Origin of the sequence: Pedobacter sp. MC2016-14 (genome assembly GCF_020991475.1) — a bacterium.
Lineage (GTDB): Bacteria > Bacteroidota > Bacteroidia > Sphingobacteriales > Sphingobacteriaceae > Pedobacter.
In genome coordinates this window covers 1-57,671 of sequence record NZ_JAJMPA010000001.1, presented here as the reverse complement: position 1 = coordinate 57,671, position 57,671 = coordinate 1, and the positions used below count along the sequence as shown (strand labels likewise).

The 57,671-nt window shown below is 39.6% G+C and carries 57 protein-coding genes (1 of these 57 running past the window's edge); 28 read left to right on the top strand and 29 right to left on the bottom strand.

The window, feature by feature from the left end:
* The 5 genes in view from LPB86_RS00285 to LPB86_RS00265 are tightly spaced (at most 48 nt apart) and all read left to right on the top strand, a layout consistent with a single transcriptional unit that may run on beyond the window.
* Nucleotides 1-955 carry the 3' portion of a M28 family peptidase gene (locus LPB86_RS00285; RefSeq protein ID WP_230640464.1) on the top strand. 542 nt of this gene lie to the left of the window's left edge, so 955 of the gene's 1,497 nt are visible here — the last part of the coding sequence; its start codon lies off the left edge, out of view; it ends in the stop codon at nt 953-955.
* A 48-nt stretch (nt 956-1,003) separates the two neighbouring features.
* Nucleotides 1,004-1,546 (top strand): DUF1599 domain-containing protein, encoded by a 543-nt coding sequence (locus LPB86_RS00280; RefSeq protein WP_230640463.1) that lies wholly within the window; start codon nt 1,004-1,006, stop codon nt 1,544-1,546.
* Between the two features lie 15 nt (nt 1,547-1,561).
* Complete coding sequence (locus LPB86_RS00275) at nt 1,562-2,713, top strand: BT_3928 family protein (RefSeq protein ID WP_230640462.1); 1,152 nt, start codon at nt 1,562-1,564, stop codon at nt 2,711-2,713.
* Nucleotides 2,713-3,771, top strand: a complete 1,059-nt coding sequence (locus LPB86_RS00270; protein WP_255695464.1) for an ABC transporter permease — start codon at nt 2,713-2,715, stop codon at nt 3,769-3,771. The genes LPB86_RS00275 and LPB86_RS00270 overlap by 1 nt, the downstream gene beginning before the upstream one ends.
* Nucleotides 3,772-4,275 carry a shikimate kinase gene (locus tag LPB86_RS00265; RefSeq protein WP_230640461.1) on the top strand — a complete coding sequence of 168 codons (504 nt, stop codon included), beginning with the start codon at nt 3,772-3,774 and terminating at the stop codon, nt 4,273-4,275.
* On the opposite strand, the gene truA is transcribed toward LPB86_RS00265, so the two are convergent.
* From truA to LPB86_RS00180, 17 genes are all read right to left on the bottom strand, one after another.
* Nucleotides 4,270-5,076, bottom strand: coding sequence for a tRNA pseudouridine(38-40) synthase TruA (gene truA / locus LPB86_RS20915; protein WP_230640460.1), 807 nt, complete (start codon nt 5,074-5,076; stop codon nt 4,270-4,272). The two genes, LPB86_RS00265 and truA, sit on opposite strands and share 6 nt — an antisense overlap.
* Entirely contained in the window at nt 5,076-7,040 is a 1,965-nt protein-coding gene (locus tag LPB86_RS00255) for a beta-N-acetylhexosaminidase (RefSeq protein ID WP_230640459.1), read from the bottom strand. The genes truA and LPB86_RS00255 overlap by 1 nt, the downstream gene beginning before the upstream one ends.
* Before the next feature lie 97 nt (nt 7,041-7,137).
* Nucleotides 7,138-8,535 (bottom strand): D-alanyl-D-alanine carboxypeptidase/D-alanyl-D-alanine-endopeptidase, encoded by a 1,398-nt coding sequence (gene dacB / locus LPB86_RS00250; RefSeq protein WP_230640458.1) that lies wholly within the window; start codon nt 8,533-8,535, stop codon nt 7,138-7,140.
* Between the two features lie 74 nt (nt 8,536-8,609).
* A complete protein-coding gene (locus LPB86_RS00245; RefSeq protein ID WP_230640457.1) occupies nt 8,610-9,602 on the bottom strand; it encodes an aspartate-semialdehyde dehydrogenase in 993 nt (330 codons plus the stop codon).
* A gap of 78 nt (nt 9,603-9,680) precedes the next feature.
* A complete protein-coding gene (locus LPB86_RS00240) occupies nt 9,681-10,562 on the bottom strand; it encodes a sugar phosphate isomerase/epimerase (protein WP_230640456.1) in 882 nt (293 codons plus the stop codon).
* A 10-nt stretch (nt 10,563-10,572) separates the two neighbouring features.
* Nucleotides 10,573-11,466 carry a hydroxypyruvate isomerase family protein gene (locus LPB86_RS00235; protein WP_230640455.1) on the bottom strand — a complete coding sequence of 298 codons (894 nt, stop codon included), beginning with the start codon at nt 11,464-11,466 and terminating at the stop codon, nt 10,573-10,575.
* A gap of 2 nt (nt 11,467-11,468) precedes the next feature.
* Nucleotides 11,469-12,707: an MFS transporter gene (locus tag LPB86_RS00230; RefSeq protein WP_230640454.1), complete on the bottom strand. Its 1,239-nt coding sequence runs from the start codon at nt 12,705-12,707 to the stop codon at nt 11,469-11,471.
* A gap of 17 nt (nt 12,708-12,724) precedes the next feature.
* Nucleotides 12,725-13,417 carry a DUF1080 domain-containing protein gene (locus LPB86_RS00225; RefSeq protein WP_230640453.1) on the bottom strand — a complete coding sequence of 231 codons (693 nt, stop codon included), beginning with the start codon at nt 13,415-13,417 and terminating at the stop codon, nt 12,725-12,727.
* A 3-nt stretch (nt 13,418-13,420) separates the two neighbouring features.
* Nucleotides 13,421-13,822, bottom strand: coding sequence for a c-type cytochrome (locus LPB86_RS00220; protein ID WP_230640452.1), 402 nt, complete (start codon nt 13,820-13,822; stop codon nt 13,421-13,423).
* 31 nt (nt 13,823-13,853) lie between these two features.
* A complete protein-coding gene (locus tag LPB86_RS00215; protein WP_230640451.1) occupies nt 13,854-14,909 on the bottom strand; it encodes a sugar phosphate isomerase/epimerase in 1,056 nt (351 codons plus the stop codon).
* Nucleotides 14,910-14,912: 3 nt separating this feature from the next.
* Nucleotides 14,913-16,073: a Gfo/Idh/MocA family protein gene (locus tag LPB86_RS00210; RefSeq protein ID WP_230640450.1), complete on the bottom strand. Its 1,161-nt coding sequence runs from the start codon at nt 16,071-16,073 to the stop codon at nt 14,913-14,915.
* Nucleotides 16,074-17,777, bottom strand: a complete 1,704-nt coding sequence (locus LPB86_RS00205; protein WP_230640449.1) for a GMC oxidoreductase — start codon at nt 17,775-17,777, stop codon at nt 16,074-16,076.
* A 16-nt stretch (nt 17,778-17,793) separates the two neighbouring features.
* A complete protein-coding gene (locus LPB86_RS00200) occupies nt 17,794-18,459 on the bottom strand; it encodes a gluconate 2-dehydrogenase subunit 3 family protein (RefSeq protein WP_230640448.1) in 666 nt (221 codons plus the stop codon).
* Nucleotides 18,460-18,601: 142 nt separating this feature from the next.
* Nucleotides 18,602-19,528, bottom strand: a complete 927-nt coding sequence (locus LPB86_RS00195; protein WP_230640447.1) for a sugar phosphate isomerase/epimerase — start codon at nt 19,526-19,528, stop codon at nt 18,602-18,604.
* Nucleotides 19,529-19,586: 58 nt separating this feature from the next.
* Nucleotides 19,587-22,520: a TonB-dependent receptor gene (locus LPB86_RS00190; RefSeq protein ID WP_230640446.1), complete on the bottom strand. Its 2,934-nt coding sequence runs from the start codon at nt 22,518-22,520 to the stop codon at nt 19,587-19,589.
* A 196-nt stretch (nt 22,521-22,716) separates the two neighbouring features.
* The gene (locus LPB86_RS00185; RefSeq protein ID WP_230640445.1) at nt 22,717-23,736 is read right to left on the bottom strand and encodes a FecR family protein; all 1,020 of its coding nucleotides are present in this window, start codon (nt 23,734-23,736) and stop codon (nt 22,717-22,719) included.
* 97 nt (nt 23,737-23,833) lie between these two features.
* Nucleotides 23,834-24,424 (bottom strand): RNA polymerase sigma factor, encoded by a 591-nt coding sequence (locus LPB86_RS00180; RefSeq protein WP_230640444.1) that lies wholly within the window; start codon nt 24,422-24,424, stop codon nt 23,834-23,836.
* Between the two features lie 96 nt (nt 24,425-24,520).
* Here LPB86_RS00180 and LPB86_RS00175 point away from each other — a divergent pair, with 96 nt between their 5' ends.
* Both LPB86_RS00175 and LPB86_RS00170 read left to right on the top strand, forming a co-directional pair.
* Nucleotides 24,521-25,471 carry an NAD-dependent epimerase/dehydratase family protein gene (locus tag LPB86_RS00175; protein ID WP_230640443.1) on the top strand — a complete coding sequence of 317 codons (951 nt, stop codon included), beginning with the start codon at nt 24,521-24,523 and terminating at the stop codon, nt 25,469-25,471.
* 94 nt (nt 25,472-25,565) lie between these two features.
* The gene (locus LPB86_RS00170) at nt 25,566-26,291 is read left to right on the top strand and encodes a YebC/PmpR family DNA-binding transcriptional regulator (protein WP_230640442.1); all 726 of its coding nucleotides are present in this window, start codon (nt 25,566-25,568) and stop codon (nt 26,289-26,291) included.
* 6 nt (nt 26,292-26,297) lie between these two features.
* On the opposite strand, the gene LPB86_RS00165 is transcribed toward LPB86_RS00170, so the two are convergent.
* Together LPB86_RS00165 and LPB86_RS00160 are read right to left on the bottom strand one after the other, a co-directional pair.
* A complete protein-coding gene (locus LPB86_RS00165; RefSeq protein ID WP_230640441.1) occupies nt 26,298-27,080 on the bottom strand; it encodes a dienelactone hydrolase family protein in 783 nt (260 codons plus the stop codon).
* Nucleotides 27,081-27,127: 47 nt separating this feature from the next.
* Nucleotides 27,128-28,063 carry a rhodanese-related sulfurtransferase gene (locus LPB86_RS00160; protein ID WP_230640440.1) on the bottom strand — a complete coding sequence of 312 codons (936 nt, stop codon included), beginning with the start codon at nt 28,061-28,063 and terminating at the stop codon, nt 27,128-27,130.
* A gap of 178 nt (nt 28,064-28,241) precedes the next feature.
* Here LPB86_RS00160 and LPB86_RS00155 point away from each other — a divergent pair, with 178 nt between their 5' ends.
* Entirely contained in the window at nt 28,242-29,438 is a 1,197-nt protein-coding gene (locus LPB86_RS00155) for an aminopeptidase C (protein WP_230640439.1), read from the top strand.
* A gap of 58 nt (nt 29,439-29,496) precedes the next feature.
* On the opposite strand, the gene kbl is transcribed toward LPB86_RS00155, so the two are convergent.
* Nucleotides 29,497-30,684, bottom strand: coding sequence for a glycine C-acetyltransferase (gene kbl, locus LPB86_RS00150; RefSeq protein ID WP_230640438.1), 1,188 nt, complete (start codon nt 30,682-30,684; stop codon nt 29,497-29,499).
* 183 nt (nt 30,685-30,867) lie between these two features.
* Here kbl and LPB86_RS00145 point away from each other — a divergent pair, with 183 nt between their 5' ends.
* The 10 genes from LPB86_RS00145 to hemH all read left to right on the top strand — a co-directional run bounded on the left by LPB86_RS00145 (nt 30,868) and on the right by hemH (nt 40,178).
* The gene (locus LPB86_RS00145; RefSeq protein WP_230640436.1) at nt 30,868-33,303 is read left to right on the top strand and encodes a DUF5686 and carboxypeptidase regulatory-like domain-containing protein; all 2,436 of its coding nucleotides are present in this window, start codon (nt 30,868-30,870) and stop codon (nt 33,301-33,303) included.
* Nucleotides 33,304-33,344: 41 nt separating this feature from the next.
* Nucleotides 33,345-34,382, top strand: a complete 1,038-nt coding sequence (gene pheS, locus LPB86_RS00140) for a phenylalanine--tRNA ligase subunit alpha (protein WP_230640435.1) — start codon at nt 33,345-33,347, stop codon at nt 34,380-34,382.
* Nucleotides 34,382-34,786, top strand: coding sequence for a hypothetical protein (locus LPB86_RS00135; RefSeq protein WP_230640434.1), 405 nt, complete (start codon nt 34,382-34,384; stop codon nt 34,784-34,786). The genes pheS and LPB86_RS00135 overlap by 1 nt, the downstream gene beginning before the upstream one ends.
* Nucleotides 34,786-35,361, top strand: coding sequence for a TetR/AcrR family transcriptional regulator (locus LPB86_RS00130; RefSeq protein ID WP_230640432.1), 576 nt, complete (start codon nt 34,786-34,788; stop codon nt 35,359-35,361). The genes LPB86_RS00135 and LPB86_RS00130 overlap by 1 nt, the downstream gene beginning before the upstream one ends.
* Before the next feature lie 80 nt (nt 35,362-35,441).
* Complete coding sequence (locus tag LPB86_RS00125; RefSeq protein ID WP_230640431.1) at nt 35,442-35,552, top strand: phenylalanyl-tRNA synthetase subunit alpha; 111 nt, start codon at nt 35,442-35,444, stop codon at nt 35,550-35,552.
* Nucleotides 35,553-35,643: 91 nt separating this feature from the next.
* Entirely contained in the window at nt 35,644-37,152 is a 1,509-nt protein-coding gene (gene rlmD / locus LPB86_RS00120) for a 23S rRNA (uracil(1939)-C(5))-methyltransferase RlmD (protein WP_230640430.1), read from the top strand.
* Nucleotides 37,152-37,568, top strand: a complete 417-nt coding sequence (locus LPB86_RS00115) for a hypothetical protein (protein ID WP_230640428.1) — start codon at nt 37,152-37,154, stop codon at nt 37,566-37,568. The genes rlmD and LPB86_RS00115 overlap by 1 nt, the downstream gene beginning before the upstream one ends.
* Before the next feature lie 209 nt (nt 37,569-37,777).
* Nucleotides 37,778-38,287 carry a phosphoribosyltransferase family protein gene (locus LPB86_RS00110; RefSeq protein WP_230640426.1) on the top strand — a complete coding sequence of 170 codons (510 nt, stop codon included), beginning with the start codon at nt 37,778-37,780 and terminating at the stop codon, nt 38,285-38,287.
* 10 nt (nt 38,288-38,297) lie between these two features.
* Complete coding sequence (locus LPB86_RS00105) at nt 38,298-39,152, top strand: 4-hydroxy-3-methylbut-2-enyl diphosphate reductase (protein ID WP_230640425.1); 855 nt, start codon at nt 38,298-38,300, stop codon at nt 39,150-39,152.
* 9 nt (nt 39,153-39,161) lie between these two features.
* Nucleotides 39,162-40,178, top strand: coding sequence for a ferrochelatase (gene hemH / locus LPB86_RS00100; RefSeq protein ID WP_230640423.1), 1,017 nt, complete (start codon nt 39,162-39,164; stop codon nt 40,176-40,178).
* On the opposite strand, the gene LPB86_RS00095 is transcribed toward hemH, so the two are convergent.
* The gene (locus LPB86_RS00095; protein ID WP_230640421.1) at nt 40,175-41,395 is read right to left on the bottom strand and encodes a 3-deoxy-D-manno-octulosonic acid transferase; all 1,221 of its coding nucleotides are present in this window, start codon (nt 41,393-41,395) and stop codon (nt 40,175-40,177) included. The two genes, hemH and LPB86_RS00095, sit on opposite strands and share 4 nt — an antisense overlap.
* A 123-nt stretch (nt 41,396-41,518) precedes the next feature.
* Here LPB86_RS00095 and LPB86_RS00090 point away from each other — a divergent pair, with 123 nt between their 5' ends.
* The 4 genes from LPB86_RS00090 to rfbB are packed head-to-tail and all read left to right on the top strand — an operon-like array spanning nt 41,519 to nt 45,153.
* Nucleotides 41,519-42,505, top strand: a complete 987-nt coding sequence (locus LPB86_RS00090; RefSeq protein ID WP_230640420.1) for a UDP-glucuronic acid decarboxylase family protein — start codon at nt 41,519-41,521, stop codon at nt 42,503-42,505.
* A 2-nt stretch (nt 42,506-42,507) separates the two neighbouring features.
* Entirely contained in the window at nt 42,508-43,530 is a 1,023-nt protein-coding gene (galE, locus tag LPB86_RS00085; RefSeq protein ID WP_230640418.1) for a UDP-glucose 4-epimerase GalE, read from the top strand.
* The gene (locus LPB86_RS00080) at nt 43,531-44,097 is read left to right on the top strand and encodes a hypothetical protein (protein WP_230640416.1); all 567 of its coding nucleotides are present in this window, start codon (nt 43,531-43,533) and stop codon (nt 44,095-44,097) included.
* Nucleotides 44,098-44,100: 3 nt separating this feature from the next.
* Nucleotides 44,101-45,153 carry a dTDP-glucose 4,6-dehydratase gene (gene rfbB / locus LPB86_RS00075; RefSeq protein ID WP_230640415.1) on the top strand — a complete coding sequence of 351 codons (1,053 nt, stop codon included), beginning with the start codon at nt 44,101-44,103 and terminating at the stop codon, nt 45,151-45,153.
* A 10-nt stretch (nt 45,154-45,163) separates the two neighbouring features.
* Here the strand turns inward: rfbB and LPB86_RS00070 are convergent, their stop codons facing one another.
* Both LPB86_RS00070 and LPB86_RS00065 read right to left on the bottom strand, forming a co-directional pair.
* Complete coding sequence (locus LPB86_RS00070) at nt 45,164-46,393, bottom strand: ABC transporter permease (protein ID WP_230640413.1); 1,230 nt, start codon at nt 46,391-46,393, stop codon at nt 45,164-45,166.
* Between the two features lie 90 nt (nt 46,394-46,483).
* Nucleotides 46,484-46,837: an iron-sulfur cluster assembly accessory protein gene (locus LPB86_RS00065; protein WP_230640412.1), complete on the bottom strand. Its 354-nt coding sequence runs from the start codon at nt 46,835-46,837 to the stop codon at nt 46,484-46,486.
* Nucleotides 46,838-46,928: 91 nt separating this feature from the next.
* Here LPB86_RS00065 and LPB86_RS00060 point away from each other — a divergent pair, with 91 nt between their 5' ends.
* The 3 genes from LPB86_RS00060 to dnaA all read left to right on the top strand — a co-directional run bounded on the left by LPB86_RS00060 (nt 46,929) and on the right by dnaA (nt 50,629).
* Complete coding sequence (locus LPB86_RS00060; RefSeq protein WP_230640411.1) at nt 46,929-47,459, top strand: hypothetical protein; 531 nt, start codon at nt 46,929-46,931, stop codon at nt 47,457-47,459.
* On the top strand, nt 47,460-49,007 hold the full coding sequence (locus tag LPB86_RS00055) for a methylmalonyl-CoA mutase (RefSeq protein WP_230640409.1): 1,548 nt from the start codon (nt 47,460-47,462) through the stop codon (nt 49,005-49,007). It begins immediately after the preceding gene.
* Between the two features lie 191 nt (nt 49,008-49,198).
* Entirely contained in the window at nt 49,199-50,629 is a 1,431-nt protein-coding gene (gene dnaA, locus LPB86_RS00050) for a chromosomal replication initiator protein DnaA (RefSeq protein ID WP_230640408.1), read from the top strand.
* A 4-nt stretch (nt 50,630-50,633) separates the two neighbouring features.
* On the opposite strand, the gene LPB86_RS00045 is transcribed toward dnaA, so the two are convergent.
* The 5 genes from LPB86_RS00045 to LPB86_RS00025 form a co-directional block, all read right to left on the bottom strand.
* On the bottom strand, nt 50,634-51,182 hold the full coding sequence (locus tag LPB86_RS00045) for an NUDIX hydrolase (protein WP_230640407.1): 549 nt from the start codon (nt 51,180-51,182) through the stop codon (nt 50,634-50,636).
* Between the two features lie 7 nt (nt 51,183-51,189).
* The gene (locus LPB86_RS00040; protein ID WP_230640406.1) at nt 51,190-51,954 is read right to left on the bottom strand and encodes a YgcG family protein; all 765 of its coding nucleotides are present in this window, start codon (nt 51,952-51,954) and stop codon (nt 51,190-51,192) included.
* A complete protein-coding gene (locus tag LPB86_RS00035) occupies nt 51,954-52,400 on the bottom strand; it encodes a TPM domain-containing protein (protein ID WP_230640405.1) in 447 nt (148 codons plus the stop codon). Before LPB86_RS00035 ends, LPB86_RS00040 begins: the two co-directional genes overlap by 1 nt.
* Nucleotides 52,401-52,468: 68 nt before the next feature.
* Nucleotides 52,469-53,050, bottom strand: a complete 582-nt coding sequence (locus LPB86_RS00030; RefSeq protein ID WP_230640404.1) for a LemA family protein — start codon at nt 53,048-53,050, stop codon at nt 52,469-52,471.
* A gap of 211 nt (nt 53,051-53,261) precedes the next feature.
* Nucleotides 53,262-53,444, bottom strand: coding sequence for a hypothetical protein (locus LPB86_RS00025; protein WP_230640403.1), 183 nt, complete (start codon nt 53,442-53,444; stop codon nt 53,262-53,264).
* 120 nt (nt 53,445-53,564) lie between these two features.
* Between LPB86_RS00025 and LPB86_RS00020 the strand changes: the two genes are divergently transcribed.
* Nucleotides 53,565-54,038, top strand: a complete 474-nt coding sequence (locus tag LPB86_RS00020) for a hypothetical protein (protein ID WP_230640402.1) — start codon at nt 53,565-53,567, stop codon at nt 54,036-54,038.
* Nucleotides 54,039-54,118: 80 nt separating this feature from the next.
* Here the strand turns inward: LPB86_RS00020 and LPB86_RS00015 are convergent, their stop codons facing one another.
* Nucleotides 54,119-54,976, bottom strand: coding sequence for an OmpA family protein (locus LPB86_RS00015; RefSeq protein WP_230640401.1), 858 nt, complete (start codon nt 54,974-54,976; stop codon nt 54,119-54,121).
* Nucleotides 54,977-55,126: 150 nt separating this feature from the next.
* Here LPB86_RS00015 and LPB86_RS00010 point away from each other — a divergent pair, with 150 nt between their 5' ends.
* The gene (locus LPB86_RS00010) at nt 55,127-56,668 is read left to right on the top strand and encodes an NAD(P)/FAD-dependent oxidoreductase (protein ID WP_230640400.1); all 1,542 of its coding nucleotides are present in this window, start codon (nt 55,127-55,129) and stop codon (nt 56,666-56,668) included.
* A gap of 52 nt (nt 56,669-56,720) precedes the next feature.
* Nucleotides 56,721-57,080, top strand: coding sequence for a CoA-binding protein (locus LPB86_RS00005; RefSeq protein WP_230640399.1), 360 nt, complete (start codon nt 56,721-56,723; stop codon nt 57,078-57,080).
* Nucleotides 57,081-57,671 lie beyond the last annotated feature (591 nt).

Sequence of the window (57,671 nt, the reverse complement as noted above, 5' to 3'; positions counted from 1 at the left end):
ACTGTTGGCTGGTAAAAAGGCAAAAGGTATCGTGTTTTTAGCCAGTGATGATTTTACCAAAAGAGGTTGGGCTGAACATGTACGCGTGCGGTTTGAAAGGGGAACCTATAAATTAGATGATGGAAGCCCATTACTGGCACAGTCTAGCGCTGCGCTGCCTGCTTTTTGGATGTTGGATAAAGACCTGTCATTGATAAAGAACGATCATGTGCGATTTAATGCACATATTTTAATAGATCAATTTTTATATCCCTCTGTAAATGTTATTGGCAAAATTGAAGGCACGGACGCAAAGCTAAAGAATGAAAATGTGCTAATTACAAGCCACATCGATCATATGGGGGTTAGAGAGCCACAAAAGGGGGACTCCATTTATAATGGCGCAGATGATAATGGTAGCGCCGTTGTGGCCATGCTGGCAATTGGCAGGGCTTTTCACAAACAACCGGCAAGAAGATCGCAATTGTTTATTTCTTTTGGCTCAGAAGAACCCTATTTGTTCGGCTCAACGTATTATGCGCAAAGTCCAACAGTTAAAAAAGGCGATATTGTAGCCGTGCTGAATGCTGATTTAATTGGTAGGAATACGATTGATAGTGCCGCGATATTAGGTACACAGGATGCTAATAATACTTCAGTACTGCTAACCAAGATGGCTATGCAGGCGAATAACGAAGGCCCTAAATTTAAGTTGGATACAGTTTGGGATACTCCAAACCATAAAGAGGGCTTTTTGTATAGAAGTGACCATGCTCCTTTTTTGAAGCAAGGTATCCCCGCTGTTTTTTATACAACACTGCTCCATCCGGATTATCATACGCCAAAGGACGATCCTGAACATATAGACTACAAAAAATTGAGAAAGGTAACAGAGTGGATGTATAGAACGGCCTGGAAGGTGTCTAATTCAGCTGAACGACCCCTGATCAATCCGGAATTTAAGTATAGAAGATAGTTTTCTTAGGCTAATAATGTATCTTTAGCCCTAAATATTTTAATCATTTTGGCAACAAATACCTCCCAACAGTACGACACCGTAATTGCAGTTTGCAGATCGCTTTTTTTAAAGAAAACCAATGATTATGGAACCGCATGGCGTATTCTGCGCCTCTTATCTATAACAGACCAGATTTTTATTAAGGCCCAGCGCATTCGTACCCTGGAAGAAAAGAAAATTTCTAAGGTAGGGGAGGACATTACTTCTGAATACATTGGTATTGTGAATTATTGTGTGATTGCAATGATGCAGCTGGAATTAACTGAAGCGGATCCTACGGAGCTTGAAGTAAGTGTGGTGGAAACCTTATTTGACCGTTATGTAAACGATACCAAAGAATTGATGTTTGCTAAAAACCACGATTATGGGGAGGCCTGGAGAGATATGCGGATCAGCTCGTTAACAGACCTGATTTTAATGAAGATTTTTAGGGTAAAGCAAATAGAGGACAATGAAGGACATACATTAGCATCTGAAGGCGTACGTGCCAATTATCAGGATATGCTTAACTATGCTGTTTTTGCCTTGATAAAGCTGGATGTAAAATAAAAGAACGAAATCACAATGAATAAAATAGCACTTAACTTTTCCAGGGCCTTTGTAGGAATCCTGTTTATATTTTCAGGGTTAATTAAAGCAAATGATCCCCTGGGTTTTGGGTATAAACTGCAGGAGTACTTTGAAGTATTCCATATTCCTTTTTTAAGTGATATCGCCACAGGCATTGCTGTTTTTTTATGTGTACTGGAAATTGTGCTGGGCGCCTTATTGTTACTGGGCTTCTGGGGAAAAAAGGTAGCCACGGGATTGCTGGCCATTATTGTATTTTTTACCTTCCTTACCTTTGTTTCTGCCGCATTTAAGGTAGTTACCTCCTGTGGGTGCTTTGGCGATGCCATTCCGCTTACGCCATGGCAAAGTTTTAGCAAAGACATTGTTCTGTTGATCCTGATTGTATATCTTTTTATTTACCGTTCGTTTATACACCCGCTTACTACCAATCCGGCCTTGCAAAAGGCTTTGCTGATTGCTGTTTTTTCGCTTTCTACCATGTTTAGTATTTATACCTACAGCTTTTTGCCGGTACTGGATTTTCTTCCCTATAAAGTTGGTGCCAGTTTACCAGAACTGATGCGTATTCCTGAAGGTGCAGCTCCGGATGAATTCCTGATCCTTTATCAGTTAAAAAATAAAAAGACCGGAGAGAAAAAGGAGATCAGCGACAAGGACTATTTGAAAACAGGGATCTGGAAAGATGACAATTGGGAAATTGTAGGTACGCCAGAAAAGAAACTGATTAAAAAAGGATACGAACCAAAAATTAAGGATCTTTTCATTTCAGATGCTGCAGGTACAGATTATACCAAAGAATTGATTGAAAACCCCTATAACAACATTTTAATTGTAGCTTACGACCTTAAAGATGTAAATGAAAATGCTATTGCTAAACTAAATGCACTGGCTATTAATGCAACAGATCAGTTTAATATCCGTACTGTATTACTCACCTCAAGTTCTTCTGCGGATGCGGATGCGTTCAGTAAAAAAATGAAATTGGCGGTAGAAGTCTTTTATGCGGATGCTGTTCCGCTGAAGAGTATGGTTAGGGCAAATCCTGGAATACTATTGCTTAAAAATGGTGTGGTGCTCAACAAATGGCATTTTAATGCTATCCCATCATTTGAAGAACTGGCAGATCAATATTTCAGCAAATAATGATTTGGCAATACGCAACCAGAAAGCTGTTATATGGACTTGCCGTAATGGCGGGCATTGTGGTTGTCGTATTTGTTTTATTTAATATTTTGCCGGGCGATCCGGCAAGGATGACCATGGGCCAAAGGGCAGATGTACAATCTATTGATGCGGTAAGGAAGGAGTTTGGCCTGGATAAATCCAAAACCGTACAGTTTTTCTTATACATCAATGATTTATCTCCGGTTAGTTATCATGATGAAACCGTAGCGAACAAGGAAAAATACAACTATGTTAAACTTATTGGTTTAAACAATCATGTGCTGGTACTGAAGTGGCCTTATCTGCGCAAATCTTACCAAACCAAACGCGACGTAACCACCATATTGGCCGAAACGCTACCCAATACCTTTATTCTTGCTACCACAGCAATGTTATTTGCCACTGTAATTGGGATCTGTCTTGGCGTTACTTCTGCCGTACACCAGGGAACCTGGATTGACCGTTCTGCAAATGCCTTTGCTATTTTAGGGATTTCGGCACCTTCATTCTTTGCGGGGATTGTTATTGCATGGGTTTTTGGATTTGTATTGAGTGATTATACCGGGCTAAGCATGTCGGGTAGTTTGTATAGCTATGACCCATTTAAAGGAGAGGTGATGACCTGGAGAAACCTATGGCTTCCCATGCTCACCTTAGGATTAAGGCCCCTGGCAATTATTACCCAACTTACGCGTAGCGCAATGCTGGATGCGCTTTCACAAGATTACATTCGTACTGCACGTGCAAAGGGTCTTGGGCATTATGCCATTGTGTATAAACATGCCTTGAAAAATGCACTCAATCCCATTATAACTGCCATTTCGGGTTGGTTTGCGTCTTTACTTGCAGGATCTTTTTTTGTGGAATACATTTTTGGTTATAATGGACTTGGAAGGGCAACGGTTGCTGCATTGGAAATGTCAGATTTTCCTGTTGTAATGGGGTCTGTATTGTGCATTGCCCTGATATTTGTAGTAATTAACATTTTAGTGGATGTGCTTTATGCTTTTGTAGATCCAAGAATAAAACTCGTTTAAATGAAGATTTTTTTAATAGGCTTTATGGGCTGTGGAAAAACCACAATGGGTAAAAAGCTAGCCAAAACTTTGGAGTATCCGGTAATAGACCTGGATCATGAAATTGAAAAGGTGACCGGGATGCCCGTTTCTGCCTATTTTGCAAAAGAAGGAGAGCCGGCTTTTAGGGCGCTGGAAAGTAAACTGTTGAAAGAATTTAATTATCCTGACCATTGTGTAGTAGCTACGGGGGGTGGTACACCTTGTTTCTATGATAATATGGAATGGATGACTGCCAACGGTACCTCTGTTTACATTCAAATGCCAGCTTTAGCGCTTGCCAAAAGGCTGGAAAATGGTAAAGAGAAAAGACCTTTGTTGAGGGATTTGGACGAAGCTGGAATAGTTGATTTTATTACACAGAAATTGCTGGAGCGTGATCCTTTTTATACAAAGGCAAAAGTTATTGTAAACGGGCTTAACTTGAGCCCGGAGCTACTCAAGCAAGCCATATTTCAATTATAGTGACTGCCAGTCATCACCGAAAAGTACAGCTGTAGCTGAAAACTCCATCCTCGGAGGCAAATTTAAAAAGGGATAACTAACCTTTGAAAGGTATAAGCCCTGTGGTAAAGCCGGATGGATGAGTGGCGGTGTTTGTTTGTTGATTAGATAACCTTCAAATTCATCTACACTTAATTCTCCTTTTCCGACTTTTAACAGCTGCCCCATAATGATCCGGATCATTTTACCTAAAAACCGGTTCGATGAAATGCTAAACCGAATTTTATCTCCGCTGGCATCTGCCATTAAGCCCGCGGTACGGACTTTGCAGATGGTGTGCTCATACTTGTCTGGACTGGTACAAAACGGGCGGTAGTCCTGGTATTTAGGTAATAAAGCTACCGCCCTCTGCATCTCCGGCAAATCAAGCTTACTTAGCAAGTAGTAAGAACTGAGGCCGTTTAAAAATGGGTTTTTATAGGTATGGATAAAATAGTCATAAGAACGCTGCACAGCATCAAAGCGGGCATGACGATGCGAGGCTACCTCCACAATGTCAAATACCGCAATACTTGCCGGCAGCATTTTATTTAGCCTGAACATCAGGTCAAAATCCCATTCCTGATCCAGATCAACATGGAAAAAGAACTGGCTGGCATGTACATGGGCATCCGTTCGTCCGCATCCAATAATGCCAATGGGAGTTTTAAAAACTTCTGAAAGTGCTTTTTCCAAAACCCCCTGGACATTTAGTACCCCCGGCTGTATTTGCCAGCCGCCAAAGGATGCGCCGTTGTAACCTATATGTACAAAGTACCTCACTATTTCTTTCCTGCCCTCTTGTTTAATTCTTCTATTGACATAATTAGCATCCTGCCAATGGGCTCTTTGCCTCTATATGTAATTACTTTAAGTGTATTTGCATCTTTTGGTGGCATCAGCGCCTCTGTATACTTAGGGTAAAAGCGGTCAGGTGATGAATTGTCGAAACTGTAATAAATATCAAGACCTTCTATTTCTGTTGTCAGCTCTACTTTAAGCTGACGGTCTGCCGAGCGACTTACTTTAAATGCAGGATCATAAATTGCAGGTGAGTATTTGGTTTCAGCAGCATCAAGTCGCTTAAATTGTTTTTCTACCTTTTCCGAAAAAGTAGTCCAGTTTTTCTTTTCTTTTGGTGACCATACGGATTCAGCAATGGCCATTCCCCTTGGCCAGGTCATGTATTCAGCCTGACGAATGTTATAAACCTGCTCTGTCCATAAATTAGCCTGCCCACCCTTAATATATTTAGTGTCAACTCCTTCAGGTACGGGTTCAAATTCATAGGTTTTGTTCAGTCGCAAAGAGGCATATACTTTAGGTTCGGTAATTACATCTGCCTGCATATAATCAATATATGCATAAGTAACAGGACTCATGACCACCTCATGCTTGGCTTTCGCAGCTTTAATGCCGTATTGCATACCCCTCCAGCTCATGATGGCGGCACTTGAAGGTAAATCACCGTCCAGGATTTCATCCCAGCCAATAAACTTCTTGCCCTTAGATTCTACTATTTTCTGAACACGTTTTTCAAAATAGCCTTGTACCTGATGCATGGTTTTTAAGCCTTCCTTCTGCATCAAAGCCTTAATTGCATCATTGTTTTGCCAGAAATTAATCGGTGCCTCATCCCCGCCCATATGGATGTATTCAAAAGGGAATAGCGCAGCTATCTGTGTAATTACTGTATCCAGAAAGCCATAAACCTTTTCGTTGGCCGGGCAAAGGGTATTGTCTACTAATGCAAATGGCGGTGCTCCACGAGACCAATCCATTATCTTTTCTCCGGAACGTACTTTGTAATTTTCTGCTCCCGGGGTACAGGATAACTCAGGGTAAGATGATATGGCTGCCAGACTGTGTCCGGGAACATCTACTTCAGGAAGAATGTCAACAAATCTGTCTTTAGCGTATTTGATAATTTCTTTTAAATCTTCTTGTGTGTAAAAGCCACCATAATTGCGGGGCTCTTCTGGCGTAGGCGGAATAAAATCACCAAAGGTTCCTACTTTTTTCACATTCCATGCACCTACTTCAGTAAGCTTTGGCAAGCCTTTAATCTCAATTCTCCAGCCCTCATCATCAGTAAGGTGTAAATGCAACAGGTTAAATTTATACTTTACCATTGCATCTATATACTGTTTTACTTCATGCTTAGTGAAAAAATGCCTTGCAACATCAAACATGAGTCCCCGCCAGCCTAATTTTGGATAATCTGTGATTTCTACACAAGGCGCAGTCCATTTTACGTCTTTAACGGCTTCTTTTGACTCTATATCTTTAGGGAAAAGTTGCAAGAGCGACTGAACTCCGTAAAATAAACCTGCAGCGGTATTTGCTTTAATTTCAATTGCTGAGGTAGTTACAGAGAGCTGGTAACCTTCTTTACCTATTGAATTATTTGTTTTTGGGTTTAGCGTAAGTCTGATTTGGACAGGTCCGTTGGCTTTGCTCACTACAGACACAAAACTACCGGTAGCCAGACTTAATTTCTCCTGAAGGTAATCAGTCACCGTTTTAACTTCTAAAGAGGCAGCAGCCATAATAATAACGTTTTCAGGAAGGCTAAAATGTCCATCCTGTTTTGTTATGGAAACAGGTTCTGGTATAATAGCAATTTCTGAAGACATCAGGGAAGATGTCCCGCTTGAATTCAGACCTGGAACAGGTGTATTTTGAGCATTAACCTGCTGGCAAAAGAGCAGCATCAATAAAAGGTGACTAATTTTTTTCATCTGCATATTATTTGTTTTTTAAAGGTGATGAAGCTATCATGATTTTATTCTTTTCAAATTTGATCTAAAAAATCATGATGGTCTCATGGTTTTAAATTAATGTTTATTTAAGTGCATCTAATACTTTGAACAATTTGTTTTTAATGCCGGAACCAGAATAATTATTAATGTTGATAACGATGATGTATTTTTTTCCAGTACCAGCAGTATGGTAACCGGCATAGGCCAGTACATCACTAATGGTTCCGCTTTTTAACAACATGCCATTATTTTCTGGAAAAGAGCGAAGATACTCCGGATACCAGGAAGCAGATTGGGCTAGGAATAAAATTCTGGACATGGCTGCAGTAGTTACCCGCGTAGCAGGCGAAAGGCCGCTGCCATCTATCATGTTCATTGCGCTTTTATCTAGTCCCTGGCCTGCCCAATAGTTGAGTGCTGTAGCTACTCCATTTTTGGTAGTTGCCTCTTTGCCTGCTTTCCAGGCAAAGGTACGGACCAGGTTTTCTCCGTATAAATTGATGCTCTTTTTCTGAAACCAGTAAATGATGTCTGACAATGGTGGAGAAGTTAAGGTCACCAGTTTTTGGGTAACCACAGGCAGACTTTTTTGCTCTGCAACTAGTCTTTTGCTTGTGCTGGGTTCTGCCGAACTTACGATACCTAAGCGCTTCAGTGTATCCTGCAGACGGTAGGCCAGGTCAAAAGCGGGGTCGGGCATTGCAGCTGAAATTCCAGCTTTGCTGATGCCCAATGCCCAGCTGCCCCGAAGGTAAGCCGTTTGGCCCAATGGAGGTAGGAATACATAGGCCTGGTCTCCGCTGCCTTCGGCTCCAACTTTTAATTCGTTAACTATTTTAAGATAGGGCATTTCAGGGACCGCTTTAATCAGGTTAACGCGCCCGGCTGCTGATTTTAGATGGATGTCGAACTGGTTTTCCCGCCAGGAGAGCACTGAAGGAGCTGCACCATAATAATTCCCAATATCTTGCCAAATCCAGCCTTCAGGTGTGCTTTCAGACCCCCAGGCCATGTCATCACCTATTACACTACCTTCTATGCGGGTAATTCCTGCACGTTTTAAAGCCTGTACCCATTGGCTTAGCACATAATTTTCCTTGCTCTGAGGATAACGGGGAGAACCCAGCGTTGGGTCCCCACCACCTATAATGAGGATGTTGCCCTTTAAAACTCCGTTTACAATAGCACCACTATAGGCAAGTGTGGTTTCAAATTTAAAATCCTTGCCTAATAAGTTAAAAGCGGTAGCTGCGGTAATGGTTTTTAGGGTAGAGGCGGTAGCTATTCCTAAATTTTCGTTCCTTGCAAATAGGGTATTGCCTGTTGTGGCATCTAGTACGCAAAGCGAAAGCAATGCATGTTTTGCCTGCGGATCGGCGCTTAATTCTTCAAATGCCTTTTCCAGTTTAAGTGCCGGGCTTTGTGCAAAGGCATTTATTTGCAATAGCACAAACAAGAACAACAGGTTTTTTCTTAGCATAGAATTTACAAAAAAAATGTGATACCAGCAGAATCTATAGCTGCCGGTATCACATCAGGTGAGTTATTTATTTTTTAAACCAGCTCTTTGCTCAGCAAATATTCAGCGATTTGTACAGCATTGGTTGCGGCTCCTTTACGCAGGTTATCTGCAACAATCCACATGTTTAAGCTATTCGGCATGGATTCATCACGACGGATACGGCCCACAAAAACCTCATCTTTCTCGTGTGCATCTTTAGGCATTGGGTATTTCAGGTTTGCAATGTCATCCACCACAATAATACCTTGTGTTTTCTCCAAAATGCTTCTTACTTCAGTAAGGTCAAAATCATTTTCAAACTCGATGTTTACCGATTCTGAGTGACCACCCATTACCGGAATACGTACTGTTGTGGCTGTAAGACGAATAGAATCGTCACCCATAATTTTACGGGTTTCGTTAATCATCTTCATTTCCTCTTTAGTATAACCGTTCTCTATAAAAGAGTCAATTTGAGGAATCACATTTAAATCAATTTGATATGGATACGCCATAGGCCCATCAAATGTGCCGGCACGTTCGTTCATCATCTGATCTACTGCTTTAACCCCTGTTCCGGTAACCGACTGATAGGTAGAAACCACAACACGTTTGATTCTGTATTTATCATGTAACGGTTTTAGGGCAACCACCATTTGTATGGTTGAGCAGTTTGGATTGGCAATGATTTTATCATCTATAGAGAGTTCATGTGCGTTAACTTCTGGAACGATCAATTTTTTAGAAGGATCCATGCGCCATGCAGAAGAGTTGTCTATAACTGTAGTGCCTGCTTCGGCAAAGCGTGGTGCCTGCTCCAGTGAAGTGTTGCCACCAGCAGAAAACAAAGCAATATCAGGTTTCATTCCAATTGCAGTATCCATGTTTACAACAGCAAATTGCTTACCCTTAAAAGTGATTAGCTTACCAACACTCTTTTCTGATGCAACCGGAATTAATTCGGTTAATGGAAAATTCCGTTCTTCTAACACTTTTAACATAACGGTGCCTACTAAACCTGTGGCACCTACAACTGCTACTTTCATTAATCTGTTTTCTTGGATTTAAAATTTAATTGTTTATTCTACTATATATCAGCAAATATGCTAAAAAAAGCCTGTTATTTATATTAATTCCTTATTTATATATCCAATACTGTTTTCTATGCTTTTAAATAGATCCGGAGCATAGTTGTTTTCCTGTTCTACAAAGGCATGTTTTAAACCTGCAAGTTTTGACGCCGCATAGATACTTTTAAAGTTTATGCTGCCATTACCAACCTCTGTATTCTTTGTCCTATCGGCCTTATCCATGTCTTTAATGTGCCACATTGGAAACCTGCCCGGGTTGGCTTCAAAGAATTTTACAGGATCTTTGCCTGATCTTACTACCCAGTATAAATCCAGTTCAAACTGCACCAGTTTAGGATCTGTTTCCTTTAAAAGAATATCATAGCCATAGCTATTGCCAAAGGCATCAAATTCAAAGTTATGGTTGTGGTAGGCAAGTTTTAAGCCAGATGCTCTGCACAATTCTGCAGCCTGGTTTAAACGGGCAGCTATCTTTTTATAATCGTCAAGGTTTTTACGGAGGTCGGTACCCAGGTGTGGCACGGTAATGTATTCCCCTCTTGTGATATTGGCGGCTTCTATATAAGTTTTCAGCACATCGGTATTGCCATCAAGCATATATTTATCCAGTCCATAATGTCCGCTTGGTGCTTTTAAACCATTTTCTTTTAATAAAGAAGCAAAACTCTTGGCGTCTAAGCCCCAAAAACCATTATCTACGGAGTAGCCATAAGTTTCTACTTCTTTGTAACCCATCTGTGCCACTTTTTTAATTACACCGGTTACATCTTTAGGCAAATCTGAACGTAGTGTGTACAGTTGGATACCTACTTTTTTAGGTGCTTTATTGGTCAGGGCATCTGCAAATGAAGGCAATAAAAACGTGCCTGCGGCAGCTAATCCTGCTTGTTTTAAAAATGTTCTTCTTGAATTCATGGTTTTTGGCTTATATGTCGCAGATTTTCACTGCAGTTTTTAGAGATTGAATCTTGTCGTCTTTTAATGGAATAAATTCCTGGGCCACATATCCTTTAAATCCGGTAGCATGGATGGCCCTCATAATGGCTGGATAATACAATTCCTGGGTATCGTCAATTTCGTTCCTGCCTGGAACACCTGCAGTATGGTAATGGCCAATGTACTGATGATTTTCTTTGATGGTGTGGATCACATCACCTTCATCAATTTGCATGTGATAGATATCATACAGCAGTTTGAAATTTTCGGAACCCAGTCTTTTTGCCAGTTCCGCGCCCCATGACGTACGGTCGCATTGATAATCTTTATGGTTTACTTTGCTGTTCAGCAATTCCATCACCAGCACTACCTTATGTTTTTCTGCCAGTGGCAGGATTTTTTTAAGTCCTTCCACACAGTTTTTTAAACCGGTTTCGTCATCTTTACCACGACGGTTTCCGCTAAAGCAGATGAGGTTTTTATAGCCTGCCGCTGCTACCAGGGGAATCATTTCGGTATAATTTTTAATTAATGTGGCATGAAAAGCGGGGTCGTTAAAGCCATCTACAAGGTTAATTTCTGCACCGTTACACATAGACGAATCCAATCCGTGTTTTTTAAGTGTTGGCCAATCTTTAGGGCCAACCAGGTCAATGGCTTTGATGCCAATCTTTTTGGCTTCTACACACAATGTATCCAGATCAAGCTTACTGAAACACCAGCGGCATACCGCATGATTGATGTTGCCTTTTAAAGCATTGGTTTCTTCTATATTTTCTGCATTATCTGCAGTAAAAGAAGATAATGCTGCCGAAGCGCCTAACGCAAGGGTTCCGGCGACGATATTTTTAATGGCCGTTCTGCGGCTTTGTCCTTTTTCCATCTTTATGCGGTTTTTAATTCCTCAGTTTTAGTCTTATCATTAAATACAAGTGCAAATAGCAGGAACACTACAAATGCAATTCCTGCTGGGATAATCCAAACCATTTTCCAATCGGCAGTGCCATCAGCAAGTTTATAGCTATCGGTAATTAAACCAGCAACTTCAAAGCCAATGAGCATGCCTATTCCATAAGTTGCCAAAGTGATTAGCCCCTGTGCAGCACTTTTGTATTTTTCGCCGGCTTTTGAATTGGTGTAAATTTGACCGGATACGAAGAAGAAATCATAGCAGATACCGTGTAAAGCGATCCCGATAATTAGCATAAAGCTCAAATCACTGGCATTACCGTAAGCAAACAATACATATCGGATTGCCCATGCTAGCATACCTACCAATATGGTTTTTTTAAAGCCAAAACGGGTGAAAAATACTGGCAATAAAAGCAGGAATAAGACCTCTGACATTTGTCCGATGGTCATTTTTCCAGTGGGGTTATCTAAACCGATGCCAGATAAAAAGGGATTTGCATTTTGATAGTAAAATGCAAGCGGGATACAGATCAGGATGGAGGAGATAAAGAAAACCGCAAAGTTTTTGTCCTTTAATAATTTTAAAGCATCCAGACCTAAAAGATCAGAAATCTTAACTTTTTCTGTAGTAGAGCCTTTTGGTGGTGTTGCCGGAAGGGCAAAACTAAACAAACCTAAAATAAGGGAAGCTACACCTGCCATCATGAAGGTGTTTTTTAATAAGCCTGCGGTGATGCCTTCGGGAGAATCCCAGTGGAATACAAAACTAATCAGCAGACCTGCAACAATCCATCCTATTGTACCACAAACCCGGATAACAGAAAATTCTTTTTCAGGATCTTTCATCTGGTTAAAAGAAACGGAGTTAACCAGTGCCAGGGTAGGCATAAATAAAATCATGTAGCCCAATACATATGGATAGAATACAGTTACATCTGGAGCCTGATACATTTGATACATGAGTACTGCGCCTACAAGGTGAAGTACCCCAAGGATTTTTTCGGCATTAAAATAGCGGTCGGCAATGAGGCCAATAATGAAAGGAGCCACTATAGCACCCCAGGATTGTGTAGAGAAAACAGCCGCAGTTTGTGAGCCTGTGGCAGCAAGGTTTTTACCCAGAAAAGTACCCAGGGTTACAAACCATGAGCCCCAGATAAAAAACTCCAGGAACATCATGAGCGATAATTTAATTCGATTTGTTGAGTTCATATTTGGTTTGGGTTTTGTTAGTTAATTTCTTTGATCTGGATATTTCTATACCAAACCTCATCATTATGATCTTGTAAAGAGATTTTACCTTTTTTATAAGTGGCAAAACCTTCCCAGTTAGCAAATTTACTTCCTGCTACCAGTGCTTTAAACTGATCATCCCAAAGGATGGTTTTTACCACAATAACCCCATTTAATTTAAGGGTTAGTTGTCCCTTATTGCTGATCACTTCAGCTTTATTCCATTCTCCAACTGGTTTTACAGGTTCGGAACTGCTTTTGATCAGGTCATATAAATCTCCTGCACGGTGTTTTGTGATTTTGCCATCTGAGTGCCCATCATTGTCCAGTACTTGCATTTCCAGGCCTGTGCGGTACGTTTGCGGATATTTTGAAAGATCTTCATGGATGTAAAAAACAATGCCGCTATTGCTTTTTGGTGCCACTTTCCATTCTATTTTTAGGTGGAAATTGCTATATTCTTTATCGGTTACAAGGTCTCCGCCGTCATTATTCCTGGCCGATGGTACAAAGTGAAGTACACCATTTTCTGCTTTCCAGCCATTGCCAGCTGTAGTTTTGCCATAGGTATGCCAGCCGTTTGTTGTTTTTCCATCAAACAAACTGGTCCAACCTTTTTTTTGGGCCATGGTAGGTTTCCATCCAAAAAAGGAAATGGCCAGTATGGCCATAAAACAGGTGATTTTCATGTCTTATTGTTTTAGTGATAAAATATACTTTACCATTTCTTTGGCATCATCTTTACTCATTCCGGCGTGAGGTGTCATTGCAAGTTCTCCCCATACACCTTTCCCACCGTCAATAATTTTGCCGGCCAGCATATCAATGTTTTTATCTGTAGCTTCATATTTAGCTGCAATCTCTACATAAGCAGGACCAATTATTTTTTGTGTTTTATTGTGGCATCCAATACAATCGGCCTTGTTGATTAGTTTCTCTCCCGGTTTCATAGGCTCTGGTTGTGCAGCGGCAACTGTGGTGTTGGTAGTGGCTGTGCTTTCGCCAGAAGTTTCTGTAGACGAGTTTCCGCCACAGGCAGCAGCAAGGGCAACTATAACGGTAAGGGAGCTTAGGGTTAATAGGTTTCTTTTCATGTGATATGGTTTTTTTGTGTTTGGTATGTGGCTAGGCAAGCCCTAAAATCTTCTTGTTAAAATCTTCATTGCCGCCTGATGCAGCAAAGTCGTCAAAAGCACGGTCTGTAACTGGAATAATCATCTTTTTGATCAGTTCTGCTCCTTCTCTGGCACCTACACCGGCCTCTTTAATGGCGCATTCCCATTCCATAACGGCCCAGCCGGTAAAATCGTACTGCGCCAGCTTGCTGAAGATGGTTTTAAAATCTACCTGTCCGTCTCCCGGAGAGCGGTAACGCCCTGCGCGGTTTGCCCAGCTTTGGTAACCGCCAAAAGTTCCTTGTTTTCCTGTGGCATTAAATTCGGCATCTTTAACATGAAAGGCTTTGATGCGCTCATGGTAGAAATCAATATACTGGATATAATCCAGCTGCTGAAGTACAAAATGGGAGGGGTCATATAGTAAACATGCACGAGGGTGGTTGTTCACTTTTTCGAGAAACATTTCATAAGTAATGCCATCAAATAAATCCTCACCGGGATGGATTTCATAACATAGGTCTACGCCATTTTTGTCAAACTCATTCAAAATTGGTAACCAACGTTTTGCAAGTTCAGTAAATCCAGCGTCTACCAGCCCTTCTGGTCTCTGTGGCCAGGGATGAAACATATGCCACAACAACGACCCGCTAAAGGTAGCGTGCGCATTTAAGCCAAGGTTTTGAGAAGCTTTTGCAGCATATTTTAGTTGCTGTACTGCCCATTCAGTTCTGGCAGCAGGGTTGTTTTTGTAAGCATCGGGCGCAAAAGCATCAAAAGCAAGGTCGTATGCCGGATTAACGGCTACCAGCTGTCCCTGTAAATGCGTAGACAATTCTGTTATTTCTAAACCATGGGCAGCCACTTTGCCTTTCAGCTCATCTGCATAGTCTTTGCTTTCTGCCGCCAGTTGCAGATCTATAAATCTGGTATCAAGTGTAGGCATTTGTATGCCTTTAAAACCAAGACTCGCAGCCCATTCGCAAATCCCGTTAAGAGAATTAAACGGGGCTTCATCTGTAATAAACTGCGCTAAAAATACAGCAGGTCCTTTAATTGTTGTCATGTTCTAGATCTTAAATTCATGCCATTTCTGGTTGCTCTGGCCTGAGGCCACTACATTTTCTATAAAAGCCATACCCCTTACGCCATCTTCTGCATTGGGAAAATCGAGTTGAAATGCGTTTGGTTGTTCACCTCTTAGCTTTGCAGCAAGTGTAGCCGCAAAATTGCGATAGATGTTGGCAAATGCTTCCAGATATCCTTCAGGATGACCACCAGGAACACGGGTGTTGTGTTTGGCTACATCAGAGAGGTAGGGCTGACCAGCACGATATATTTGTGCTGGTTGATCCAGCCATTTCAGTATCAGTGTATTAGGTTCCATTTGGTGCCATTCCAATCCACCTTTTTCTCCGTATACTTTAATTTTGAGTGCATTTTCTTCGCCTGCAGCAATTTGCGAAGCAATCAAAACACCATTTGCACCGTTATCAAATTTCAACAGCACGTTCCCGTCATCATCTAAACCACGTCCGGGAACCACAATATTTAAATCGGCACAAAGTCTGGTGATCTTTAAGCCTGAGATGTATTCAGCCAGTTGTGCCGCATGTGTGCCAATATCGCCCATGCAACCACTTTTACCACTTTTTTTAGGATCTGTTCTCCAGGCTGCACCTGCGTTACCTTCGCGCTCTGTTAGGGTGCTTAGCCAACCTTGCGGGTATTCTACCATTACTTTACGGATAGCACCAAGGCTACCTTCTTTAACCATTTGCCGTGCCTGTTTTACCATAGGGTAACCAGAATAGGTGTGTGTTAGGCAAAGTGTAAGGCCAGTTGAAACCACTTTATCGCGAAGCAAGATGGCCTCTTCCAGTGATAAAGTCATCGGTTTTTCTACCACTACGTTAAAACCATGATCAAGTGCCATCATAGCAGGCTCAAAATGGGCAAAGTTTGGCGTTACTATAGTTACGAAATCTATACGTTCTGTTTCAGGTAGTTTACTTTCTTTTTCAAACAATTCCTGGTAAGTAGTGTAAATCCGGTTTTCCGGAAGAAAAAGGATTCTTCCGGATTCCCTTGCAATTTCAGGGTCTGCACTTAAGGCACCGCAGCAAAACTCTATCTGCCCGTCTATATTTGCAGCAATACGGTGTACGGCGCCAATAAAGGCATCTTTGCCGCCACCAATCATCCCCATTCTTAGTTTTCTGTGTATCATTTACAGGTTTCCTTTTTTAAGTTCGCTCACAGCAAAATCAGCTGCTCGTGCTGTTAAAGCCATAAATGTAAGTGATGGATTCTGGCAGGCAATGGAAGGCATACAAGAGCCATCTGTTACAAATACATTTTTCACTTCGTGTATCTGGTTCCACTTATTTAAAACAGAAGTTTTTGGATCATTACCCATACGTGCTGTACCTTGTTCATGGATAGCCATACCAGGTGAAGAGCCATTGTCATAGGTTTTTATGTTTTTTAAGCCTGCAGCTTCCAGCATTTCCGCAGCATCGTTCATCATGGCTACGCGCATTTTTTGTTCGTTTTCTTTAAACTCACAATCAATCGCTAATACTGGCATTCCCCATTTGTCTTTCTTGGTTTTATCAATATAAACCCTGTTTTCGTGGTAAGGTAAAGATTCACCGAAACCACCAAGGCCCATATTCCAGATGCCTGGTACTGTCATTTGATCTTTAAAGTCACCACCAAAAGCAAGTTCGGCGACATCTTTATGCCATCCAGTTCTGCTGGCCCCTCCCTGGTAACCAAAGCCTCTTAGATAATCACGTTTGTCATTTCCCATATTCTGGTAACGCGGAACGTAAATGCCATTTGCACGGCGGCCGTAAGTATATTTATCTTCGAATCCTTCTGCTTCTCCGGAAGCGCCGCAGCGGAAATGGTGGTCCATTAAATTATGCCCGAGTTCTCCGCTTCCATTACCTAATCCATTCGGATGCTCGGCAGAAGTAGAGTTAAGCAGTAAAAATGTAGAACCTAAAGTTGAACCATTTACAAATACAATTTTAGCAAAGAACTCCACATTTTCGTTGGTTTCTGAATCAATGACACGAACACCTTTCGCTTTCTGCGTTTCTTTATCATAAATGATAGACTCTACCAGCGAAAAAGGGCGCAAAGTAAGGTTGCCGGTGGCAACAGCCGCAGGGAGGGTAGAAGATTGGGTGCTAAAATAAGCACCAAAAGGACAGCCCCTACTGCATAAATTACGATACTGGCATTTTCCACGTCCACCATGCTCTACCGTTAAGTTGGCTGTACGACCGATGGTCATGATGCGCTCCTTTTTCCACTTTTCTTCAATACGTTTTTTGACAGACTTCTCCACGCAGTTCATTTCCATAGGAGGAAGGAACTGCCCGTCTGGCAAGGCAGGCCAGTTTTCTACTTGTCCGCTGATTCCTGCAAAACGCTCTACGTAATCGTACCATTTCTCAAGGTCTTTATAACGGATTGGCCAGTCGGTACCATGACCATCTTTTTTATTGTCTTCAAAGTTAAGGTCACTAAACCGGTAACTCTGGCGGCCCCACATTAATGATTTTCCACCAACATGGAAACCCCGGTACCAGTCAAAGCGTTTTACTTCTGTATAAGGGCATTCATGATCATTTACCCAGAAGCTTTCTGTAAATTCAGTATAAGGATAATCTCTTTTTTGTACCGGATGGCTTTCCTTTTGTGCTTCGGTAAGCCTGCCCCGGTGTTCAAATTCCCATGGCTTTTTCATAGCCGTGGTATAATCTTTAATGTGCTCTACATTGCGGCCTCTTTCCAGTAGTAAAACTTTTAAGCCTTTTTCGGTCAGTTCCTTGGCTGCCCATCCGCCACTAATTCCAGATCCTACAACGATGGCATCATAAGTATTTTGCGCTGTTGCTTTTGTATTTAAATTGCTCATTATATTTTAAATATTTTTAGGCCCAAACACGCTGGCCTGGTTTTAAATCTACACATCCATCATAACGGCCGGGAATAGCGACGTATTCGTAAGCCTGTGTGGCACCAATTTCTGAGGTAAAGTAACCCAGTAAGGTCAAATCTCTTGCAATGGCAAAGAAATAAGGTTTTTCCTGATACCTTTCTTTGGCGGCCATGGGTTTGGTAAGGTCTTCCTTAGCAGACTTTGGTGTTGAAATATTATCTGTAGACTTAGCAGGCCCTGTTTTTTCCTCGTCTGCTTTTTGCGATGCAACGGTTTCATCCCTGATTACGTTTAGGAGCTCTATGCGTTGTGCAGGCGTAATCGCTACAAAAGATTTGCTGAATTTTTTGTCTGCACGCTCTTCAAGGTCATTCAGGCCTCTTAAAAATTCTTCACGTGCGGGTTCCGGGTAACAATCGCGAATCATCATTGCAATGAACGGCCCTACACCGGCGGCTTTTGCGCCTGGTGTTTTGGTATCCGGGATAATGGTGTCTGCCAGTTCGGCAAGGATTTTTTCATGATCTGCCGAAAATAGGTTTGCATTACCTTTCTTTGAATCGTTGCCGCATCCTTCTAAAAATACGCCAATTGTTGTGGCTGATAATGCTCCTCCCATAAGAAAGGCAAAACTCTTCACTGCGTCTCTTCTATCCATAGTGGTTTTGGTTTAAAATTTGGTTTCCGATGTATTGCTCATCTTCTGCCAACTAAATTAGATAATTGTTATGACAAAGTGTAAAAAATACACACTACTTTTTTAAGTCTCGTAATTTTGTTACTGGAGGTCGGGCTTAAGGCTATTTTAGCAGCGTTTCTTTCACATAGTTTAAACTTTGCGTGATGCTTTGATAAGGGTCAATTTTGATGACATCCTGTTCTAAAAGGAAATATTCAACACCTGATAGCTTGGCGGCTTTAAAAATACTTTTAAAATCAATGCTTCCTGTGCCAACTTCTGTATATACATTCTTATCTGCTTTGTCCATATCTTTGACATGCCATAGTTTAAAGCGTCCGGGGTGGTTTGCAAACAAAGCCAAAGGATCAAGGCCTGCATTTACCGCCCAAAAAAGATCCAGTTCAAAATTTACCAGCTTAGGGTCGGTTTCTTTTAGCAGGATCTCGAACCCGGTTTGCCCATTGCCCTGATCTTTAAATTCAAAATTATGGTTGTGGTACGCCAGTTTTAATCCATTGGCAGCGCAAAGCTCAGCCGCTGTGTTAAACTTAGCCGCCATTTCTTTGTAATCGTCAAGTGTGCCGTTTTTGCGCAGGTCAGCTGGAAGTCCGGGAATAATAAAATACTTTTGACCTACGGTAGCTGCGGTTTCTACATGGCTTTTTAAAACTTCATCTGTACCATCTTTACTTAGAAAGGCAGTGGTGTTGTAATGTCCTGCGGGCGAACTTAGGTTGTTTTGCGCTAAAAGGACTTTAAATTCTTTAGGATTCAAGCCCCAAAAGCCTTTAGTTTCATATGCTCCGGGGTATCCATAGTAGGTTTCAACCTGGTTGTAGCCAATTTTACTCACTTCTGTAATGGTGCTTTTAACATCTTTCATCAGTAATTCCCGTAAGGTAAATAGCTGGATGCCGATTTTATGTTTTGTCATAACGCATGGCGCTGTTATGGTTCCAAGGGCTGATGCAAATGCCCTTTGGCTTACTAAGGCTGCTACCGCAGCAAGGCCCGTTTGTTGTAAAAAAGTTCTTCTGTTGCTCATTGTAAATAAGTTTAAGTCATAAAAAAGGCCAGATCAAACGATCTGACCTTCTCTTTTTTTAAAATGAATAAGCTAGTGATCCCCAATAGGTGCGTTGCAGTAAAGTCCTGCCAATCATTAGCGTACCTGGTGTAACTGCAGAAAAGTCTCTGAACTGATCTCCGCGGACATCACCCTCGGTAAGTACTTTAGCATTTAAAATGTTATCTGCCCAGAAGCGTACGGCCACTCTTTTGGTAAAGTTATAACCAGCTCCGGCTTTCATGACCATGTAAGCTGGCAATCTATAGCTGTCGCTTGGTGAGGTGAAGCGGCTGCCAACGTAATTTGCGGCCACATACAGGTTGAAGTTTTTGTAATCATAATTGGCACCAAGTTCTGTATTTAGCACAGGTACCCTTTCTGTTCTTTTACCGGTAAAGCTGTAAACACGATCTCCATATTGTGCCTGTACTGCAGCATTTCCACTTGTAGAAGCTTCGTAGTCGGTGTATTTAGAATCTTGTAATGTGCCGGTAAGCCTTAAGCTAAGCGGTTTTGCAATTTTATAAGAAACCTCATACTCTGCACTAAATGTACGTGTAGAACCAAAGGCAACAAGCGCTTGTGTGCCCGCTGCAATGGTAGGTACATTGATGGTTAATGAAGTGTTTTTAATGGCCGAATAACTTCCTGATGCAAAGATAGCCAGGTTGTTTTTTGCGTATTTATAGCCAATCTCTGCTAAATAAACCGGCCGTTTTTTTATGTTGGCTGCGTTGTAAGCCGAGGCGTTGTAGTCGCCAATATTTGGCGCATTATAAGCCTTGGTAACACGGGCAAACATGCTTGTGCTGCTGCTTATTTTATAGTTGGCACCTACAGAGGCGGCCCAGTTGGTGAGGGTTTCGTTATAAGCAGTATAACCTAATATGTTTGGTGTAGCAGATGCCGTAATTACAGGTGCCCCTGAAGTATTTAATGCATAGTAAGGGCGATCGCCTTTTACATTCTGATTGTCTACCCTTGCACCAATATCCAGTCTCCATTGTTCTGAAAGTTTAATTTCATCACTTGCATACAAAGACAATGTTCTGGTATGGCCAATAAAAGTATTTTTTGTTTGAATTGTTCTTTCTGCTGCAGTAGGCGATTGCAAAAGGATGCTTGGGTGTTCTTTAAATTCGGAGAAAGACCTGAAAGCATAACGTATATCATCTCGATTGTACTGATGAATGCCACCGCCTATGCTTATACTATGGTTGCGGACGGTTTTCCTAAAATCAACGTAGTTGACAATTTGCATGTCGCTATTAATTTGTCCGTTTGCTGATGAGGTAATTACCTGATCGCCGGCCACAAATGGGGCAACTGCACCACCTGGGTAATAATATGGTGTTGCAGAAGTTCTGGCGGCAATTCCACTTGGTACAGTATAGGTACTGTTAGTGTGTGTATTTTGATAGCGGAAATTATTTACAATTTGCCAGCCAGCATCTGTTGCATAGTTAAACTGGAAACCACCCGATCCTAGTTTGGTGTGGATACCATCTGTTAAACTAAAATTGTGCGCAGTTCCTGCCGGATCATTGTAACTCCACTCTGTTTGTAAAGGCACGATAGATTGAGAAGCCATATCATAATCACGATAAGTTGTTGGTTTGCCTGTTCCATCATATGGATAGTAACTGGTTAATAGAAATTGAACCTTATCGTTCAGGTATTTTCCATATACCCGGATAAAACCTTTGTTGTTTTTGAAATTAAAGGTCATGTTGCCTTTAATCTGTCCGCCTTGGTTGGCAGGAGAGAAGCCTTGATCTACTACACCATTATCTGTGCGGTAAAAACCGCCGATGTTAAACCTTACATGCTCGCTAAGCTTTCCACCGGTATTACCATCTACACGATACAAGCCCTGTGATAGACCTGTTGTAAATTTAAATTGTCCGTAGGCTTTATCTGCGCCAGAATAGCTAATGTTGTTTATCACAGCGCCAGGAGTGTTGGCTTGTACTATAGAAGCGTTACCACCACGAATGGCTTCGATATTTTGAATGGTTAAATCTGTTTTATAATATTGGTCTACCGATGGATTGGTATTAAATCCTGTGGGTAATAATGGTAAACCGTCTTCCTGGATTCCCAGAAAAATATACCCACCTTGTTGAGGAAATCCCCTTACCCAAACGTTTCCGGGTCCATCACCACCTGTACTTTCTACGGTTAAGCCTGGTATTGCTTTTAATAAGTCGGTACTGTTTAAAGGTGCTCTGTTTGCGATGTCTTTATTGCTTACAGATGTTAAGGCAACACTGCTTTCCAGTTTCTTTTTAGGATTACCGCCACCTGTAACCACTACGCCATCCAGCTGTAGCGCATCTTCGGAAAGGGAAATACTGATTGGTTTATTTGCTTCTGTTACATCTACCGTTACTTCTTTAGTAATATAGCCTACATAGGTGAAAGTTACAATATAATTGCCCACACTGGTTACTTTTAAAGAAAATTGTCCGTTGGCATCAGTCAGCGTGCCATTTGTGCTGCCTTTTATAGCTACGCTTACGCCCGGTAATGCATTCCCTTTGCTGTCGCTCACTTTACCTGTAATTACATCTTCGTAGATTGGGTTACTGGCTTGCTGAATGGCGGCATCACTTTCTGCATAGAGCAATATCCTGTCATTGATTACCTTATAGCCAATAGCATACGGGCTTAGTAGTTTGTTCAGGAAACAGTTTAGCTTTTCGCGGTCTGCCTGTATAGATGCTTTTCTGAAAGCGTTGATGGACTTAGTGCTGTATACAAATTTTACCTCTGTTAACTGCTCTACCATTTCAATAATGGTTTTGATATTTTGCTGTTCGGCCTTTAAGGATACCTTTTTATCCAGCAAACCCTGAGCCTCAGCATTTTTTGCTATAGCTCCACAGGTACAGACAGTTATAACTATTAATTGGTATATTGAAAATTTCATTGCATAAATTGCTATAGAAATAAATTTAGATTTCATAACTTAGTTTTAATTGTTCATTAATCGGATTTTTTGGACATAGTTATACCATCTACATTTTAGTGTATTTAAAGCCGGCAATCCCCACTGCCGGCTTTTTAGGTATAAATCAAATTGGAATTAATAGCGTAGCTATGGTGCGTTTGTGGTAAAGCTCGTGTTCATATCTGGTTGGTTTTAAATTTGGATTTTTATATTAGTTGCAGGTTTTTGCCTGTACGTAAATGCTTGTGCCCTTGATTACATAAGTTCCCGATACTGTGGCGCAAATCAGGTTAAGCTGTTCATAAAGCCCTTTGTTTTCCAGATCGCCTGTAAAGGTACATTCCTGTGTTTTGCTGTTTTCTATCAGGATATTGATGCCGTACGCTTTTGATAAAACTTCAAATACCTGGGACAAACGGGTTTCAGAGAAATTAAAGTCTTCTGTAGCCGTTCTGTGGTAAGCAACAGATAGCGGTATTGGTTGCGCTACAAGGCTTTTTCTAATCTGGTGCTGTGTATCGTTAAGTATGGCTTCCTGGTTTGGTGTTAATACTACTTCAGGTGCCTTTTTTGTACCGGGCAACGTAAATAAACTTCTGCCGGGGTTTTCATTTACTTGTACTTTGCCGGTTCTTACCGCCACCTGTGCTTTAGCTTCATTAACAAAGAAGCTGGTGCCTAATACTTTAACTTTCAGGGTTTTGTTATAAACGTAAAAAGGTTTTTGGCGGTTTTTGGCGACAGAGAAAAAGGCATCTCCCTTTAAGTATACCAGGCGTTTTAGACCATTAAAAACTGCAGGATAAGTAAGGCTGGCTTTGGGCTGTAATGTTACCTGGCTTTTATCGCTTAAGGTAATGGTTATACTGGAAGCCGTAGTATTTGTTTTATGCAGTAACTCGGTACCAGTAATTTTATTTTTAAAGGCGCGCTCGGCATTGTTGTAGTTGTAGGCGTATAAAAATGCACAGATCATAGCCATAGCAACCGCAGCTGCAAGGCTTATTTTATATGTTCTTAATTTATGACTGCGCAGTTCTGGCTGTTGTATACCGACATAGAGATGTTCCAGTACCCGTCTGCTCATGCTGGATAATTCTGTTGAAGAAAGGCTGGCTTGATCATCTTCATTTAAAGATGCGTACCATTTGGCTACAAAACGTTTTTCGTTTTCTGTACAATTTCCGTGCTGGTACCTGTCTAGCAAATCCAAAAAAGATTCTTTATTCATGGTTTATATTTGGTTATTATAACTGTAAGTAACACAAGCAATCCCATACCCTAATGCTAAAAGGATTTATTTTTAAATAAAGTTTTAAAGTGTTGATTTACAGAATGAAAAAAAATAATGCCAATAAGAGGTAATTCTTTAGATAGGCCTTAATAAGCTTAAGGGAACGGGTAATGTGGTACTCTACTGTTTTTTCTGAAATTTTGAGTTCCAGTGAGATTTTCTTTGCGGAGTGGTGTTCAATCCTGCTCAGTTTAAAGACCTCTCTTGTTTTATCTGGAAGACTGCTAATCCCTTCTTCTATCAAATGGGACAAGTCTTTAAGCTCAAGGGCATGGAGTACGTTTTCAGTTTCAAAGCCTGCTGTATGTTCCAGGTTGTACTTTTGAATAAACGCAAGATATTTATGCTCCATCATTTTAGTTCTGATGTAATTGATTACAGCATATTTTAAGCTGCCCAGCAAATAACTTTTTGTGTCTTTAATATCCAGGCTTGCTCTTTTTTCCCAGATGGAGATGAATATATTTTGAACAAGGTCTTCGGCGGCAATTTTATCTCGCAGTTTATTATATGCTGCCTGAAGCAGGAATTTGCTGTATTTGCTATAAATTTCTTCATAAGCCAGCACATCGCCTGTTTTGAGGCGCAGAAATAACTGTTCATCTTGTCCTGGCTTTTCGTCCATGCCATATTTGGTAATACTCGATGAAGGTAGATATAATAATAAACATTTTATATAGGTTTGTCCTGTTTTTTTAACTTTGCCAAAATCAAATTACTGATGATCGAGAAAATACTAGTATTAGGCTCTAACGGACAAATTGGAACGGAACTGGTTACTGCCCTTCGCAGTGGCTACGGCGTGGATAACGTTGTAGCATGTGATATCCGCAGACCAGATTACGACATTAAAAATTCCGGGCCTTTTGAGTTTGTGAATGTGCTTGAGAAAGACACATTAAATAATATATTTCAAAAATATAAACCTACACAGGTTTACCTGCTGGCCGCTTTGCTTTCTGCTACTGGTGAGCAAAATCCTAAACTGGCCTGGGACTTAAATATGAATGGCCTGCTGAATATACTTGACCTCGCCATTACATATAAAACGGCAAAAGTTTACTGGCCAAGTTCCATCGCTGTATTTGGCCCAAATTCTCCTAAAGATTTAACCCCTCAGTACTGTGTGATGGATCCTAATACAGTTTATGGAATTAGTAAACTTGCGGGGGAACGCTGGTGCGAGTATTACCACCAAAAGTTTGGTTTAGATGTGCGCAGTATCCGGTATCCGGGACTGATTAGCTGGAAAGCGGCACCTGGGGGCGGAACAACTGATTATGCTATTCATATTTTTCATGATGCATTGAAGAAAGGAAGTTATGCTTCTTTTTTAAATGCGGCAACGGAATTGCCAATGATGTATATGGATGACGCAATAAGGGGTACAATTGAATTGATGGATGCAGAGGCTGCAAAGATTTCTATCCGTTCTAGCTATAATTTTACGGGTGTAAGTTTTACGCCGGAAGTTTTGGCGACAGAGATCAGAAAGCATATTCCGGATTTTAAATTATCTTACACCGAAAATGACCCGCGTCAAAATATTGCCAACAGCTGGCCACGTTCTATAGATGATGGTTATGCGGCTAAAGATTGGGGATGGAAGCCTGAGTTTGATTTGGCCAAAATGACGCTTGATATGTTTGAGAATTTAAAAAGCAGTAAATAGTATTTGGCTATTTGTATTTAGATAGCGTATATGCAGATTTGCGACCCGTCTAAATACTGAGGACTAAGTACGATAAAACAATACATTAAAAACAATGGGAAGAGCATTCGAATTTAGAAAAGAGAGAAAGTTTAAGCGATGGGCCAAAATGGCGGTTCAATTTACCCGGATTGGTAAAGAGATTGTGATGGCGGTAAAGGACAATGGTCCAAGCCCGGAGACAAATTCAAGGTTGCGCACGGCTATTCAAAATGCCAAGGCGGTAAACATGCCTAAACATACTGTAGATGCTGCAATAAAAAGGGCTTCTAATAAGGACGAAAATGGCTATGAAGAGCATGTGTATGAAGGTTATGCCCAGCATGGGGTAGCTATTTTAATTGAAACTGCTACAGACAATACCAACAGAACTGTTGCCAATATCCGCAGTTACTTTAGTAAAACTGGGGGTGCTTTGGGTAAAACGGGTTCGCTTGATTTTATCTTTAACCGTAAGTCTATCTTTAGGTTTTTGCCGGGCGAGAAGGATATGGAGGAACTGGAATTTGAATTGATTGATGCTGGTTTGGAAGAACTTTACCTTGAGTCTGACGAGGAAGGCAATGATGTGGCTGTAGTGCAGACTGCATTTGAGGATTTTGGTAAAATGCAAAAAGCGCTGGAAGATTTGGGCTTTGAAATGAAAAGCGCAAAACTGGAGCGCATTGCTTTATCTACTACAGATATTACGGAAGAGCAGGCTGTAGATGTAATTAAACTTATTGATAAGCTGGAAGAAGATGATGATGTTCAGGCCGTGTACCATAACATGGCTGAATAATAAATCTTATTTCTTGTGAACAAATAACCAGGACAGAAATTGGGGTTCTGCAAAGGCAGAATCCCAGCTGTTGTGGTCAGCCTCCGGATAAAAGGTATACTTCACTTCTTTGCCAATGATTTTTAGCTGATCAGCAATCTCTTTAGAAAAGGCAGGTGGCACAATCGCATCTTTTCCGCCGTGAAAAATCCATAAAGGTACTTTCTTGTACTTGTTTACATTTGTAATGTTATCGCCTCCGCAAATGGCAAATGAGGCCGCAAATGTTTTAGGTTTCCTTCTGAGTAATTCATAAGTTCCCATAGCACCCATGGATAAGCCGCCAACATACACCTGATGTTTATCAATATATGGTTTATCGAGGATATTGTCAATCATACCCAATAGTGCATGCATGGCTTTTGTTGGTTTGCCTCCTGTTAAAAAGCTGAACCCTCTTTTTCCGGTACTGTCTTGCTTAATCTGTACATTGGCCCAGAAACTTTCGGCAGGGCATTGCGGAAATATAACTATGGCAGGAAACTGCTTCCTGTTTTCGGGTTTTAAGAATAGTGGTCCGCCATGTAGAAGCTGTTTTTCGTTATCCTTGCCACGTTCGCCGGCACCATGCAGCACAAATACCACCGGGTATTTTTGTTGAGGGTTAAAATGCTCAGGAAAGAGAATGCGGTAAAAAATGCTGTCCTCACCATTAATATAACTTCCCTTGTCATATTTTTTAAAGTCCTGCGCATGTGCCGTTAAAGCGGAAAGCAGCAAAAGAAGAAAAATGCCTCTAAACAATTTCATTGAGATTATAATTTAGGGGCAATATACTTATTTTTTGTAAAGTTGTCTTACAGACGTGCCTTAACTGGTTGAGGAACTTTTACATAGTAACCGGTACCATCATAAGGACGTTTGCGGGGGTTGGTGGTACAAATTACCGAGCAGCAGCCTTCTAATGACTCCCCACAATCATCACATTGGGTGATGTGCTCATTGCATTCCGGATTAGCGCAGTTGATCATTTTTGGTGTTACTTTTCCGCAGTTGTAACAGGTAGAAACTACTTTAGGATTTACGGTGTTTATATCAACAGCAATCCTGTTGTCAAATACATAACATTTGCCCTCAAAATCTTCGCCTCCGGCTTCTTTACCGTATTTAATAATGCCGCCATGCAACTGATATACATCGCTAAATCCATGGTGCAGGAGTAGAGCTGATGCTTTTTCGCATTTGATGCCGCCAGTGCAGTAAGTTAAGACCTTTTTATCTTTATATTTTGCGAGTTCGTTGATTTTTTCTGGGAAATCCCTAAAGTTTTCAATGTCTAGTGTAACTGCATTTTTAAACCTGCCAAGATTGTGTTCGTAGTTGGAACGTACGTCCAGGATGATTACATCTTCCTGGTCAATCATTTTCTGAAATTCTACAGGTTCCAGGTGTTTGCCGGTTTGCACATTTGGGTTGATGATGTTAGGGTCTCTAAGGCCAGAATGCACAATTTCTGACTTATACCTGCAGTGCATTTTGATGAAAGAAGGTTCGGCAACTTCATCTATTTTAAATTCTGTTTTTGCAAAGCGCTCATCTGCATGTACAGCATCCATGTAAGCAGCACAGGATGCTTTGGTGCCGGAAACGGTTCCATTTAAGCCTTCATCGGCAACAATGATCCGACCGGTAAGGCCAAGAGATTTACAGAATTTAAGGTGATCTGCGGCAAATTGTTCCGCTTCTGCTATTGGAGAATAGCAATAGTAAAGTAGTGTTTGATAATTTTCCATAAAAATTGATACCGCTGCAAACGGCGTTTAATGGTGGCAAATTTACAAATATTTATGAAATAGGGTATAGCAGCTTCTGATTATTGATGACTGAACGTAATTGTTGCAATGAGGATATAGAATTTTATACTAAATTTGAGCCGACTAATTCTCAAACATAAAAAACCTATATTATACAATGAATAACTATTCAATGAAACCGTTATTACTGGCTGCCGGCCTTTTTTTTAGCGTTGGTACTTCGTTTGCGCAGGATAACCTGGTAAACTCCCTTAAAGATAATCAAAGTGCAGACAGCAAAAATAAATTTGTTTTTACACCCGTAATTAATACTGAAGCTACTTCTGTAAAGAACCAAAAATCATCTGGTACTTGCTGGAGTTACAGCACAAACTCTTTCTTGGAATCGGAAATGATTCGTATGGGTAAAAAGCCTGTTGATTTAGCCGACTTGTACAGTGCAAGAAATGTATATGTTGAAAAAGGAATTAACTATGTGCGTATGCATGGTGCTTTAACTTTAGGTGATGGTGGTGCCTGTCATGATGTGATCAACATGTTTGCAAAGTATGGTGCGATGCCTCAGGAAGTTTATACTGGTAACGATTATGGAACACCAGCAAACTCTTCTGATAAAATGAATGCCATGACCAAAAAGATTTTAGAGAAAGCGGTAAGTGGTACAAACGGTAAAACTGATCCAAACTGGAAAACTAAATACATTTCAACCATTGATTCTTGCATGGGTGCTGTGCCTGCAAGCTTTACCTGGGAAGGTAAAAGTTATACCCCGCAAACTTTTGCTAAAGAAGTGGTAGGCATTAATCCTGCAGATTATGTGGAGCTTTCATCTTTTACAACTTCTCCTTATTATCAGCAAGCAGTTTTGATGGTTCCTGATAACTGGTCGTTTGATAAAGTGTACAATGTTCAAATGGATGACATTACTAAAATTATTGACAATGCTTTGAAAGGTGGTTTTACTGTTGCATGGGCTACTGATGTAAGTGAAAAAGGATTTAGCTGGAAAAATGGTGTGGCTTATGTTCCTGCAAAAGATCCGAAAGATATGACTGGTGAGGAACGTTCTTCTTTATTTAATGGTCCAAAACCAGAGAAAGAAATTACTGTTGAAATGCGCCAGGCGGCATTTGATGATTATGAGACTACGGATGATCATGGTATGCAAATTACAGGTGTAGCTAAAGACCAGAATGGTAAAGAATATTACATCGTTAAAAACTCATGGGGTGCAAGCAACGACTATAAAGGTTATTTGTATGTGACTAAAAACTTTGTGAAATATAAAACTACTGCGTTTTTACTGCACAAAAAAGGGATACCTTCTGATATTCGTAAAAAGTTAGCCATCTAACTGTAGCTTATCAAATAAAAAGTCGGGCATCTAAATTAGGTGCCCGACTTTTTTTATATTAGATTACGCCTAATGCCTTACCCACTTTGGTAAATGCGTTAATGGCTTTATCTAAATGGTGCTGTTCATGACCTGCAGATAGTTGTACCCTGATCCGGGCTTTGCCCTGGGCAACTACAGGATAGTAAAATCCTATTACATAAATGCCTTCTTCAAGCATTTTTGCGGCAAATTCCTGAGCAAGTTTTGCATCATATAACATTACTGGCACAATAGGATGTACACCGGGTTTAATGTCAAAGCCTGCTGCAGTCATCTTTTCGCGGAAATACTTAGTGTTGTTTTCCAGTTTGTCGCGTAATTCAGTGGTTTCACTTAGCATGTCCAATACAGCTACAGAGGCGCCGGCAATTGCAGGTGCAAGGGTATTGGAGAATAAATATGGCCTGGAACGCTGGCGCAACATATCTATGATTTCTTTTTTGCCTGAAGTAAAACCACCTGAAGCACCGCCTAGTGCTTTACCTAAGGTTCCTGTAATAATATCTACGCGATCTATTACGTTGAAATGCTCATGGGTACCGCGTCCTGTTTTTCCGATAAATCCTGTGCAATGCGATTCGTCAATCATAACCAGGGCACCATATTGATCTGCAAGATCACAGATTTTATCAAGGGGTGCTATAACGCCATCCATAGAAAAGGCTCCGTCTGTTACAATAATTTTATGGCGACTGTCTGCTGCGGCTATAAGTTGCTGTTCCAGATCTGCCATGTCGGCATTTTTGTACCTGAAACGTTTTGCTTTACATAAGCGCACACCATCTATGATTGATGCATGGTTCAATTCATCAGAAATGATGGCATCCTGATCATTAAATAAAGGCTCAAATACCCCACCGTTGGCGTCAAAAGCAGCAGCATATAAAATGGTATCCTCGGTGCCTAAAAACTGGGAGATTTTTGATTCCAGTTCTTTATGTACATCCTGCGTTCCACAGATGAACCTTACAGAAGACATTCCAAATCCATATTTATCCAGTGACTTTTTAGCTGCTTCAATTACGCGTGCATCTGAAGATAAGCCAAGGTAGTTGTTGGCACAGAAATTAACTACTTCTTGTCCGGTGCTTACTTTAATATCTGCAGCCTGCGGGGTAGTAATGATACGTTCCTTTTTGTATAATCCATCTTTTTCAATCTGTTCAAGCTCTTGTTTCAGAACCGGCTGAAGTGTTTTGTACATATGTATAAGTTTTTTTATGTTATAATTTTTGCTGAAATCACTGTTAATCTGGAACAGGGAAATCAAAGTTAGATAAATATCAGCTAAACGTTAATACTAAATCTGCTTTCCTGTTAGAACTGGCGCGATATTTATATCTTTAGCTACTGAATGTCTACAGGAAGGACTACCGATTTATACAACATGAAACAAATTCTATTTTCGCTTTTATTAGCTTGCGGAGCTTTTAATGGATTGCTGGCTCAGCAGGTTAAAATTACCGGAACCATTAAAGATACTAATGGAGAGCCAGTTTCCTTTGCTTCGATTTACCTTAAAAACACTTCAAAAGGTACATCAGCAAATGTAAATGGGGAGTATGCTTTGAGCGTTGATAAGGGAGGTGTAATGCTTTCTTACAGGGCGATAGGGTACAAGCCTCTCGAACAGCGTGTGGAAGCAGGAGAAAATGTTACGAATAATGTGGTGCTTAGTCCTGAATCCTATACACTTAAAGACGTAACTATTAGCGCAATTGCAGAAGACCCAGCATTTGAAATTATCCGCAGGGCCATAAAAAGAAGAAAGGAACATCTTACGGAGATCAACGAGTTTAGCTGCGGGGTATACATTAAAGGCTTGCAAAAGCTGGTTGGTGCACCTAAAAAGTTTTTTGGCAGGGATATTCAGCGTACATTGGATTTGGATACTAATCGTAAGGGGATATTATACCTTTCTGAGTCTCAGTCGAATTATAGTTATAGAAGGCCAAATCACATTAAAGAAGAGATGATCTCCTCTAAAGTGGCTGGCAGAAATAATGCTTTTAGTTTTAATAAAGCCTCTGATCTGGATATCAACTTTTACAATAACATCATGCTGGAAAATACCCTAAGTTCACGTGGCTTTGTTTCTCCGGTAGCAGATAATGCGCTGTTTTATTACAGGTATAAACTGATTGGTGTATCTGTAGAAAACGGGGAAACGGTAAATAAGATTGAAGTTATTCCAAGAAGACAGCATGATCCGGTATTTAGGGGAGTCATCTATATTACGGAAGACAGCTGGCGGATTTTTGGAACAGATTTATACCTGATAAAAAATACTGGAATTAACTTGGTGGACACTTTAAACATCACGCAACAGTTTATCAAAGTAGATGAAAGCTATTTGCCTTCAAATATCAACTTTACTTTTAACGGAAATGTATTTGGTTTTAAGTTTGAAGGTTACTATTTGGGGGTGTACAGTAATTATAACCTGCGGCCTGAATTTCCGGAAGGGTATTTTACAGGAGAAATATTGAAAATTACAAAGTCTGTTAATAAAAGAGATTCTTTGTACTGGTTTAATAACCGTCCGATACCTTTAACAGTAGAAGAAAGAACAAACTATTTGCGGAAAGACATTATAAGCAAACGTCAGGAATCGAAAGCGTATTTGGATTCTTTGGAACGGGTTAATAATAAATATACGCTGAGCAAATTGTTGTTTTCTGGTTATGGAATCAATGATAGATACAATAAAAAGCAATTAAAATTTGATCCTTTATTAAAAGCGCTTTTTTACAATACAGTTGAGGGGTTTGGAATTAAGTATGGGGTAACGTATACCAAGGAATTAGAAGACAGAAAACAATATTCTATTAGACCTGAAATTAGATACGGGGTGGCCAACGAAACATTTACCGCAAATGTTGCTGCTAATTACTACTATGACCCGATTAAGCAAGCCAATGTAAGTGTGAATTTTGGTTCAGGGATATATGACTTAAGCCGGTATGGCACCATGAGTTTGTTGTCTAACTCTTTAAACGGATTATTGTTTGAAAAGAACTTTTCTAAGTTTTACCAAAAGAATTTTGTGAATGTGGGAAGCACAAGAGAGCTGGCTACGGGATTACAGGCGGCTTTGAATTTGGAGTATACAAAAAACAAAAACTTGTTAAACAATACAAATTTTACGTTCTGGGATCGTGAGAGCCGGGAATTCACTTCTAATAATCCTTTTACGCCACTTACTGAGACTGCTTTATTTCCGGACTATAAGGCATTGACGCTGGATGCGACGTTAACTTATACGATTGGTCAAAAATATATAACGCGTCCTGATGGTAAGTTTTACCAGCCCGCAAAATATCCGCAAATTCAGGCCAATTACCGGAAGGGAATGAGTGATGCAGATTATGATTTGATTTCATTTGAGGTTTTTCAGGAAAGGATTAGTACTGGCTTGTATGGTTACTTCTCTTTTGTTGCGGGCACAGGTAAGTTTTTAAGCAACAACATTGTATATTATCCGGACGCCAAGCATTTTAGGGGTAATAATTCTTTAACTTCATTACCCAATATCAGGAAATTCCAGTTTTTGGATTTTTACCAGTATAGTACTACGCAGCAATATTTTGAGGCACATTTGGAACATAATTTTGCAGGCTTAATTACCAATAAGATTCCTTTGTTGCGCAAGCTGAAGTTGGAAGAGGTAATTGGAGGAAACTACCTTACACAGCCGCTTAAGAAAAATTATAAGGAATTCTACTTTGGTTTACAACGTTTGATTTTTAGGGCTACGTATGGTTTTGCTTATGATGGAAATAAAAAAGTACAGCAGGGATTCCGGATCTCTTATGGCTTTTAGGGGAATAAAAATATTACTGAATTTGCTGTATATTTGCAGGCATGTTACAAGACAAGATAACACAATACACCGCAGAAATCAATGCTTTTACAACGGATAAAGCGGATGAACTGGAACAATTCAGAATCAAATTCCTGGGTACCAAAGGAATTATAAAAGATATATTCGACGAATTTAAGGCAGTTTCACCTGAGGAAAAAAGAACCTTAGGTAAGGTTTTAAATGAGTTTAAACAACTGGCTGAAGCTAAATACCAAACTTTAAAAGATAATGGTGTAGTTGAACAAGCTGGAGCAGTTAATGATTTGGACCTCACTTTACCTGGTGAAGGCTTTGATGTTGGCTCACGTCATCCTCTGGCTTTAGTACGCCGGGAAATTGTAGATATTTTTAGCAGGTTGGGTTTTGTTGTAGCGGAAGGCCCTGAAATAGAGGATGATTGGCATAATTTCTCTGCGTTAAACTTCCCGGAAGAACATCCGGCACGTGACATGCAGGACACTTTTTTTGTAAAAAAAGGAGGTGAAAAAGGTGATATAGCTTTGCGTACGCATACTTCATCTGTTCAGGTGCGGATGATGGAAGCTGGCCAGCCTCCATTTCGTGCAATTATGCCGGGTAGGGTTTATAGAAACGAAGCGATCTCTGCAAGGGCACACTGCTTTTTTCACCAGGTTGAAGGTTTATATGTGGATGAGAATGTATCATTTGCTGACCTGAAACAAACCTTGTTTTATTTTGTACAGGAGTTATATGGAGAAGGTACTAAAGTGCGTTTCCGCCCTTCGTATTTTCCTTTTACAGAACCATCTGCGGAAATGGACATTTCCTGCACCATTTGTAAAGGCGCAGGTTGCAATATGTGTAAATACAGTGGCTGGGTTGAAATTTTAGGCTGCGGAATGGTAGATCCTAATGTATTAGAGAATTGTGGCATAGATGCCAAAAAATATAGTGGTTTTGCATTTGGAATGGGCATTGAGCGTATTACCAATCTTAAGTTTGAAATTAAAGACTTACGCCTGTTTTCTGAAAATGATGCGCGCTTTTTAAAGCAATTTAAATCATCATTGAGCTAATGCGGAAACTAATTGTCTGTTTAACTGTACTGTTTTTATTTGCAGGTTGTGGCAAAGAGAATTCTTTTGTGCCCGACGTATACGTGAATTATTCGATTACGGTGCAGGAGTTTAAAATTAAAGCAGTCAATAATATTCTTGTTGTCCCTAATCAGGGAGTGGCCGGAATTATAATTTATGCAACGGGTGGTAATTATGTTGCTTACGACAGGTGTAGTCCTGTAAATCCGGAGAATCTGTGTAAGGTAGCTGCTGATGAAACAGGTTTAACTGTAGAGGATCCCTGCACAGGAGGTAAGTGGCTGCTATTGGATGGCAGCCCGCAGAAGGCTCCGGCAGTGCGTAACCTCAAGTCGTATCGGGTAACCTTACAAAGTGGCCAGCTTTTACAAATATCGAACTGATGGAACCGGAAAAAATTAAAGACAGCATTATTAGAGCTGCTAAAGAATTATTTAGGAAATACGGCTATCATAAAACGAGTGTAAATGAAATTGCTAAAAAAGCCAGGATAGCTAAGGCAACCATTTACAAATATTTTGAAAGCAAGGAGCAGGTGCTTGATGCGATATTGATGGATTACCTGGATTTAAACCTTAAGGAAATTTTAAAAAACAAGGCGCAATTTGTAAGTGAACAGGAACATCTAACTGCCTTGGTGATGAAGACATGCAGGCTTACGTATACGGTTTGTAATGAATTTATAGGATGGGATTTTGTTCGTGAGAATGCGAACTCCCAGGAATTTTTAAAGCATTTATCTGACCAGTTAGAATCACTTTTACTTGCTGCGTATCTTGAGTTGGATCATTTTAAAAATAATCCTTCAAGACGGGAAGGGCTTGCATTTTTGCTCAAAGCAAGTAAGAGCATTGTGTTCTCTTTTGCCTTCACCTCAGTTAGTGATGCTGATGTGCGCAAAAACTTTGTTAGTTTTCAAAAAGAGCTATTGCCTTTTTTAGTAAAAGCTGCGCTGTAAATTTAATAAAAACTTAATCTGTACCAATTTGGTTTTTGGTATATAAACTGCTATATTTGGGTTTATACACTACAATCATCATGAGCAAAGAGGTTTTGGAAATTTCGATATTGGTAGATGAGAAGTTTGATGTGAGTTTTAATCTTGTGAATGGCATTTTTGGTTTTATCCTTAAAGTTTTTGGCAAGTAACAGCTAGCATTATGATTTCTGAATGAATGGCATCCCAAATGCCTGAAGGAAATTAATATGTGTAAGAAAAAAAACTCTAAATTTGCATTTAATGAGCAGAAATAGAAAAGCCGGAACGGTGACCATTCTCCCCAACATACATATTATTGATATTGCCGAGGAAGGTAAAGGTGTGGGTAAAGCGGAAGAGCTTGTGGTATTTGTAGATAAAGCAGTGCCTGGCGACGTAGCTGATGTGCGGATTGTAAAGAAAAAGAAGAACCTTGCTGAGGCGGTTATAGAAACGCTACATACGAGTTCTGAGTTAAGAACAGATCCTTTTTGTCAGCATTTTGGCACATGTGGTGGCTGTAAATGGCAGCATATGCAGTACGACGCTCAGCTGAAATTTAAATATAAAAATGTGGAGGCTGCCTTGCAGCGGCTTGGCAAAATAGATACGACAGGGATGGAGCCTATTTTAGGTTCTGCTGCGAATAAATACTACCGTAATAAGTTAGAATATACATTCTCTAATAAACGCTGGTTAAATAAACAGGATATGGAAAGTGTAAAGGATGCAGAAGATATTGACCGGCAGCCTGGAGAAGTAAATGAAGCACTTGAGATGAATGCGCTTGGCTTTCATGTTCCGCTTCGTTTTGATAAAATACTTGATATCCAGCACTGCTATTTACAGGCAGAACCTTCAAATACATTAAGAAATCAGGTTAGGAACTATGCCCTGCGCATGGGCTTAACTTTTTATGACTTGCGTAACCATGAGGGCAACCTGCGAAACCTGATTATAAGAACTTCCAGTACTGGTGAAGTAATGGTAGTGGTGGTATTTGCATATGCTGAACAAGAACAAGTAGATGGGCTGATGGAATACCTGAGACAGAATTTTCCAGAAATTACATCTCTGTTATACATCATGAACCAGAAAAAAAATGATACCATTTTTGATCAGGAGGTGATTACTTATGCAGGTAGAGACCATATTTTTGAAGAAATGGATGGTCTTAAATTTAAAATTGGCGCCAAATCTTTCTATCAGACTAATTCTGAGCAGGCGCATGAGCTTTATAAAATAACCCGTGAGTTTGCTGGTTTTAGGGGTGATGAATTGGTTTATGATTTGTATACAGGAGCAGGCACTATTGCAAACTTTGTAGCCAGACAAGTAAAACAAGTGGTAGGGGTAGAATATGTGCCAACTGCAATCGAGGATGCGAAATTCAATTCAAACTTGAATGGAATTGACAACACCATCTTTTATGCCGGAGATATGAAAGACATTCTGACCACTGACTTCATTAATGCACATGGAAAGCCTGATGTGGTTATTACGGATCCGCCACGTGCAGGAATGCATGCGGATGTTGTACAGCGTTTGCTGGAAATGGAAGCTGAAAAGATTGTATATGTAAGTTGTAATGCGGCCACACAGGCCCGTGACCTTGCTTTGATGAAAGCTAAGTACAATGTTGTCCGTATCAAACCTGTAGATATGTTTCCGCATACCCAACACGTAGAAAACGTTGTGTTGCTGCAATTGAAAACTGAAGAAGAGCGTAATCGTATTATTGAGGAAATTGAAGTCATAACCACTTTATAATGGATATTGAAGAATTATTACCCCAACAGCATTCTGAAGGGGATAAAAACGAAAAGAAAAAAAGTCCGTTGCTAAGTCTGGAGAAAGACCTGGAATTTTATGCGGAGTCAATTAAAGAAGTAGCTGTAGAAATTATGGTAGAAGGTATTTCTTCCTATCCAATTTTTATTGCACACCAACATGAGGTTTCTATAGGTGAGGTGATCTTAAACCGTAAGGAATTGAATACAGACTGGACTATACAGGCTTCTACACTGGAAGAATTTATAGAAAAAGGCATCATTAACAGGGAGAAAAAGGAGTTGTTCTTAAAGAGTTATAAAAAGCCCGAGGATTTCATGTGTATTTTTGTGATAGTACCGGAGGGTGCAAACTTTGTTTATTACCCTTACTCCGCAAAAAAGGATAGCATATAAAAGAAATCCCTGCCCGGGCATCCACCTTGGCAGGGATAATTAACTAAAAACTAAACTAAATTTTATTAGTTTCAACCATCTATTTTTATGGCTGTTTTTTATTAGACACAAAAAGAAGCCAAACGTTGCAAGCTTTGTAAAATATTTTTCAAAATTTGATTTAGAGTTTTTAAATCGCTCTTTTTGTAGCATCTTTAGGCCAGAGAAACATGACAGATTCGCAATTACTCATTCTTGATAAAAAACAGATCCAGCAAAAGATCAACCGTATCGCGTATCAGATTCTGGAAGATAACCTGACAGAGAAAGAAATCGTTATAGCTGGGGTTTGGGACAGAGGTTATAAACTGGCCCTTAGGTTAAAAGACATTTTACTGGAAATATCTACGTTAAAAGTTACTTTGCTTAGGATTGATCTTGAAAAGGATAGCACTAAGCTGGTTGCCAAAACCGATCTTGATGAAAGTAAATGGCGTAACAAGGTGATTATCATTGTAGACGATGTGCTCAATAGTGGTAAGACGCTGGCTTATGGTTTGGGCGTATTTTTAAACACACCTCATAAAAAAATACGTACGGTAGTACTGGTAGACAGAAGCCATAAAATATTTCCGATAGCTACCGACTTTGTTGGCGTTAAACTTGCAACGGTTTTAAAGGAGCATGTAGATGTGATTATGGATGTAGAGGGGGAAGAAGACCGCGTGTATTTAAGCTAGTGCATTGAATATGGACAAAAAACTTGATTTAGCAGTAACTATTGATAAATCTTCAGGCTTTTGCTTTGGAGTTGTTTATGCTATAGACATGGCTGAAGACATTCTGGATAGAGAAGAATATTTGTACTGTTTGGGAGATATTGTTCATAATGATGAGGAAGTAAAACGGCTGGCATCTAAAGGCTTAAGGATTATCAATCATGATGAGCTGAAAGATCTGAGAAAGGAAAAAGTACTGATCCGTGCGCATGGAGAGGCTCCTGGTACTTATCAGTTGGCGATGGAAAATGAACTTACGCTAATTGATGCTTCTTGCCCGGTAGTACTGAAACTGCAAAACAGGATTAAGAACTCTTACGATGAAAAGGAACTCATTCTAATATTTGGTAAACATGGGCATGCTGAAGTGATTGGCTTACAGGGGCAAACTAATGGAGATGCTATTGTATTCCAGGATTTAGCGGAACTAGACAATGTAGTGCTGCCTCCTAAATTTACGCTTTACAGTCAAACTACCAAAAGCATGGAAAAGTTCTACCACATCAAAAGTGAATTGATTGGCAGGGGATATGAGGTTAAAGCCAATGATACGATATGTAGGCAGGTTTCTAACCGTTATGATGAACTTGAGCGATTTGTAATCAACTATGATGTTATCATTTTTGTTTCTGGTAAAAAATCATCTAATGGAAAGGTGCTGTACGAGGTTTGTAAAAAGCACAATCCATCATCTTATTTCATCTCTGATGCAGAAGAATTGGAGAGGTCTTGGTTTAATGAGGGAAACAGGATTGGGATATGTGGTGCTACATCAACACCAATGTGGCTGATGGAGAATGTAAAGACTGTTTTGGAGTCTTATTGAAAAATAAATATGGGAAAAAAAGGCGTTTTGCTGGTTAATTTAGGTACTCCTGATAGTCCGGAGGTAAGTGATGTGCGTAAATATCTTGATGAGTTCCTGATGGATGAACGCGTAATCGATATTAATGCTTTTAGCCGGACATTATTGGTTAAAGGGGTAATTGTCCCTTTTCGCAGCCCAAAAACGTCTAAACTATATAAGGAAATTTGGGATGAGAATGGCTCTCCTCTGTTGTATTACAGTAAAATACAAGCTGCTATGCTGGCAGAAAAATTAGGGGATGGTTATCATGTGGAACTTGCTATGCGCTACCAATCGCCATCTATTTCTTCTGCTTTGGAAAGAATGAAAGCTGGTTTGGTAGAAAGTATTCAGGTGATTCCATTATTTCCACAATATGCTTCAGCCAGTACGGGTTCGGTAATGCAATTGGTTATGGAACTTTTAAGCAGTTGGCCTACTATACCTCCGGTAAGCTTTATCAACTCTTTTCATGATAATAAACTGATGATAGAGACCTTTGCAGACAATGCAAAGAAATACCAGCCTGAAACTTACGATCAAATATTATTCAGTTTTCATGGATTACCAGAGCGGCAACTTAAGAAATGTGATCATTCTGGAGGCCATTGTCTTCAATCTTCTGATTGCTGCCAGCAGTTAACTGATGTAAATAAGTTTTGCTACTCTGCTCAATGCCACGACACAGCAAAATTAATAGCGGCAGAACTGGCTATTCCTGTAGAAAAGTATAGTGTTTGTTTTCAATCCAGATTGGGTAAAGAGCCTTGGGTACAGCCTTACACCAGTGATGTGCTTAAAGAGCTTGCCGTGCAAGGTAAAAAAAGACTTTTAGTTTTTTGTCCTGCTTTTGTGGCAGATTGTTTAGAAACTGTTTATGAAGTATCTGTGGAATACGGAGAAGAGTTTAAAAAACTTGGCGGGGAGGAAGTTCAACTGGTAGCTAGTTTAAATGATCATCCTAAGTGGATAGAAGCGCTTAGCGAGATGGTAAAAGCTTCTTAACCTAGAAATTTCTCTACCGCTTGTAAAATGCCGTTTGTAGCCCCTGTTTTTTTGCTTACATAAGATTTTGCGATTACGCCGTATTTTGTATCATTCGCATAGATTTCGAATGCTTGCGCCAGTTCTTCAATGTTCTGGACGCTATTTGCGGCTTTCAATGCAATCAGATCTTTTGCTTCCTGGAACTTTTGATAGTTAGGTCCAAAAATTACTGGCAAGGCAAAAGCTGCAGCTTCCAGTGTATTGTGGATACCTGCACCAAAGCCCCCGCCGATGTATGAAACTAACCCATATTGATATAATGAAGACAACAGTCCAATATTATCAATAATTAAAACCTGTGCAGAGTGTGTTTGATGCTTAGGCAGTGCCGAATATTTGACGGCTTGAGGAAAAAGCATTTGAATTTGATCGATATGCCCTGGATCAATTTCATGTGGAGCGATGATTAGTTTCCAGTCGGGCTGTTTTTTTATGAGTTGGCTTAATAAAGTTTCATCAGCGGGCCAGGTACTACCTGCAATTAATGTTGGCGCAGCAGCTATAAAGGCTTCTATTGAATTGTTTGGTGCAGATTTTTCGGTATTTAAAGTAACGGTATCAAATCTGGTGTCTCCACTTAGACTAATATTTTTAATACCTATGTTTTCTAAAAGTAGCTTACTTTCCTGGTTTTGAACAAAAAAATGTGTAACATAACTTAATGTTTTACGGTTAAAACGGCCATACCATTTAAAGAAAACCTGACTTGGTCTGAATATCGCTGAAATCATAAATAAGGGCACAGACCTTTCATGAAGAATCCTGAAATAGTTGTGCCAGTATTCATACTTGGTGAAAATGACAAGTTCAGGATTTACGAGGTCTATAAACTTTTTGGCGTTAGAGGGGGTGTCCATTGGCAGGTAGAATACCGCATCTGCCAATGGAGTGTTTTTTCGGATTTCATATCCTGAAGGGGAAAAAAAAGTGATAACTATTTTCTTATTGTAGTATTGTTTTTTTATGCGTTCCAACACTGGTCTGCCTTGCTCAAATTCTCCTAATGAAGCAAAATGAAACCATATTGTACGATCTCCGGAAATTATCTTTTTACTGATCTGGGGGAATAGGTTTTTTCTGCCTTCTACAAATAACTTAGCTTTCGGATTAAATTGAGCAAAAGCATTGATTAATAGTCCGTAAAAGAAAATACCAAAATTGTAAAGCCAAAGCATTTTGAATGTTTTATTTATTTATCTTAGCCGAAGATACTTTATTAATTAAAGACTAAAGGGAATATTAAGAAAATAGCTCCGTTTTGCCCTGATTAATAGAATTATGAATGTAACTTGTAGAAAATGGAACGTAAAAGAGTATTAATTACCGGGGCCGCCGGATTTTTAGGGTCGCATCTTTGCGATAGATTTATCAAAGAAGATTACCATGTGATAGCCATGGATAACTTGATTACTGGTGATCTGAAAAATATAGAGCATCTTTTTGCTTTAGAAAACTTTGAATTTGCTCATCATGATGTTTCTAAATTTGTATATGTTCCCGGCGACCTGGATTACATTCTTCATTTTGCTTCACCAGCGAGCCCTATTGACTACCTGAAAATTCCAATTCAGACGCTTAAAGTTGGTAGTTTGGGAACGCATAATTTACTGGGTCTTGCCAAGCATAAAAATGCCAGGATGATTATTGCCTCCACTTCTGAAGTCTATGGTGATCCAAGCGTAAATCCACAGCCGGAGGAATACTGGGGTAATGTGAATCCGGTTGGTCCAAGAGGTGTATATGATGAAGCAAAACGCTTTCAAGAGGCAATGACTATGGCCTATCATACGTTCCACGGTTTAGAAACCAGAATTGTACGGATTTTTAACACTTACGGGCCAAGAATGCGACTGAATGATGGAAGGGTGTTACCTGCATTTATCGGTCAGGCATTACGCGGAGAAGACCTTACTGTTTTTGGCGATGGTTCTCAAACACGTTCTTTTTGTTATGTGGATGACTTGGTAGAAGGTATTTATCGTTTATTAATGAGCGATTATGCGCAGCCTATGAATATTGGTAACCCTGACGAAATTACCATTAAGCAATTTGGTGAAGAAATTATTAAACTTACGGGAACAACGCAAAAGCTGGTGTTAAAAGATCTTCCTGTAGATGATCCTAAACAACGCAGGCCGGATATCACAAAGGCAAAAAGTATTTTAGGCTGGGAGCCGAAGGTAAGCAGAGAAGAAGGTTTAAAAATTACTTATGAATACTTCAAATCTTTGCCTGAGGAGGTTATTTTTAATCAGCATAAGGATTTTGCAACCTACAACAAATAGATATGTCTAAAATTTTAGTAACCGGTGGAACCGGATTTATTGGCTCTCATACTGTAGTTGAATTGCACAATGCAGGATATGAAGTAATTTTGGTGGACGATTTTTCCAATTCAAGTCCTAAGATTCTTAATCAAATTAATACAATAACGGGTATGACACCCGAATTTGAAGAATTGGATTTATGTGACGAAGCTAAAGTATTGGCTTTTGTTGCTGCACATCCGGAAATTATTGGAGTGATTCATTTTGCAGCCTTTAAAGCAGTGGGTGAGTCAGTTCAACATCCTTTAAAATATTACAGAAACAACTTCTATTCATTGTTAAATTTGCTTAAGGCATTCAATAGCGCAACTAACTTTGTGTTCTCCTCTTCATGTACAGTGTACGGACAGCCTGATGTCTTGCCAGTAACTGAAAGTGCCCCGGTAAAAAAGGCAGAGTCTCCATATGGGAATACAAAGCAAATTGCAGAAGAAATGCTTCAGGAAATTTGCGCAGTTAGCCCGGAACTTAACGTAACGTCTCTACGCTATTTTAATCCGGTTGGAGCGCATCCTTCGGCATTAATTGGAGAATTACCTATTGGTGTTCCTCAAAACCTTGTACCTTTTATCACACAGTCTGCTATTGGTAAACGTGGTGCAATTACGGTATACGGTAACGACTATAATACACCAGACGGTAGTGCCGTGAGAGACTATATTCACGTGGTGGATTTAGCGAAAGCCCACGTAGCAGCCATTAAAAGATTGGAAAGTAAAAAGGCCGAAACTAATTATGAGGTGTTTAACCTTGGTACTGGCACGGGCACTTCTGTACTGCAAATTATTGATGCTTTTGAAAAATCTACCGGACAGAAACTGGATTTCACTATTGGTGCGAGACGGGAGGGAGATGTGGAGCAAGTATGGGGAGATGTTACAAAATCTGAACGTGATTTGGGCTGGAAAGCCGAATTGGATGTGAATGTGATGATGTCTTCTGCCTGGAATTGGGAGAAGTATTTAAAAGACAATCCTTTCTAAATGCTATTAAAGGAGCATAAAGACCTAAAACTTGCCATTGTGGCTATCCCATCAAAGGAAAAGGATAAGTTATTGCTTCGGTTGATTGCAAAAGATAAGGTGCTGACTGAACATTTGCATTTTAAGTTGCTGGAAGATGAAAGCGCCTTAACAGATCGTTTTGAAAGCTTAAAACTTGATATTGAAAATGCCGCGGAATACATAAGGAACGACAGGTATTCTGCTAAAGATACCTTGGTAGTGATGAGAAAATTAAATGGTAAAATAAACCATCATTATAAGGTAACCAAAGATATTAATACTGAAGTGGAGTTGCGGATATGCTTATTACTAGAGATGCCACTTCTGTTTAAAGAATCGGTTTTATCTGCGGCTTATGTACATGTTGGAAAGCTGGCAACCTATTTTGTGAGAACTACCATTTCTGCACTTAATAAGTATAGGAAACTGCATGAAGATTTACAATTTGACCTGGGTGTTCAATTTAGCGAACTGTTAAAAAAGATAGATGAAAGTAAACCTGTTTCCCGCGTAGCCAGGGAACTGGGTTTACCTAAAGAATTATAAGATATGAAGAAGATTTTAATTACCGGTGGTGCCGGCTTTATTGGTTCGCATGTGGTAAGGAGGTTTGTAAATAACTATCCTGATTATGAGATTGTAAATTTAGATAAGCTGACTTACGCTGGTAATCTCGCCAACTTAAAGGACGTTGAAGATTTGCCGAACTATAAATTTGTAAAGGCAGATATCACAGATGCAAAGGTTATCAATGATCTGTTTGCAAAAGAAAACTTTGATGCAGTAATCCATTTGGCCGCAGAATCACATGTGGATAGGTCTATTACTGATCCTACAGCTTTTGTGATGACGAATGTAATTGGTACAGTTAATTTACTGAATTCTGCACGTGAGTATTGGAAAAGTGATTATAGTACCAAGCGTTTTTATCATGTTTCTACAGATGAGGTTTATGGTGCCCTTGGATCGGAAGGTATGTTTACTGAAACTACTGCATATGATCCGCATAGCCCTTATTCTGCATCTAAAGCTTCTTCAGATCATTTTGTTAGGGCTTATCATGATACTTATGGTCTGGATGTAGTGATCTCTAATTGTTCTAATAATTATGGCTCACATCATTTTCCGGAGAAATTAATTCCGCTGGCCATCAATAACATCAAAAATGGACAGCCTGTTCCTGTATATGGTAAGGGTGAAAATGTAAGGGATTGGTTATGGGTGGAAGATCATGCAAGGGCTATTGATGTTATTTTTCATCAGGCTAAAGCAGGTGAAACCTATAATATTGGCGGGCATAACGAATGGAAAAATATTGACCTGATTCAATTGCTTTGCAGGATCATGGATGAAAAATTGAATAGACCGGAGGGTGAGTCTGCTAAGTTGATTACTTTTGTAACTGACAGAGCTGGTCATGACTTACGTTATGCTATAGATTCTACTAAATTGCAGCAAAAGCTGGATTGGGTGCCTAGTCTTCAATTTGAAGAAGGTTTAGAAAAAACGGTAGAATGGTACCTGGAAAATGAAGAGTGGTTAACAAATGTTACTACTGGAAATTATCAGGCTTATTACGATACACAATACGCAGGAAGATAATTTTTGCTGTTTACTCATACCTTAAAGCCTCCACTGGATCTAGTTTGGAGGCTTTTTTTGCGGGATAGTATCCTGAAAGTACGCCTACCATTACGCAGAGGATAAAGCCTCCAATGATGAACATCCATGGAATAATGAATGTGCCGCCCATAAAAAAGGAGATTACATTGCCCAGCAAGAGTCCAAAGAAAATTCCAATGCTACCACCAATCATGCAAATTACGACAGCTTCTATTAGAAATTGTTTTCTGATTACTGCAGGATTAGCACCTATAGCCTTTCTTACACCTATTTCCCTGGTGCGTTCAGTTACCGAAACCAGCATAATATTCATTAATCCTATAGATGCTCCAATGAGTGTAATTACGCCAATTGCGATACCACCCCAGGCCACGTATTTTGAGTTTTCGATCAAAGTTTGAGCTACAGCATCGCTTTTAGCAATTTCGAAATTATTGGCTTGGGTAACTTTCAGTTTACGAATTGTTCTGAATTCTGCGATAGCATCACCAATGGTGTTGTCCATATGACTATTGTCTGAAACACTTATAGATATAGTATAGGAAGGATCTGCAAATGAATTGATACGTTTTCCTTTCAGCAAGGTAATATATACACTGCGATCTACATTAGCGCCCATGCTTGAGCCTTTTAATTTCAATACCCCGATTACTTTAAGGCGATGAGGACCAACACTAATAATTTTTCCGATTGGATCATCTCCGTTAAATAAGGTGTTGCTGATCTCATGACCAATAATACAGGCATTTTGTTCTTGCCCTGCTTCTGTTTTACTGAAGTTACGCCCTAATGCCAATTCAAGTGATTGGGAAGAAAGTCCGTTCTCATCAATTCCTACAACCTTGATATTGGGGTTGGTTTTCTCTTTTTCATATTTAACCGTTGCTCCGTTACTGGCCGTCACACTAACTGCTACAATAGCCTGCGGCAAGCTATCTTTTAAACGGATGGCATCTGTATATTTGATAGATGTAAAAGATTTTGGCTTTTGTCCTGAACCTCCAATTCTGATACCTGTGCCCCGGTTACGAATGGTAAATGAATTGGAACCCATGCTTGAAAAGGTTTCTGTCATACTTTTCTTAACTGCATCTAGCGTGGTTAAAATACCTACCAGTGCAGAAAGGCCAATTGCAATAATCAGTGCCGTTAAAAGGGTTCTTAACCGATTACTTCTGATGGATTGAATGGCAAGTCTTATATTTTCTTGATAGGTCATTAGATTCCGGATATGTATGGAGATATTTCAATAAAAAAGTCCCGCTGTAAGACAACGGGACTTCCTTAAATGTTACAAATGTTTTAGAGCCTATACCGAGAAGCTAGTTCCGCATCCACAGCTACTTGCTGCATTTGGATTGGTAAATGTAAAGCCTCTTGAGTTTAACCCATCCTGCCAGTCTACCTGCATGCCTAGCAAATACATCTGGTGTGCTTTATGCATATATACTTTAATGCCATCAATGATAAATTCCTGATCGCCGTCTTTTTTCTGATCAAACCCTAACACATAGCTCATGCCAGCACAGCCTCCGCCTTCAACGCCTACACGTAAACCAAATTCTTCAGAAATTTCCTGCTGATCTTTTAATTTAAGTAATTCTTTTACTGCTGTTTCAGTAAAGTTTACTGGGGCAAATGTTGTTTCAATAGTAGTACTCATGGTATTTAAAATTAGGAATAACAAATATAAATAATAATGTACATTTTTGTTGTTGGTAAATGCCAATTATTACTGTACTTAAACAAACTTCATGAATATTTATTTCTTGCTTTTAAACTTGTTCCTGCAAACTGCCAGCTGGGTAATTGTCATATTGATAGCCTACTTGCTGATTAAAAATCTGATAAAATTTTATTTGGGTATAAAAAAGGTACCTGTAGTTGCTGAAGATAATCAGCAATCCATTCTCTTGAAATTGCAGGCTCATGAAAGACTTATTGTATTTATTGAACGTATAAATCCTTCCAGCTTATTTATACGTGTTCATGAGCAGGGCATGTCTCTGGCTTATTTTCATAGTGTGATTTTGAATGATATCAGGGCAGAATACCAACACAATATTGCTCAGCAGTTGTATGTTAAACCGTCTACCTGGAAAGTGATTAAAAATCTACAGGAAGATACAATTGCAATGGTTAATAATGCAGTGAAAGAACTGCCGGAAGACAGTATGGGGATAGACCTGAGCAGGATTATTTTGCAACATATGGCTACTGTTGAAGGTAATCCGTATGAGCTGACTCAGAATTTGATTACCAGAGATATGCAGGAGTGGTTTTAAATGGTAAATAAATGTAAGACTACTTCAGGTATAGAAATCAAGACGCTTTATATTGCTGTAGGCCGCCCGTTACAGGAATTGCCGGGTATATTCCCCTTTACAAGAGGGATTCAAAAAGATATGTACCGCGGTAAACTATGGACAATGAGGCAGTATGCGGGGTTTTCTACCGCAGAGGAGTCTAACAAGAGGTACCATTACTTATTAAAACAGGGTACAACGGGATTGTCTGTTGCATTTGATTTACCCACTCAAATCGGTTATAATTCTGATCATGAAATGGCCGAAGGTGAAGTAGGAAAAGTGGGAGTGGCCATAGATTCTTTAAAAGATATGGAATTACTTTTTGACGGCATACCACTGGAAACGATTACCACATCAATGACCATTAATGCTACTGCTTCGATATTACTGGCTATGTATATTGCGCTGGCTAAAAAACAAGGTGCTGAGCTAAGTCAGCTTTCTGGTACCATTCAAAATGATATTTTAAAAGAATATGCTGCACGTGGTACTTATATCTATCCTCCGGTAGCTTCAATGCGTATCATCACCGATATTTTTGAATATTGCAGTAAAGAACTTCCAAAATGGAATACAATCTCTATCTCGGGGTATCATATCCGGGAAGCAGGATCTAGTGCTGTACAAGAACTGGCATTTACCCTTGCCAATGGAAAAGCATATTTGAATGCTGCTTTACAAAAAGGGCTTGATATTAATATTTTTGCTAAACGGCTTTCTTTCTTCTTTAACTGTCATAATAACTTTTTTGAAGAGATTGCTAAGTTTAGAGCTGCAAGAAGAATGTGGGCGAAAATAACCAGGGAACTTGGTGCTACAGATGAGCGGGCACAAATGCTGAGATTTCATACTCAGACAGGTGGCTCTACACTAACGGCTCAACAGCCTTTAAATAACGTGGTTCGGGTAACTAATCAGGCGATGGCAGCTGTTTTGGGAGGCACACAGTCGCTACATACTAATGGTTACGACGAGGCGCTCTCCTTGCCCACTGAGGCTGCTGCAAAAATAGCGCTACGTACACAGCAAGTTATCGCGTTTGAGAGTGGTGTTGCCGATACTGTTGATCCTCTGGCAGGATCTTATTTTGTAGAGTCCCTTACTGATGAGGTTGAGCAGGCTGCTCAGATCTACCTGGATAAAATAGATGCAATGGGCGGAGCAGTTAAAGCCATTGAAAATGGATATGTGCAGAATGAAATTGCTGCAGCTGCATATCAGTATCAGATTGAAGTAGAAAATGGTAGTCGTGTTATTGTAGGGCTAAACAAATTTATTCAGGAGAGGGAAGAGCCTTCAAATGTTTTAAGCGTAAACGAATCTGTACGCACGATTCAGATAGAGCGACTTTCTCTGCTTAAGGCAAACCGGAATCACGAAGCGGTTATAGAAGCTTTGAGTAATCTTAGTGAGGCTGCAAAAGGCAACATAAACATTATGCCTTATATTTTAATTGCAGTAGAAGCTTATGCAACACTGGGGGAAATTTCAGATTGCTTAAGAAATATTTTTGGCGAGTATTAAAAGATCTTTAAAAAAGTTATCAACATTAAAAATTCAGGTTGGGCGGTTCATTGTCTTGTAGGATAGTGACTTAAAAAGTAAATGCGAATTATGTTTTTTTTGTTGATAATTTTTTCAATATTCGATCTCTCAAAATGGTTTTTCCCCAATGCCCATTTTGTACGCTTAAACCAAACAATTGATATAAACTAATGGAAAAAACTTGTATTGAAGTATGGAATAATTGCCTCCAAATTATTAAAGATAATATCCCAGGCCAAAGTTTTAAAACCTGGTTTGAACCCATATCAGCATTGAAATTGGATGGTAGTGTTTTAACGATACAAGTGCCAAGTTTGTTTTTTTATGAATGGCTTGAGGAACACTATGTTAGTTTGCTCCGAAAGACTGTTAAAAACCAATTGGGAGAGTCTGGTAGGTTGGAATACAATATTGTAGTAGACAAATCATCGGGTAGTGGAACACCTTATACAACCAATATACCTAGTAATGGTAACGGCTCAGCAGCAAAAACACAAACTATGCCTATTCCTGTGTCTATTAATAAGGATATAAAAAATCCTTTCATTATTCCAGGCTTAAAGAAATTGAATGTTGATCCTCAACTCAATTCAAATTATACTTTTGATAATTATATAGAGGGAGATTGCAATCGACTTGCACGGTCTGCGGGATATGCAGTTGCAGCAAAACCGGGAGGAACCTCCTTTAATCCACTTCTGATTTATGGTGGAGTAGGTTTAGGTAAAACTCACCTGGCACAGGCCATCGGGAATGAAATAAAAAATAATATGCCGGATAAACTGGTTATCTATGTTTCCTGCGAGAAGTTTTGCCAACAGTTTGTAGATTCTTTGAAGAATAATACGATTAACGACTTTGTGAATTTTTACCAGGCCATGGATGTAATTATTATGGATGATGTGCATAATTTTTCAGGCAAAGAAAAAACTCAAGATATCTTTTTTCATATTTTCAATCATTTACATCAATCAGGAAAACAAGTAATTCTTACCTCTGATAAAGCACCAAAAGATTTGGCAGGTTTAGAAGAGCGTTTGCTCAGCAGATTTAAATGGGGATTATCTGCTGATTTGCAAGTTCCTGATTTGGAAACCCGAATTGCTATACTAAAAATGAAGATGTATGCAGACGGGATAGAGCTTCCGGCCGAAGTTGTGGAGTATGTAGCAAATAATATTAACAACAACATCCGGGAACTGGAGGGAGCGATGGTGTCACTTTTGGCGCAGTCTACGTTAAATAAGAAAGATATAGATCTGGACCTGGCCAGACAAATGCTTACTAATTTTATAAAAAATACGACAAGGGAAATTTCCATGGAGTACATTCAAAAGCTAGTCTGTGAATACTTTGAAGTTCCTGTTGATATGGTGAAATCACCGACCCGGAAGCGTGAAATTGTGCAGGCCCGGCAGATTTCAATGTACCTTTCTAAAAGTCATACCAAGTCATCACTAAAGACAATTGGTGCTTTTTTTGGAGGCAGAGATCACTCTACGGTTATTTATGCCTGCCAAACTGTAGAGGATTTAATTGATACAGACAAAAAATTCAAAGGATACGTTCATGATATCCAAAAGAAATTAAAAATGAGTTGATGCACTAAAGGGCATCAACTTTCAATAGGCCGTAAAATAATGCAGCAGTATGAAGTGCCTGGTCTATTTTATTTTCGGCAAGCAATTGCTTAACCTCAGCAATACTATACTCTTCTACATTAATTATTTCATGTTCATCCAGGTGCTGCTCATGAGTTTTTACTCCGCCGGTAAGAAGGTAAGTGAAAGTGCGATTTGTTGAAGTTGCAGGGTTGGGATACAAAGTAGCGATAAGTTCACAAGTGTCAAAAGAATAGCCGGTTTCCTCTAACAGTTCTCGTTTTACACCTGTAGCAGGATCTTCTCCAGACTCTATCACCCCACCAGGGATTTCTAATGATATAATATCAGCCCCATGGCGGTATTGCGTAACCATTATAATCTTATTGTCTGCTGTAAGTGCTACTGCATTAGCCCAATCTGGATATTCCAGAACATAATAGTCATCTTTTACGGTTCCATTTTGCAATTTACAGGTATCAACTCTCAAGGTAGCCCATTTTTCCTTCACCAAATATTTTGATGAAATCTTTTCCCATTTTTCTATTTTCATATATGTATTACCAGCTTCCACTACTACCTCCGCCACCAAAACTACCTCCGCCAAATCCACCAAAGCCTCCTCCGCTACTGCCTCCGCCACCAAAACTTCCGCCAGAGCTTCTGCCGCCGAGACTACCAAGTAGCATGCCCAGGAAAAAACCATCTGCACCGCCACGACCGCCAATAACCTGACTTCCACCGCCGCCACCGCCTTTTCTAATCAAGATAATAATAGCGATAATAATTACAATTAATATAAGTGCGCTTGGAGCACCACCACTTTTCTTACGTTTTGGTGTATCATTTTTATATTCGCCCTTAGTGTATTTAATAATCGCATTGGTGCCTGATTCAAGTCCGCTATAATAATCACCTGCTTTAAAATAGGGCTTAATATCATTTTCAATAATTCGTTTGGTATAAACATCCGGCATCGCACCTTCCAGGCCATAGCCAGTTTGTAAAGAAATTTTGCGGTCGCCGAGGGCGACAACGATCATCATTCCCGTATTTTTTTTAGAGCCTACACCCCATTTACGTCCAAGTTCAAGCGTATATTCATTGATGTCATACTCCCCTACAGATTTAACGATCGCAATTGCAATCTGTATAGAAGTTGAGTCGTCAAAAGCCACTAGTTTTGATTCCAGCTGCTGTAGTTGATCTGTAGTAAGTGTACCAGTATAATCATTAACCAATTTGTCTGGTTTTGCGGGAAATTCCTGGGCAAAAGAGAACAGGCTGGCAGTAGCTAATAAAAAAGCAATTAAGATTCTCTTCATCAGGAAGTAATTTGATTTTGATCCATATAGACGATATCATTTGGAAGTTCATTGATATCTCCATTTTGGTAAGGAAAGAACATGGCTAGCTTTTCACCTGCGAGTGTAATTCCTGCAATAATTCCGCCGGCTAAATTTCCTCCAGTAAAATGTGCTTGCATGGCAGTTCTTGTGGTTTCCCAAAAATCATCAGGAACTACTTTGTTAATTCCATAATCGCCAATAACCGCAAATTTATGATCTTCGTAAGCAAGATATATTAAAACACCGTTACGGTTCTTAGTTTTTTCCATGCCCAGTTTCGCGAAATAGGCAGCTGCCTTTTCAAGAGCCTCGCCTTCGCAATATTTATCTATTGCAATTCTGATTTCGCCTGATGTTAATTTTTCTGCATCTGCAATAGCAGCAGCAATTAGCTCCTGTTCCTGTTCGTTAAAAAGTGCCATGTATATGAATAATAAAGGGTAATGTTGTGAATAAACACACATTACCCTTAGCTTTAAATAATTAATCTCTAGAAAGCAACTGTAGGCGCTTTTTCTGCGCCTGCTTCAGCTTTAAATCCTGTTTTAGGGGCAAATCCAAACATCCCTGCAGTAAGGTTATTTGGGAACGACCTTACTTTTGTGTTATATACTTGCACGGATTCATTGAAATCTTTACGGGCTACTGCAATTCTGTTTTCAGTACCTTCCAATTGTGCAGAAAGGTCACTGAACTGTTGGGTAGCTTTCAACTCCGGGTAATTTTCAGTTAAGACCATTAAGCGGCTTAAAGCCTGTCCTACCTGACCCTGAGCAGCTTGGAATTTCTCAATATTCTCTGCAGTTAACTTGTTAGGATCTACTGTAATCTGGCTTGCTTTTGCTCTAGCTTCAACAACTGCAGTCAACGTATTCTGTTCAAATTTTGCTGCACCTTTAACTGTGCTTACTAAATTAGGAATAAGATCGGAACGGCGTTGGTACTGAGTCTCGACCTGATTCCATTTTGTTTTAACGTCTTCATCCAGTTGCACCATGCTATTGTATCCGCAACTACTAAAGATGATAGGTACTGCAAAAAGTGCGATAATTGATAATACTATTTTTTTCATCTGTTTAATTTTTTGTCTTTTGTAAGGAAGCCATCTTGCTTTTCATTCCGCTGTTTGAAAAACTACAATGGTTTCATTTTTAATTTAGAGATCAAATTTCGTACCCTTGTTACAGATCTGCTTAAAAAGATGGTGAATGGATATAATAACCGACAATAGCATCAGGTTTAAATTAAAAACATGGCATTATGACAGCTAATGTAAACACCCATTATCTTTTAATCGTAATTGTTCTTCCGGTTACTAAAAAGTAAGAATAAAACTTGTTTAAACCATCGTCGGTAATTTCGATGCTTTCTACCAAGCCTGTTTTACTAAACGTATCTGTCACCATATCTCCTTTTTTTATGTTTTGTAAAATGCTCGAAGGAGTATCGCCGTTTAATCTAATCATAATATAGAAATATATAACAAATATATCGTTTGTAAACCAACAAGCTAAATTATAGCTTTGTTATTGTATCTTGTTATAATATGGCGTTACTTCGAATTCATTAAAAATAAAATTAATCCAATGAGAAAAAATACTTTTTACCTTTTGACCTTTGCTGTCTTGTTTATTGCGGCATGTAATCAAAATAATGGGCGTACGAATAAAAAGGAGGTTGTAAAAATGGATTCGGTTACAAACGTAACTTGTTTAATGGCTGTAGATCATCCAGATACAGCATATCTTAAGCTCAATTACCTTAAAAGCGGTAAAGTTACTGGTAACTTGATGATAAAATTTTTGGAAAAGGCAAAAAATGATGGACAACTTATAGGTCAATTTAGTGGAGACACTTTATTTGCAGATTATACTTTTAAAATTGGATTTTCAAATCCAACTGTGTATAAAAATCCCCTTGCATTTTTAAAGAAGGATGGGAGACTTATATTAGGAGTAGGGCAAATTGAAACTTATTTAGGCAAGTCTTTCTTTGCAAAGGATAAACCAATAGATTTTAGGCAAGTGAGGTTTGTTTTTGACGAGATAAAGTGCAAATAGCTTTTGCTTGAGCATAGAAAAGGAAAAAGCGGGATGCGTCTTCTTAAGGGCAATCCCGCTTTCTATACTGAATTTTGCTACTATTTTTGTTCAGGTGCTTTGCCAATTAAATCCATGAACTGATCAAGTTTTGGTGTAATAATAATTTGCGTACGTCTGTTTTTAGTCTTACCTGCATCGGTGCTATTATCAGCAATAGGGTTGTATTCGCCGCGACCTCCCGCAGTTAATCTTTTAGGATCTACTCCATATGTTTTTTGTAAAACCTGAACCACTGATGATGCCCTTAATGCGCTTAAGTCCCAGTTATTTCTAATATTAGGCAGTGTGATCGGAACAGCATCTGTATTACCTTCAATTAATACGTCGTAATCTTTATAATCTGTAATGATCTTTGCAATTTTAGAAAGTGTTGCGCCAGCTTTGTCGGAAATCTCATAACTTCCGGATTTGTAAAGCATGTTGTCCGAAAGCGATATATATACTACACCTTTTAAAACCTGTACATTTACATCACCCATCTCTTCTCTGCTCAAAGAGCGTGTGAGGTTGTTGGTAAGCACTAAGTTAAGTGAGTCACTTTTATTTTTGGTATTGACCAAATGCTGGATATATTTATTGGATGTATTGATCTCGTCTACCAGTTTTGAAATATTTACATTTCCCTGGCCGGTAGAGGTAAGACATTTATCAAGAGCGGCTTGTAGTGCGGTAACGTTAGAGCGTTCTGCGGCAAGCTGTTCTTCCAGACTTTTTACCCTGCTGGTTGTTCCCGCCAGGCCTTGTTGACCCGTCTGAAATTGTTTGTTAAGTTCATTCTTTTGTGATTGCAAGGAATCGTAATTTGCTTGCAAATCTTTGTACTTCTTAGTACTGACACAGCCTTGCGACATCCATATTACAACTAATGCAGCTACTGGAAAAATTGATAATTTCATAACCTCTTTTATTTAAATAAGATCTCTGTATTAAGTGTTATTCATCACAGAGATCATGCCATATCTTCATTTTGCATATACATCTCGTTAGATTTGTTGGTCTTACATTTGTACCTTTGTGTGGTTTCAGGATAAAAACCTGATTATTGTATGCAAAAAGAAGTTGAAATTAAACTCGCCCCCAGCGAGAAGGAGCAAGAAAGAGTGTTGATTGAAAAATTATCAGCGGCTTTAAATATCGAGAGCTCCCGTATTAAAGGATACAAAATCTTAAAAAGATCTATTGACGCACGTGGGCGAAATGTAATTTATCGTCTGCAGGTTAAGGCTTTTATAGATGAGGCGGCCAGTCCTGATGTATATACAGTGAATTATCCCAATGTGAATGCTGCCAGATCTGTATTGATTGTGGGTGCTGGTCCGGCTGGTCTGTTTGCCGCGCTTCAGTGTATTGAAAATGGGATGAAGCCGATTGTACTGGAGAGGGGAAAAGATGTGAAACAACGGCGCAGAGATTTGGCAGCAATTAATAAGCAGGGCCTGGTAAATACAGAATCCAATTATTGTTATGGAGAAGGTGGTGCAGGCACATACTCTGATGGTAAATTATTTACCAGATCTAATAAACGTGGTGACATTAATAAAGTACTGGAAACTTTTGTGCAACATGGCGCAGATATTGATATTTTGATTGACGCACGTCCGCATATAGGGACTAATAAATTGCCACATATTATAACTGCCATTAGAGAAAGTATTTTAAATGCTGGCGGCGAAGTGAGGTTTGATCAGAAAGTTACAGATATAATTATTGAATTTGGTGAGGTAAAAGGCGTAATTATAAACGGAGAGGAACATTTGCATGCTGATGCAGTTATATTGGCTACCGGACATTCTGCGCGTGATATTTACGAACTACTGAACAGGAAAAGCATCTTGGTAGAAGCGAAGCCTTTTGCTTTAGGAGTAAGAATAGAGCATCCACAGGCAATTATAGATGCTGCCCAATATCATTGTGATATACGGAGTGATTTTTTGCCGCCAGCTTATTATAGTTTGGTAACTCAGGTGGGAAGTAGGGGGGTATTTTCTTTTTGTATGTGCCCGGGAGGTATCATTGCGCCTTGTGCAACTCACGATAATGAAATTGTAGTCAATGGCTGGTCGCCCTCTAAGAGGAATAATCCTTTTGCTAATTCCGGTACAGTGGTTCAAATTACACTTGACGATGTAAAAGGTGAAGATCCATTGAGGATGATGGAATTTCAGGCAAAATTGGAACAGCAGGCATTTAAACTTGGCGGTGGTAATTTGGTGGCACCTGGGCAGCGAATGGTAGATTTTGTAGAAGGAAGGGTGTCGACGGATTTACCAAAGAACTCTTACCTGCCAGGTACAAAAAGTGTAATGCTAAAAGATACATTGCCAGATTTTGTCAGTTCTGCATTGAGCAATGCGCTTCCGGAATTTGGGAAAAAGATGAAAGGTTATTACACCAATGAAGCGATTTTGGTGGGTGTTGAAAGCAGAAGTTCATCGCCCGTGCGCATACCCAGGGATAAAGAAACTTTTCAGCATCCGCAGGTTAAGGGCTTGTATCCTTGTGCTGAGGGAGCTGGTTATGCCGGGGGAATTGTTTCTGCCGCTATCGATGGCATAAACTGTGCAAATGCAGTGCTCAAGTACAATTAGTCTTAAAACTTTCGGCGGTTGAATGCTGTTAGTTATAGATAGAACAACTGTCATGAAAAATACATTAATCATAGGAGCCACTCCAAATCCAACACGCTATGCCTACAAAGCCGCAAATATGCTTAAGGCAAAAGGACATTCCATCATTAATGTCGGTATTAAATCAGGTACTGTAGCGGGAGTTGAAATTGAAGGGGCTGAAGAAATCCATACCGATATACATACGATTACCTTATATATAGGCCCTGGCTTACAACAGCAATATTACGACTATATATTAAAGACAAATCCTAAACGAGTTATTTTTAATCCCGGTACTGAAAATTATGAATTGAAAGCCTTGCTTAGAAAAAATGCAATAGAGCCAATGGAAGCTTGCACACTTGTTATGCTGGCCACTGGTCAATATTAAATTTATGTGTATAGTGCGTAGTAAGTCCAAGATTATTATCAATGGGTGCCTAGCCTATGTTCAGTGATGAATTGTATGGCCTATCGAGGACGATACAAAGTAATCATTTGACTTATACCGTTATCAGTCTGTATACTATATACTGTTAGGAATACTTCGCAGTCTAACTTGGCGTACTGAATCGTAAACAAGCTCTGACTAAATGCAAGGGTGCGATTGGCGCATAACATTTGTTGTTGCTGATTTGTTTTGGAGGGGTAATAATTTTTTATGGTTGTTTATCATGTTGTTATGTGATTTTCGGTGATATAATTAAGATTTAGTTTGCGGGGTATATAAATTTTCCTACTTTTGCATCCCGCTTCGGAGGAAGGGAAATAGTGAAAGGGGTTAAAGAAGTTGTAATTTGAAAGGCGTGTAAAGAGAGGAAAGGGTTGAGGTTTTGATTTATGAAGGGGTTTAAAAACGCTGGAAATAAAAAAGTAAAAAAAGCTTGACAGATTAAAAAAGATTCTTACCTTTGCAGTCCCAACAAAAAGGGAGCTAAACGGCGGATGTCGGGAGGCGGATAAAAAAAGATTGAAACGTTGA

Coding starts and splice junctions, on each gene's coding strand:
- LPB86_RS00275 (WP_230640462.1), top strand. CDS start 1,562: ATGAATAAAATAGCACTTAACTTTTCCAGGGCCTTTGTAGGAATCCTG.
- LPB86_RS00270 (WP_255695464.1), top strand. CDS start 2,713: ATGATTTGGCAATACGCAACCAGAAAGCTGTTATATGGACTTGCCGTA.
- LPB86_RS00265 (WP_230640461.1), top strand. CDS start 3,772: ATGAAGATTTTTTTAATAGGCTTTATGGGCTGTGGAAAAACCACAATG.
- LPB86_RS00255 (WP_230640459.1), bottom strand. CDS start 7,040: ATGCAGATGAAAAAAATTAGTCACCTTTTATTGATGCTGCTCTTTTGC.
- dacB (WP_230640458.1), bottom strand. CDS start 8,535: ATGCTAAGAAAAAACCTGTTGTTCTTGTTTGTGCTATTGCAAATAAAT.
- LPB86_RS00245 (WP_230640457.1), bottom strand. CDS start 9,602: ATGAAAGTAGCAGTTGTAGGTGCCACAGGTTTAGTAGGCACCGTTATG.
- LPB86_RS00240 (WP_230640456.1), bottom strand. CDS start 10,562: ATGAATTCAAGAAGAACATTTTTAAAACAAGCAGGATTAGCTGCCGCA.
- LPB86_RS00235 (WP_230640455.1), bottom strand. CDS start 11,466: ATGGAAAAAGGACAAAGCCGCAGAACGGCCATTAAAAATATCGTCGCC.
- LPB86_RS00230 (WP_230640454.1), bottom strand. CDS start 12,707: ATGAACTCAACAAATCGAATTAAATTATCGCTCATGATGTTCCTGGAG.
- LPB86_RS00225 (WP_230640453.1), bottom strand. CDS start 13,417: ATGAAAATCACCTGTTTTATGGCCATACTGGCCATTTCCTTTTTTGGA.
- LPB86_RS00220 (WP_230640452.1), bottom strand. CDS start 13,822: ATGAAAAGAAACCTATTAACCCTAAGCTCCCTTACCGTTATAGTTGCC.
- LPB86_RS00215 (WP_230640451.1), bottom strand. CDS start 14,909: ATGACAACAATTAAAGGACCTGCTGTATTTTTAGCGCAGTTTATTACA.
- LPB86_RS00210 (WP_230640450.1), bottom strand. CDS start 16,073: ATGATACACAGAAAACTAAGAATGGGGATGATTGGTGGCGGCAAAGAT.
- LPB86_RS00205 (WP_230640449.1), bottom strand. CDS start 17,777: ATGAGCAATTTAAATACAAAAGCAACAGCGCAAAATACTTATGATGCC.
- LPB86_RS00200 (WP_230640448.1), bottom strand. CDS start 18,459: ATGGATAGAAGAGACGCAGTGAAGAGTTTTGCCTTTCTTATGGGAGGA.
- LPB86_RS00195 (WP_230640447.1), bottom strand. CDS start 19,528: ATGAGCAACAGAAGAACTTTTTTACAACAAACGGGCCTTGCTGCGGTA.
- LPB86_RS00190 (WP_230640446.1), bottom strand. CDS start 22,520: ATGAAATCTAAATTTATTTCTATAGCAATTTATGCAATGAAATTTTCA.
- LPB86_RS00185 (WP_230640445.1), bottom strand. CDS start 23,736: ATGAATAAAGAATCTTTTTTGGATTTGCTAGACAGGTACCAGCACGGA.
- LPB86_RS00180 (WP_230640444.1), bottom strand. CDS start 24,424: ATGGACGAAAAGCCAGGACAAGATGAACAGTTATTTCTGCGCCTCAAA.
- LPB86_RS00175 (WP_230640443.1), top strand. CDS start 24,521: ATGATCGAGAAAATACTAGTATTAGGCTCTAACGGACAAATTGGAACG.
- LPB86_RS00170 (WP_230640442.1), top strand. CDS start 25,566: ATGGGAAGAGCATTCGAATTTAGAAAAGAGAGAAAGTTTAAGCGATGG.
- LPB86_RS00165 (WP_230640441.1), bottom strand. CDS start 27,080: ATGAAATTGTTTAGAGGCATTTTTCTTCTTTTGCTGCTTTCCGCTTTA.
- LPB86_RS00160 (WP_230640440.1), bottom strand. CDS start 28,063: ATGGAAAATTATCAAACACTACTTTACTATTGCTATTCTCCAATAGCA.
- LPB86_RS00155 (WP_230640439.1), top strand. CDS start 28,242: ATGAATAACTATTCAATGAAACCGTTATTACTGGCTGCCGGCCTTTTT.
- kbl (WP_230640438.1), bottom strand. CDS start 30,684: ATGTACAAAACACTTCAGCCGGTTCTGAAACAAGAGCTTGAACAGATT.
- LPB86_RS00145 (WP_230640436.1), top strand. CDS start 30,868: ATGAAACAAATTCTATTTTCGCTTTTATTAGCTTGCGGAGCTTTTAAT.
- pheS (WP_230640435.1), top strand. CDS start 33,345: ATGTTACAAGACAAGATAACACAATACACCGCAGAAATCAATGCTTTT.
- LPB86_RS00135 (WP_230640434.1), top strand. CDS start 34,382: ATGCGGAAACTAATTGTCTGTTTAACTGTACTGTTTTTATTTGCAGGT.
- LPB86_RS00130 (WP_230640432.1), top strand. CDS start 34,786: ATGGAACCGGAAAAAATTAAAGACAGCATTATTAGAGCTGCTAAAGAA.
- LPB86_RS00125 (WP_230640431.1), top strand. CDS start 35,442: ATGAGCAAAGAGGTTTTGGAAATTTCGATATTGGTAGATGAGAAGTTT.
- rlmD (WP_230640430.1), top strand. CDS start 35,644: ATGAGCAGAAATAGAAAAGCCGGAACGGTGACCATTCTCCCCAACATA.
- LPB86_RS00115 (WP_230640428.1), top strand. CDS start 37,152: ATGGATATTGAAGAATTATTACCCCAACAGCATTCTGAAGGGGATAAA.
- LPB86_RS00110 (WP_230640426.1), top strand. CDS start 37,778: ATGACAGATTCGCAATTACTCATTCTTGATAAAAAACAGATCCAGCAA.
- LPB86_RS00105 (WP_230640425.1), top strand. CDS start 38,298: ATGGACAAAAAACTTGATTTAGCAGTAACTATTGATAAATCTTCAGGC.
- hemH (WP_230640423.1), top strand. CDS start 39,162: ATGGGAAAAAAAGGCGTTTTGCTGGTTAATTTAGGTACTCCTGATAGT.
- LPB86_RS00095 (WP_230640421.1), bottom strand. CDS start 41,395: ATGCTTTGGCTTTACAATTTTGGTATTTTCTTTTACGGACTATTAATC.
- LPB86_RS00090 (WP_230640420.1), top strand. CDS start 41,519: ATGGAACGTAAAAGAGTATTAATTACCGGGGCCGCCGGATTTTTAGGG.
- galE (WP_230640418.1), top strand. CDS start 42,508: ATGTCTAAAATTTTAGTAACCGGTGGAACCGGATTTATTGGCTCTCAT.
- LPB86_RS00080 (WP_230640416.1), top strand. CDS start 43,531: ATGCTATTAAAGGAGCATAAAGACCTAAAACTTGCCATTGTGGCTATC.
- rfbB (WP_230640415.1), top strand. CDS start 44,101: ATGAAGAAGATTTTAATTACCGGTGGTGCCGGCTTTATTGGTTCGCAT.
- LPB86_RS00070 (WP_230640413.1), bottom strand. CDS start 46,393: ATGACCTATCAAGAAAATATAAGACTTGCCATTCAATCCATCAGAAGT.
- LPB86_RS00065 (WP_230640412.1), bottom strand. CDS start 46,837: ATGAGTACTACTATTGAAACAACATTTGCCCCAGTAAACTTTACTGAA.
- LPB86_RS00060 (WP_230640411.1), top strand. CDS start 46,929: ATGAATATTTATTTCTTGCTTTTAAACTTGTTCCTGCAAACTGCCAGC.
- LPB86_RS00055 (WP_230640409.1), top strand. CDS start 47,460: ATGGTAAATAAATGTAAGACTACTTCAGGTATAGAAATCAAGACGCTT.
- dnaA (WP_230640408.1), top strand. CDS start 49,199: ATGGAAAAAACTTGTATTGAAGTATGGAATAATTGCCTCCAAATTATT.
- LPB86_RS00045 (WP_230640407.1), bottom strand. CDS start 51,182: ATGAAAATAGAAAAATGGGAAAAGATTTCATCAAAATATTTGGTGAAG.
- LPB86_RS00040 (WP_230640406.1), bottom strand. CDS start 51,954: ATGAAGAGAATCTTAATTGCTTTTTTATTAGCTACTGCCAGCCTGTTC.
- LPB86_RS00035 (WP_230640405.1), bottom strand. CDS start 52,400: ATGGCACTTTTTAACGAACAGGAACAGGAGCTAATTGCTGCTGCTATT.
- LPB86_RS00030 (WP_230640404.1), bottom strand. CDS start 53,050: ATGAAAAAAATAGTATTATCAATTATCGCACTTTTTGCAGTACCTATC.
- LPB86_RS00025 (WP_230640403.1), bottom strand. CDS start 53,444: ATGATTAGATTAAACGGCGATACTCCTTCGAGCATTTTACAAAACATA.
- LPB86_RS00020 (WP_230640402.1), top strand. CDS start 53,565: ATGAGAAAAAATACTTTTTACCTTTTGACCTTTGCTGTCTTGTTTATT.
- LPB86_RS00015 (WP_230640401.1), bottom strand. CDS start 54,976: ATGAAATTATCAATTTTTCCAGTAGCTGCATTAGTTGTAATATGGATG.
- LPB86_RS00010 (WP_230640400.1), top strand. CDS start 55,127: ATGCAAAAAGAAGTTGAAATTAAACTCGCCCCCAGCGAGAAGGAGCAA.
- LPB86_RS00005 (WP_230640399.1), top strand. CDS start 56,721: ATGAAAAATACATTAATCATAGGAGCCACTCCAAATCCAACACGCTAT.